Below are 56,007 nucleotides of genomic sequence, written 5' to 3'. Positions count from 1 at the left end.
TACGCCGCAAGCAAGAAAGCCAACGAGCTGATGGCGCATACCTTTGCGCATGTTCACAAGCTGCCGGTGACCGGGCTTCGCTTCTTCACCGTCTACGGCCCGTGGGGCCGGCCCGACATGGCCGCCTATCTGTTCACGCGCGCGATCTTCGCGAATGAGCCGATCAGGATTTTCAATAAAGGCGACATGTGGCGCGACTTCACCTATGTCGACGACATCGTCGAAGGGGTGATCCGCACCCTCGATCGGCCCGCGGCGCCGAATCCCGCGTGGAATGCCGAGCGGCCGGAAAATTCGTCGAGCTATGCGCCGTATCGCGTCTACAACATCGGCAACAACAGGTCGGTCAACCTGATGGAGTTCGTCGAGACGCTCGAGAAGATCATCGGCAAGCCGGCGATCCGTCAGCTGTTGCCGATGCAGGCCGGCGACGTCCTGGAGACGCGCGCCGACATTTCCGCGCTCCAGCGCGACGTCGGCTTCTCGCCGTCCACGTCGATCGCGGATGGCCTCGGCCGCTTCGTCGAATGGTATCGGAAGTACCACGGCGTCTGATCCCGCGGGCGACGGCACCTGCGTGTCGCCCGGGAATGCCGGCTCTTAAGCCGGTTCTTGCGCTGGTTCTTGCGCTTTTGACCGCCGGCGGCCTTGTCAGCGGGCGCGAACGGTGGTTATCCCGTCCCTCTGAACCTCTTTGACCCCGAACCAGGCGCGGGCCCATGGCTGAGCGGATCGCTCTCATCACCGGCGTGACCGGTCAGGACGGCGCCTATCTCGCCGAATATTTGCTGTCGCTCGGCTATGTCGTGCACGGCATCAAGCGGCGCTCGTCCTCGTTCAACACCGCGCGCGTCGATCACCTCTACCAGGACCCGCATGTCGGCAACGTGCCGTTCCTGATGCATTACGGCGACATGACGGACTCGACCAATCTGATCCGTCTGGTGCAGCAGATCCGGCCGACCGAGATCTACAATCTCGCAGCTCAAAGCCACGTCGCCGTCAGCTTCGAGAGCCCGGAATACACCGCCAACGCCGACGCCATCGGCGTGCTGCGCCTGTTGGAAGCGATCCGCATCCTCGGCATGGAGAAGGAGACGCGGTTCTACCAGGCCTCGACCTCCGAGCTCTACGGCCTGGTGCAGGAGATCCCGCAGAAGGAGACGACGCCGTTCTATCCGCGCTCGCCCTATGGCGTCGCCAAGCTCTACGGCTACTGGATCACGGTGAACTACCGCGAAGCCTACGGCATGTTCGCCAGCAACGGCATCCTGTTCAACCACGAGAGTCCGATCCGCGGCGAGACCTTTGTGACCCGCAAGATCACCCGCGGCGTCGCGCGTATCGAGGTCGGGTTGGAACAGACGCTCTATCTCGGCAATCTCGAAGCCAAGCGCGACTGGGGCCATGCCAGGGACTATGTCGAGGGCATGCACAGGATCCTGCAGGCCGACAAGCCCGACGACTTCGTGCTTGCCACCGGCGAGATGCGCTCGGTGCGCGAGATGGTCGAGCTGTCCTTTGCCCATGTCGGCCGCCGCATCGCATGGCGCGGCAAGGGCGTCGAGGAGACCGGCGTCGATGAGACGAGCGGCAAGCCCGTGGTGAAGATCGATCCGACCTATTTCCGTCCGACCGAGGTCGATCTCCTCGTCGGCGACGCCAGCAAGGCGCGCGAGGTGCTCGGCTGGACGCCGAAGCGCAGCTTCGCCCAGCTCGTCGAGGAGATGATGGCAAGCGACCTGGCGGAGGCAAAGCGGGATGCGGCCAGTGGCAAACGCACCGTTTGAGCTGAGGGGAAAGACCGTCTATGTCGCCGGCCATCGCGGCATGGTCGGAGCCGCGCTGGTGCGCCGGCTGGCGCGGGAGGACGTCAACCTCGTCACGGTCGACCGGCGCGAGGTCGATCTCTGCAACCAGGCCGCCGTGTTCGACTGGTTCGTGAAAGCGCGGCCGCAAGTGATCTTCCTCGCCGCGGCCAAGGTCGGCGGCATCGTCGCCAACAACACGCTGCGTGCCGAGTTCATCTACGACAACATCGCGATTGCCGCGAACGTGATCCAGGCCGCGCATCTCAACGGCGCCGAGAAGCTGATGTTTCTGGGCTCGTCCTGCATCTATCCGAAGCTGGCGCCGCAGCCCTTGCGCGAGGATTCGGTGCTATCAGGCCCGCTGGAGCCGACCAATGAGCCCTATGCGATCGCCAAGATCGCCGGCATCAAGATGGCGGAGGCCTATCGCAGCCAGTATGGCAGCGACTTCATCAGCGTGATGCCGACCAATCTGTACGGTCCCGGCGACAATTATCACCCTGAATTGAGCCACGTCGTCGCCGCCCTGATCCGGCGTTTCCATGAGGCAAAAGTCGCAGGCGCAAAGAGCGTCATCGTGTGGGGCACCGGCACGCCGCGGCGCGAGTTCCTCTATGTCGACGACATGGCGGATGCCTGCGTGCACCTGATGAAGACCTATTCGAGCGCGGAGCTGGTCAACATCGGCACCGGCGAGGACATCACCATCGCCGAGTTCGCGCGGGTCGTGGCCGACATCGTCGGTTACGGCGGCGAGATCGGCTTCGACACCTCGCGTCCCGATGGCACGCCGCGCAAGCTGCTCGACGTCAGCCGTCTCGCCAAGCTCGGCTGGCGCGCCACGACCTCGCTCGAGGACGGCGTGAGACGCGCTTACGCGGCGTATCTGTCGCATACGTAGAATGCAACCAATGCATGTCGCGTATTTCAGGAGATGACCGCAACGCCTGTCACGCGCGGCGGTTAAGGTTTATTCGGTTCGCGAAGCAACCTGCCCTAATGTTGGGCGTGCGGCCGGATACAGAAATGGTCTAGGGTGTTCAGTGGAACATCCGTCTTCAACGGAAAGAGTTTTTCATGCGAATCGCGATGATCGGAACGGGCTATGTGGGACTGGTGTCCGGAGCCTGCTTTGCGGATTTCGGTCACGACGTCACCTGCGTCGACAAGGACGAGAAGAAGATCGCGGCGCTTCATCGCGGCGAGATTCCGATTTACGAGCCTGGGCTCGACGAGCTGGTCGCGACCAATGTGAAGGCCAAGCGGCTCGACTTCACCACCGATTTGTCGAAGCCGGTCGCGGACGCCGATGCCGTCTTCATCGCGGTCGGCACCCCCTCGCGCCGCGGCGACGGTCACGCCGATCTGTCCTATGTCTACGCCGCCGCGCGCGAGATCGCGCAGTCGCTGTCGGGCTTCACCGTCGTCGTGACCAAGTCCACCGTCCCGGTCGGCACCGGCGACGAGGTCGAGCGCATCATCCGCGAGACCAACCCCGCGGCCGACGTCGTCGTCGCCTCCAACCCCGAATTCCTGCGCGAGGGCGCGGCGATCCGCGACTTCAAGTATCCCGACCGCGTCGTCGTCGGCACCGCCGACGAGCGCGGCCGCAAGGTGATGGGCGACGTCTATCGCCCGCTGTCGCTGAACCAGGCCCCGCTGATGTTCACGGCGCGCCGCACCGCCGAGATGATCAAATACGCCGCGAACGCGTTCCTCGCGACCAAGATCACCTTCATCAACGAGATCGCGGACCTCTCGGAAAAGGTCGGCGCCAACGTCCAGGAGGTCGCGCGCGGCATTGGCCTGGACAACCGCATCGGCACCAAGTTCCTGCACGCGGGTCCCGGCTTCGGCGGCTCCTGCTTCCCGAAGGACACCAAGGCGCTGATCAAGATCGCGCAGGACTATGACGTGAGCTTGCGCATCGTCGAATCCGTGCTGGCCGTCAACGAGAACCGCAAGCGCGCGATGGCGCGCAAGGTCAGCCAGGCGCTCGGCGGTAGCTTGCGCGGCAAGACCATCGCCGTGCTCGGCCTCACCTTCAAGCCCGATACCGACGACATGCGCGATGCGCCGTCGATTCCGCTCGTCACCGGCCTGATCGACATGGGCGCGACGGTCAAGGCCTTCGATCCCGTCGGCATGGAACAGGCCAAGGGTGAGTTGCCGAACATCACCTATTGCGAGGACGCCTATTCCTGCGCGCAAGGCGCCGATGCGCTCGTCATCGTCACCGAATGGGTGCAGTTCCGCGCGCTCGATCTCGGCCGGCTGAAGGCGGCCATGACCCAGCCCGTCGTGGTCGATCTCCGCAACATCTACCCGCCCGAAGAGATGCGAGCCGCCGGCTTCACCTACGAGAGCATCGGGCGATCGTCCCAGGCTTAAGCCAGTCGTTTGAAGTTCGGCTTCGCCCGCCTCATCCTGGGGCGGGCGAAATCGTTTCTGATGCGATATGATCCGGTCGCATCAGGTCGCCGCGTTTGGCCTCGTTGCCGCGATGGAGATTGTCATGACCGACGACACGCACACGATCCGAAGTGGCGGGCTCACCGCGACCATCAAGGCACACGGCGCCGAGCTGTGCTCGTTGAAGGACGGCAGCGGTGTCGAATTTGTCTGGCAGGCGGGGCCGGCCTGGCCACGCCACGCGCCGCTGCTGTTTCCGATCGTCGGGCGTCTCGCCAATGACGAAATGCGGCACCGGGGCAAGACCTACCGGATGACCCAGCACGGTTTTGCGCGCGACAGCCGGTTCGCGTGGGTAGAGCGCGGCGAGAACCGTTGCGCGCTGGCGCTCGAAGACAGCGAGACAACGCGCGCGCTCTATCCGTTCGCATTTCGCCTGACGGCCACCTACGCGATCGACGACGCTGGTCTCGATCTCTCGCTCACGGTCGTGAACACCGGCAAGGAGACATTGCCGGTGTCGCTCGGTGGCCATCCCGCCTTCAACTGGCCGCTTCAGCCTGGAATGTCGAAGGAGAGCTACGCGCTGACGTTCACGAACGAGGAGCCGTCTCCGGTTCGCCGTGTCGAGGGCGGACTCCTGCTCGCGGCAACGGATCCGAGCCCCGTCAGAGGCACCGTGCTTCCTTTGTCGGAATCCCTGTTCACCAATGACGCCGTCATCCTCGACCCCGTCAACAGCCATGCGGTCCGCTATGCGGCCGGGCAGGGGGCCGGGCCCTGGCTCAAAATGTCATGGCGCGGCTTTCGCGAACTCGGCGTCTGGTCGAAACCGACAGGCGCGCCGTTTCTCTGCATCGAGCCCTGGCGCGGCTATGCCAGTCCCGTCGGTTTCGAAGGCGAGTTCAGCGACAAGCCGGGTCTGATGCACATTGCGGCCGGCGCGAACGAAGAACTGTCGTACCGGATCGAGGTCGGGTCGTCCTGAGGCAGGCCTTCGCGTGCCTGTGGCTCTCAGACCTCGATCCGCGTGAGGTCCTCGCCGAGCACGACGGGACCTGCGTAGTCTCGGCGGACGTCCGCGAGCAACGCGTTCAGCATGGAATCGTCAGTGCGCGGCCGGTGATGGGTCAGCGCGAGCTTCTTGACGCCGGCCTTGGCGGCAACCTTGCCGACCGTATCGCCGCAGGCGAGCGTATATTTCGCGAGCCGGCGGAAGTGGTCGTTGGTGATCTCAGGCGTCGCGAGAAAGCAGCACTGGACCAGCAGGTCGGCTCCCTGTGCCAGCCGCTCGAGACCGGGGCAGGGGACCGTGTCGCCGGAGATCGCTATGACCTTGCCCTCGGCTTCGAAGCGGAAGCCGAGACACATCCAGCGCGCGAGAAACGCCGGCGACATGTCGAGACCGTCGCCATGTGAAACGAGCTCGGCGCTGATCTTCCAGCGACCGGTGTCGAGGACGGGGCCGGGAATGATGTCCGTCGCGACGACCGGCTTCCATCCCCCAAAGGTCGGCTCGCCCTGATCCCGCCAGGCGATGTCCTTGTCGTAGACCTGTGTGATCAGCGTGTTGACGAGCCGTTCGGTATCGGGCGGACCGTAGATGCGCAGATCGTCCTTGCGCCCATGCATCCACGAATTCAACATCACATCGTAGAGGTCGCCGATGTGGTCGAAGTGGTGATGGGTGAGAAAGACCGTGTTGATGGCGCCGAGCGGCACGCCGGCCTTGTGGAGCTGCACCATGACGCCGCGGCCCGCGTCGAACAGGATATTCTCCTCGCCAAGCCTGATCAGCGTGGTCGTCGCCATGCGGCGCGGGTCCGGGCGTGGGCCGCCGGTGCCGAGCAGTATGACTTCCATGGCGCCTACTCCAGCGTGAAGCCGGTCGACCTGATCACGCCGCCCCGGCGTGTCTGAAGATCTTTCGTGGCGTACTGTAGATTCGAAGGCGTCAGCTAGACAAGTCGCGCGTCAGTGCAGACCGGCCACAGTGGCAGCAATGGTTGGCCGGATCGTCGAGCGGCCCGATCCCGTGGACGTCAGGCGATGCGCAAAATCCTGCGCGCGCCGTTCGACCAGATGCCAGGTCGCGCGTGCGACGAGATAGCTGAGCGCGGCGATGACGGCATAGGCGATCAGCAGCGAGACCAGTCCGTCCGTAAGCGGCCAGATCTGGCGCAGGCCGTAGATCACCGCGAAGTGCGACAGGTACATCGAATAGGAGTTGCGGCCGAGCGCCTCGATCGGCCGGCAGCGGATCGCGAGGCGGATGCAACCTGCAACCAGCGCGCCGAGCACGAGGTTGATCATCAAATAGTTGAATTCATGCGAGTCGGTGGCGCGATCGGCGATGAAGGACAGCGCGATGAAGGCGGCGAAGATCGCGGCGTCCGACTTCGCAAAGCCGTCGCGCAGCGAGAAGAACAGCGCGCAGCCCACGAGGAAGACCGGCAACTGGTTCAGGAAGCTGATGTGCAGCGCATTCCAGACGAAGGCCTCGTGGCCGGGCCCGTAATGGGCCGAGAACAGTGCGAACGCCCAAGGCTTGAACAGGCAGACATTGACGAGATGCAGCGCGATCGCGAGCGCGAGATAGAGGTGGCGGCGAGATCCGAAGGCCGTGATCACGAAGGGGAAGACGAGATAGAACGTCATTTCCGCCGCAATCGACCAGTCGCCCGGCACGACGCTGTTGACGCTGTCCGGCCAGAAGCCGTGCAGGAACGTCGCGGTCAGGATCACCTGGAGCGGTCCGATGCCGTTGGGCGCGTTGTAGCTGGGACCCGTGCCGTTGACGGCGAGGTAAACCGGGATCGCGAGCCAGAACAGCGGCGCGATGCGCAGGAAGCGCCGGATGTAGAATTTGCGCGTCGGGTCGGTTTCGGTGCGCTGCGTCCACATCAGGCACATCGTCATGGCGCTGACGAAGTAGAACACGTTGACGCCGGTCCAGCCGCACATGAAGGCGAAGTCGACGGCGTGGATCTTTGAAGGAAAGGATTGTGAAACGTGGATCGCCATCACGCCGACGATGGCGAGGCCGCGCAGGACGTCGAGCGTGTGAGAACGGCCGAAAGGCGTTGCACCTTGCTCGGTTCGTTCGGCGGCCAACCGGGCCTGCCCCTGCATCACGCCTGCTCCGTGGTTTCGCATCTGCAAGCGGAGACCATAGAGGCGCGGCCGGCTGTTTCGAAGCCGAAGCCTTTCTTTACGTTAACCAGCGGTTGAGTCCGATGCCGAATGTACGGGATCGGCGGTGTCGAGGGCCCCGGTCGGCGCTCGCACGCGCCACGCCGGCATGATGATGCGCGCGATGAGAATTGTGGGGCAATTCATACTTAATACGCCAATACCATGACCAATATTGTTCGGGCAGCACAACACGCCTAGTATTCCAGCAGGCAAATTTCGGGGGCTCGAATAAGTCGTGAATGTTCGTTCACAGGACAGTGCGCTGCGCGACGACTTGAACTTTCAAGCCGCGCCACAAGCACACAGGACATCCAACAACGTGGTTGATTCCGCACGTCAGGAATTGAGGCCTGCCGGCCGCGAGCGGCTGATCGTCGTCGAAGACGATCCCGTGACGCGGACGATGCTGGTCGGCTATTTCAGCGAGAACAATTTCGACGTGGTCGGCGCCGGCTCCTGCGCGGAATGCCGCCAGGCGCTGCGCTCGCGCACGGATCTCGTCTTCCTCGACGTGCAGTTGCCTGACGGCGACGGCTTCGAGCTCGCCAAGGAGATCCAGGCGACCAGCAACGCGGGCATCATCTTCGTGACGCGCCGCGACACCGACGTCGATCGCATCCTCGGGCTCGAGATCGCCGGCGACCATTACGTCACCAAGCCGATCAATCTGCGCGACCTGCTCGCGCGCGCGCGCAGCGTGCTGCGGCGGCGCTCGATCGACCGCAAGGCGGCGCGCAACCACAATTCGATCGCCTTCGGCGACTGGATCATCGACCTGACCCGGCGCGAGCTGCTCGGCAGCGACGGCAAGCCGGTGGCGTTGACGCGCGCCGAGTTCGACCTGCTCGCGGCGCTGGTCGGCGCCGACGGCCGGCCGCTCAGCCGCGACTATCTGATCGAGGTCGTCAGCAACCGCCAGGCCGAGGTCGACATCCGCACGGTGGATGCGCTGGTGGCGCGGCTGCGGCGCAAGCTCGTCGGCAGCGGCACGCCCGTGATCGCGACCGTCACCGGCGTCGGCTACAAACTCGCGCTCAGCGAGCGGCTCTAGCCTCAACCGTCGAAAGATCCGATCACCCTCGCGCCTATCGCGCGCGGGCGCTCTGATCCGTCGATGTCCTTTGCGCCGCCCCGGCCAGCTGGTCATCGACCGCATACAGCGTGCAGGTCGGCGACCATTTCATGCAGGCGCTAAGCGAATCGCGCCGGGCGTCGTCGGCGGTGGTGCGGCCCGAACGCCAGCCGTAACCGCCGTTCGGCGACACCGCAAAAGCCTTGTGCGGCATGGTGCTGGCGAGATAGCGGGAGAATTCGGCGCGCGCGGCCTCGTTGAGCTGGCCCGGCGGCGGCAGCGGATCGGGAAGGCTCAGGATGTCATGGCCGAGCCCGCGCTCGCGCAGGAAGGCGTCGAGATAGGGCGTCCATTGCGGGCGGCCCACCACCGAATAGAGATAGTGGCCGTCATCGCCGTAAGGCGGCGCCGCAATGAATTTCGCGTGACCGCCATTGCCGCGAAATCCGTCATAGAGGCGGCGCGCGAGATCGGGACCGAAGAACGAATCGTTGGCCGCATAGACCCACAGCATCGGCACGCGCGAGGTTTTGCCGAACGTGGCGAAGGCCTGCACCAGCCCGTCCTCGTTGCAGACGTCGTCGTCATCGCGCGAGCCGCGGCCGCCGGCAAAGCTGATCGCGGCGACGAGACCACTCGGTGCCTGCGCGGTCAGCGCGACGGTGGCGAGCCCGCCGGCGGAATGGCCGGCCGCGATCATGCCCGATGTCGTGACGTCGGCCCTGCGACCCATCGCGTCGATCGCCGCGCGCAAATCCGCGACCGCAACCGCCGCCGCCGGCAGATAGGCGGCATTGGCGCAGCCGCCGACGCTGTCGACGCGTCCGCTGGGCGAGGTGCCGTAGCCGCGCCGCATCACGATCAGCGCGGCAAAGCCGCGCCGGGCATATTCGAGCGCGATCCCGTAATATTTGTGCGCCGACATGGTCGCGCGGTCGTCGAAACTGCGCGGCGAGCCGTGGTTGAGCAGCGCGAGCGGATAGCGCTTCGTTCCGGCCGGCCGGACCAGAAAGGCCTCCAGCCCCTGCGGCCCGGCCCCCGCCATCGGAATGCGCAGGTCTTCCGTGTAGAACTCCGCGGCCGTCGCATTGGTCACGATGCCAGCGGTCGCAAGCCAGGCCATCAGCACAACCAAGAGCCTGTGAAACAGCGTCATGCCCCGACTCGAAAAAGCCCCGATTTGAAAGACCATAGCATGATCTCGGGAACGGCCAGCCCGCCGCGCGTGTTGTGCCCTTGGCGGGGGTCCGGCCGATGCTATGGTACTCCACAAACTCTGCACGACAGGACGAGGATATTTCAGTGGCTGATGTTCATCCCGCGGCGGGCAAGCTGGTCTCGCCGGACGCGCTCACCAACGTTCCGCGGCTGGTGACGGCCTATTTCGCCGGCAAGCCCGATGTCGGCGATCCCGCGCAGCGGGTGGCGTTCGGAACCTCCGGCCATCGCGGCACGTCGTTCAAGAACAGCTTCAACGAGGGCCACATCCTCGCGACCACGCAGGCGATTTGTGACTACAGAACAGAAAAGGGCCTGACCGGCCCGCTCTTCATCGGCATCGACACCCATGCGCTGGCCGAGCCCGCGCTGGTCAGCGCCGTCGAGGTGTTCGCCGCCAACGGCGTCGACATCATGATCGACAAGGACGGCGGCTACAGCCCGACGCCTGTCATCTCGCACGCGATCCTGACCTACAACAAGGGCCGAACTAGCGGCCTTGCCGACGGCGTCGTCGTCACGCCCTCGCACAATCCCCCCGAGGACGGCGGCTACAAATACAATCCGCCGCATGGCGGCCCGGCCGACACCGACGCGACCTCCGTCGTCGAGAAGCGCGCCAACGCCTATCTCGCCGAAGGCCTCAAGGGCGTGAAGCGTATCGACTACGCCAAGGCGCGCAAATCCGCGAACGTGCACGCCTACGACTTCATCACGCCCTACGTTGCCGATCTCGGCAATGTCGTCGATCTCGATCTCGTCAAATCCGCCGGCATCAATATCGGCATCGATCCGCTCGGCGGCGCCGCCGTGCATTACTGGCATCCGATCATCGAGCGCTACGGCCTGAAGGCCACCGTCGTGAACGAGGCGATCGATCCGACCTTCCGCTTCATGACCGTCGACTGGGACGGCAAGATCCGCATGGATTGCTCCTCGCCCTACGCGATGGCGAGCCTGATCGCGATGCGCGACCGCTTCGACGTCGCCTTTGCCAACGACACCGATGCCGACCGCCACGGCATCGTGACGCGCACCGGCGGCCTGATGAATCCGAACCATTATCTGGCGACCGCGATCTCCTATCTGTTCGCGAACCGCCCGAACTGGGGCAAGGATGCCGCGATCGGCAAGACCGTGGTGTCGAGCTCGATCATCGACCGCGTCGCCAAGAAGCTCGGCCGCAGGCTGGTCGAGACGCCGGTCGGCTTCAAATGGTTCGTCGACGGCCTCCTCACGGGCGGCTTCGGCTTCGGCGGCGAGGAGAGTGCAGGGGCCTCGTTCCTGCGCCGCGACGGCGGGGTGTGGACCACCGACAAGGACGGCATCATCCTCGGCCTGCTCGCAGCCGAGATCATGGCGAAGACCGGCCGCGACCCCAGCCAGCTCTTCAACGACCTCACCGCGGAGCTCGGCGTGCCGCACTATGCGCGCATCGACGTCGCCGCCACCGCGCCCCAGAAGAACATCCTCAAGTCCGTCACGCCCGAGCAGCTCGGCCTCAAGGACCTCGCCGGCGATCCTGTCCGCGCCACGCTGAGCAAGGCGCCGGGCAACGGCCAGCCGTTCGGCGGCATCAAGGTCGAGACCGATTTCGGCTGGTTCGCCGCAAGGCCGTCGGGGACCGAGGACGTCTACAAGATCTACGCGGAAAGTTTCCGCAGCACCGAGCACCTGAAGCGGATTCAGGAAGAGGCCCAGGCAGGGCTGAAGAAGGTGTTCGGGGCGTAGGGCACTGAGCCCAGTACGACTCTTCGGTTGCTGCTCCGAGGAAGTGTTTGCCGCATTCTCCGCTGTCATCACCAGCGAAAGCGGGTGATCCAGTACGCCGCCGCCGTGCCGTGATGCGGAGAAGCCGCGGCGTACTGGATTCCCCTCCTTCGGGGAATGACATGTGGGTAGAATTGTATACACCATCTGGATAATAGGTATCCAAATACGCCATATTTAGCCTTGAACGATTCTATCCCTCCGCTATTGTATACATAAAGCATACACAAGCCTTGGGAGAGCGACCCGTGACAAAACCCTTCCCGATGAACGCGTGGTACGCCGCGGCCTGGGACGCTGACGTCAAGCCGGCGCTGTTGCCGCGGACGATCTGCGGCAAGCATGTCGTGATGTACCGCAAGGCCGATGGCTCGGTGGCCGCGCTGGAGGATGCCTGCTGGCACCGTCTGGTGCCGCTGTCCAAGGGCCGGCTGGAAGGCGACACCGTCGTCTGCGGCTATCACGGCCTGAAATACAATGCGCAGGGGCGCTGCACCTTCATGCCCTCGCAGGAGACCATCAATCCGTCGGCCTGCGTCCGCGCTTATCCCGTGGTCGAGCGTCATCGTTACATCTGGCTCTGGATGGGCGATCCCGCGCTGGCCGATCCCGCGCTGGTGCCGGACATGCACTGGAATCACGATCCGGCCTGGGCCGGCGATGGCAAGACCATCCGCGTCAATTGCGACTACCGCCTCGTGCTCGACAATCTCATGGACCTCACCCACGAGACCTTTGTGCACGGCTCCTCGATCGGCAATGATGCGGTGGCCGAAGCGCCGTTCGACGTCACCCATGGCGAGAAGACGGTGACGGTGACGCGCTGGATGCGCGGCATCGAGGCGCCGCCGTTCTGGGCCAAGCAGCTCGGCAAGCCCGGCCTCGTCGACCGCTGGCAGATCATCCGCTTCGAAGCCCCGTGCACGATCGCGATCGATGTCGGCGTGGCGCCGACAGGCACGGGCGCGCCGGAAGGCGACCGCTCGCAGGGCGTCAACGGTTTCGTGCTCAACACCATCACGCCGGAGACCGAGAAGACCTGCCACTATTTCTGGGCGTTCGTCCGCAACTATCAGATCGGCGAGCAGCGCATCACCACCGAGATCCGCGAGGGTGTCTCCGGGATCTTCCACGAGGACGAGCTGATCCTCGAGGCGCAGCAGCGCGCCATGGACGAGAACCCCGATCGGATCTTCTACAACCTCAACATCGACGCCGGTGCGATGTGGACGCGCAAGCTGATCGACAGGATGGTGGCGAAGGAAAGCGCGCCGCAGCAGCTCCAGGCCGCGGAGTAGGCCAGGTGAAACCAGCGCCTGAGCGAGAGGTCGACCGCTCCGTCTCGCAGACCGTGAAGGCGCAGCTCGCGCTGCGCGACCAGATCCTGTCGGGTCGCTTACGGCCCGGCGAGCGCATCTCCGAGCTGCAGGCGGTGGAGACGACCGGCGCCTCGCGCACGCCGGTGCGCATGGCGCTGGTGCGGCTGGAGGAGGAAGGCCTGCTGGAGGCGATTCCCTCCGGCGGCTTCATGGTGAAGGCGTTTTCCGAGCGCGACATCTCCGATTCCATCGAGCTGCGCGGCACGCTCGAAGGGCTCGCCGCGCGCTTCGCAGCCGAGCGCGGCGTTTCCGCGCGCGAGCTCGAGCCGTTGAAGGAGTGTTTGGCCGCGATTGACGAGTTGCTGCGCCAGGTGCCGATCTCGGTCGACGCGTTCTCATCCTATGTCACGCTGAACGCGCGCTTCCACGCACTGCTCACGGAATTGTCGCGCAGCCCGCCGCTGATCCGGCAGATCGACCGCGCCTCGGCGCTGCCGTTCGCCTCGCCCAGCGGTTTCGTGATGGCGCAATCGGCGCTGCCCGAGGCGCAGCAGATTCTGATCATCGGGCAGGAGCACCATCGCGTCGTGATCGACGCCATCGAGAACCGCGAAGGCGCCCGCGCCGAGGCCGTGATGCGCGAGCACGCGCGCCTCGCAGTGCGAAACCTGCGGCTTGCGCTGCGCAACCGCACCCATCTCGACCTCTTGCCGGCGCTCGCGCTGATCAGGACCGCAACCGACTAGGGCAATCGCCATGCGCTTCATCGAAACCTGGATTCCGGCAACGCTGGTCGCGACGCGCGATCTTGCGCCGGGCATCCGCGAATTCCTGATCCTGCCGGATCAGTTCGACGGCACGGCCTATCCGGTCGGCAGCCACATCAATATCAGCGTGACCATCGACGGCCTGCCGGAGACGCGATCCTATTCGCTGGTCGGCGAGGCGTCCTCGCGCGGCTTGCGGATCGCGGTGCGCCGTGCCGAGGATTCCCGCGGCGGCTCGCGCTATATGTGGCAGCTCGCACCCGGCGCTCGGCTCGACATCACCCGGCCGGCTTCGCTGCTCGCGGTCGACTGGGCCCGCGAAAACTATTGCCTGATCGCCGGCGGCATAGGCATCACGCCGATCCTTGGCGCCGCTCAGGCGCTGGCGCGTCGCGGCGCTGACGTCACGCTGCATTATGCCGTGCGCTCGCGCACCGATGCCGCCTACCTCGACGATCTCGCCAAAATGCTCGGTGAGCGCCTGGTCGTTCACGCGAGCGACGAGGGCCGGCGGCTCGACCTCGATGCGCTGTTCGGATCATTGCCGCAAGGTGCGCTGGCGCTGTTCTGCGGTCCGATGCGGATGCTGGATGCCGCGCGGCACGCCTGGATCGGCGCCGGCCATCCGCTTCCCGATCTCCGCTACGAGACCTTCGGCTCCAGCGGCACGCTGCCGACCGAGACGTTTCGCGTGCGCCTGAAGGGGACCGATGTCGAGCTCGAAATCCCGCGCGAGCGCTCGATGCTTGATGTGCTCAATGCCAGCGGCCACGACGTGATGTACGATTGCAAGCGCGGCGAATGCGGCCTGTGCGCCATCGACGTGGTCGAGGTCGACGGCGAGATCGACCATCGCGACGTCTTCTTCAGCGATCACCAGAAGCAAAGCAACCAGAAGATCTGCGCCTGCGTCTCCCGCGCCCGCGGTACCATCACCGTGGACACGCTGCTGCGGGCGGATGCGGTCTGACCGGGGCTGGAAGGCGTACTCGGAAACCGCGATCAGCCTGAAAGCTCGCGCATCCGCCCTACTTTCGGAGCGGGCGGGTGCAGGTCGTCCTGGCGAGGCAGCTAAGGGCGGTGACGAAGCGGGCTTCGTTTGCAGCGCCAACGGGCCGGTAAGAGCGCTTCGTGCGGTCCATCAATCATGATAGGTTTGCTCTCGCAGTAAAAGTGTTCAGCCGGTCTTGGACAGCAAGGGTGGAGATTCTGCCATGAAATCCAATTCTGTCTCGCTGGCAGTCGATGAGTTCGCCAAAGGGCGAGCTGACGCGCTGATTTTAATCGGCCGCATTCTCCTCGCGTGGGTATTCGTCGGAAGCGCGTATGGAGCAATATCCAACTTCAGCGGCTCTGTGGGTTATTTCAGGTCCCTGAACCTTCCAGCACCTGAGCTGTTCACGATGACGAACATCGTACTGGAGGTATTGATATCCGTCGGTTTGATATTGGGCGTCGGTACGCGCTACTGCGCAATTCTGACGTTTGTGTTCGTATTGGCGGCAACGGCTATTGCGCACCGCTACTGGGAGTATCCCGCGGGTGCGCAGCAGATCGGTCAATACAACCACTTCTTGAAGAATGTCTCGATCATGGGAGGCGCGATGTTGATCTTCGTCACCGGGGCGGGCCGGTTCAGTTTCGATCGGGCATCGTAGCCGAGATCACTTCAAGTCGGGCTTGAAAGCTTCCTCTATCGCGCGGCGGATGCTCTTTGAGAGCTGCTTCAGGGTCTTGCTCACGAGGGCGAAGAGAAGCATCAACCATGTCGCAAGCGCGGCACACCACAGCACGACTTCAAATATCTCAGGCATGATGATGCCCCTCAAAATAATTACTTTGAAATGAGGCAAGTGTTGCTTAATGGGGCCGACACGGCAAGCCGTCTTGAGAGTGGTAGCGCGCCGAAACACTCGGAAACGCCCTCAAAACAGCGGGCAGCCTTAGGTCAGGGATGCAGACCAACCCTATGACCGCGAAGACTGGCGCGGGATGCAGAACTGCCTGGCAGCGATTCATTTGCGAAGGGTGGCTTGAAGAAATTCTGCCCTGCGCGAGTCTGCTTCACCCCTGGAAGCGGACCGCCTCACATTTGCGAGTATTTCCCTACGCCGCGTAAGTCGCCCGCAGCTTCTTCGTGTTCAACAGCGCCAGAACGCCATCGGCCGACACCGGCCGGCTGATCAGATAGCCCTGCGCTTCGTCGCAACCGAACTGGCGCAGAAACTCGAGCTGGTCGGCGGTCTCGACGCCTTCCGCAACCACGCCGATGCGCAGGTCGCGCGCCAGCGAGATCACCGACTTCACGATCGCGGCGCAGTCGGGCTGCACCAGCATGTCGCGGATGAAGGACTGGTCGATCTTGATACGGCTGAACGGCAGCTTGCGCAGATAGGTGAGGGAGGAGAAGCCGGTGCCGAAATCGTCCAGCGCCACCGTGATGCCGAGCTCGAGCAGCGCGTTCAGGATCGACGCCGCGGAGCCATATTTCGACAGCAGCATCGATTCCGTGATCTCGACCTCGAGCCGGTGCGGGGCGACCTTCGCGTCCGCGAGCGCCTGCACGATGGTCTGGAGGATGCCGGTGCTGTGAAACTGCGCGGCGGAGAAGTTCACGGCGACCCTGATGTCCTCGGGCCAGTCCGAAAGCGTTGCGCAGGCGCGCCGGATCACCCATTCGCCGATCTCGTGGATCAGCCCGGTCTCCTCGGCGATCGGGATGAATTCGCTCGGCGGTACCAGTCCGCGCCGGGGATGCTGCCAGCGCAGCAGCGCCTCGAAGCCGGTGATGCGGTTCTCGCCGAGATCGAGGAACGGCTGGAACACCAGGAACAGCTCGTCCCTGGCGATGGCGCCTTCGAGGTCCGCTTGCAGCGCCTTGCGATCGCGTGACACCCTTTCATCGGCTTCCTCGAAGAAGCAGACCGTGCCGGGGCCGGCTTTCTTGGCGCGATACAGTGCGGCGTCGGCATTCTTCATGATGTCGAGCTGCGTGGTGCCGTCGCGCGGCGCCAGCACGATGCCGACGCTGGTCGCGCCGACGATCTGGCGGCCCTCGAACTGGAACGGTTCGTCGAAGGCCGCGACGAAGCGTTCGGCGATCTCGAGCGCATCCTCCGGCCGCGCCAGATTGGCCATCACCAGCGCGAACTCGTCGCCGCCGATTCGCGCGACGTGCTCGGCGGCGCGCGTGCAGCGTTGCAGCCGGCTTGTGACCTGCAACAGGAATTCGTCGCCCGCGGGGTGGCCGAACTTGTCGTTGACCTCCTTGAAGCGGTCGAGGTCGAGCAGGAGCACCGCGAATTCCTCGCCGGACAGGGCCATCCGCCGCAGCGCGGCTTCGAGCGTCTCGTTGAAGGCGAAGCGGTTGGGCAACAGCGTGAGGGGATCCTGCCGGACCGTGCGCTCGGCCTCGATCTGCCGGATCACGCGTCGCGCGAACGCGAATGAATTGACGAACACCGCGCGCAGCAGCACGCTGCCGTAAACCACCACCAGGATGGCCATCAGCACATAGGCGGGATCGCCGTCGCGGCCGAGGCAGATGGCGATGCCGACGAAGATGGGGCTGGTGAAGGCGATGGCCGCAATCGGGATCGTGGCGAAGGCAAGCGCGCCGCCGGCCAGCATTCCCGAGCAAAGGCAGGTGATGACGAGCTGGCCGCCGGTCGCGGCATTCGCGAAGAAGGCGACCGGGACGATGCCCCAGGCAACGCCGAGCACGAAGGCGTTGCGCACCAGCCGATGCATCGCCCGGCGCGAAACGAATTGCGGTTTTGTGATCCGGCGCGAGGCGTGGGATTGCAGGCCGAACGCAATCGCGGCGCCGGCCACGATCGCGGCCCAGGCCAGTGCAAACTTCCAGTCCGGCGAATGCCAGAGCGCGATGGCGAGCACGGCCGCGTTGCAGGCATTGGCAAGCATGATGCCGACGGAGTAGCCGAGCACCAGTGACATCTGATCGGCGCGGATATGTCCGGCGACGGCTTCGTCGGTTGCAGGACCGCCAAAGGTCGACAGATCGCCGGCGAACAGCCGTGCGAAATAGCTGGTCGTTTGAGTCCGCATTCCAGGGCCTAGCAGCATGGGCCGTTTGTCCGGCTCGATCAGGAGGATTCGCTGCAAACCTTTGACGAAATATGAATTATCCCCGCTGGCCACGATCGCCATGGCCACTTCTGCGTGTTCAAGCGAGGGTATCGATAACAAATCGATACAAATGCGGCGCCCCGCGTTACGGTTGTAACAGTGGGCCGATTGCAGAACGCGCTCGGCCTTCATGGTTCGAGACGCGCCGCAAGGCGGCGCTCCTCACCATGAGGGTCCAAGATGTTGCCGCGGAGCAGACCTCATCCTGAGGAGCCCGCTGAAGGCGGGCGTCTCGAAGGATGGCCGCGAGGAGGCTGCCAACCCGATCTGTTGCCAAATGTGCCGAACGTCACCGCCCGAGCTGCTTCGGATCATAGTAGAACCGCTCCTCGACCAGCTTGTCGCCCTGCCAGGTCTGCCACGCGATCTCATCCAGTGTTCGGGTGGCGCCTTCGGCATTGGTGAAGCTGAACCGCCAGCGTGTCGCGACAGTGTCGCCCTCGATCAGGCTCGGCCCGATGCGGACGGCCTTCACCTCCCTGGATGCCGCGAGCACGCCGCGCTCCTTGGCGACGAGCTTGTCGCGGCCAACCGTCGGGGCGGCGTTGTTCTCATAGGTCGCGGCATCGGACGTGTAGTACTGCTCGATCGCTTCGACAAACTCCCCATCCTCCAACCGCTTCGCAAAAGCTTCGACGACGTCACGGCTCGGCATGGCGCACCTCACGATTAAAACCGACTGATAGTCGGTAAATACCGACCGGTAGTCGAAAAGTCAACTGGCCGGGTGCGACGAATTGGACTAGACGGGAGCGATGGCAAAGCAGGCGGAGCGGCGGGCGGCGACATCGGAGGCGATCCTGACGGCGGCGCGCCGCCTGTTCGGGACGCAGGGCTTTGCCGCGACCACCATGGACGACATCGCGGAGGCCGCGGGCGTCGCCAAGGGCGCGGTCTATCATCACTTCAAGACCAAGGAGGCGGTGTTCGAAGCGGTGTTCGATTCTGTCTCGCGCGATCTCGTCGCCGAGATCGACCGCACCGCGCGCGCCGAGAAGGACGTGCTCGCCGCGATGGTCGCCGGCACCCAGCATTACTTTGCGGCGACCGCCAAGGGGCCGACCGGCCAGATCATCCTGCGCGACGGCCCGGCCGTGCTCGGCTGGGAGCGCTGGCGCGAGATCGACGCGCAGCATTTTGGCGGCAAGATGCCGCGCGCGCTGTCGGTGGCGATGGAGGCCGGCCTCATCGCAAAGCAACCGGTCGAGCCGCTGGCGCGGCTTCTGCTCGGCGCGGTGACGGAAGCGGCGGTCGCCTGCGCCGGACGCGCCGATATCGCAAGGGCAGGGGCGGAATATGCCCGTGCGTTCAAGTCACTGGTCGAGGCGCTGCGTCTACGCGCATGATTGTGCTAGTGACGAACCGGAAACGCCCACCAACAAGAAGAACAGTAGCGCATGAACGCAAATTCCTCCCTCGCGCCGTCCGATCCTGAGTTCGACTACATCATCGTCGGCGCCGGCTCCGCTGGCTGCGTGCTCGCCAACAGGCTGTCGGCGAACGGCAAGCACAGCGTGCTGCTGCTCGAGGCGGGACCTAAGGATTCCAACATCTGGATCCACGTGCCGCTCGGCTACGGAAAACTGTTCAAGGAGAAGACGGTCAACTGGATGTATCAGACCGAGCCGGAGCCCGAATTGAAGGGGCGCCAGGTGTTCCAGCCGCGCGGCAAGACGCTGGGCGGATCGAGCTCGATCAACGGCCTGCTTTATGTCCGCGGCCAGCACGAGGATTACGATCGCTGGCGCCAGCACGGCAATGCCGGCTGGGGCTATGACGACGTGCTGCCCTATTTCAAGAAAGCCGAGAACCAGGCGCGTGGCGCCGATCAATATCACGGCAGCGGCGGCCCGCTGCCGGTGTCCAACATGGTCGTGACCGATCCGCTGTCGAAGGCCTTCATGGATGCCGCGGTCCAGACCGGTCTGCCCTACAATCCCGATTTCAACGGCGCCACGCAGGAGGGCGTCGGCCTGTTCCAGACCACGACGCGCAACGGCCGCCGTGCCTCGACGGCGGTGGCCTATCTTGGACCCGCGAAGACGCGCAGCAATCTCAAGGTCGAGACCGAGGCGCTCGGCCAGCGCGTGCTGTTCGAGGGACGCCGCGCGGTCGGCGTCGAATATCGGCAAGGCGCAACCGTGCGCCGGGCCCGCGCGCGCAAGGAGGTCGTGCTGTCGAGCGGCGCCTACAACTCGCCGCAGCTCCTTCAGCTCTCCGGCGTCGGCCCTGCCGATCTCTTGCGCAAGCACGGCATCGATGTCGTGCTGGACGCGCCGGGCGTCGGCCACGATCTCCAGGACCACATGCAGGTCCGCGTCGTGATGCGCTGCTCGCAGAAGATCACGCTCAACGACACCGTCAATAATCCGTTCCGCCGCACGTTGGCCGGTGCGCGCTATGCGCTGTTCCGGAAGGGCTGGCTGACCATCGCGGCCGGCACGGCCGGCGCCTTCTTCAAGACCAGTCCGCGGCTTGCTTCGCCCGACATCCAGGTGCATTTCCTGCCGTTCTCGACCGACAAGATGGGGGAGAAGCTGCATGATTTTTCCGGGTTCACGGCGTCGGTGTGCCAGCTGCGGCCCGAAAGCCGCGGCTCCTTGCGCATCAAAAGCGCGGACCCGACCGTGCCGCCGGAAATTCGCATCAACTACATGTCCACCGAGACCGACCGCACCACCAATGTCGAAGGCCTGAAGATCCTGCGCAAGATCCTGAATGCGCCGGCGCTGAAGCCGTTCGTGGTCAGCGAGTACGATCCCGGGGCGAAGGTATCCACGGACGCCGAGATTCTGGATTATTGCCGCGAGCGCGGCAGCACCATCTACCATCCGACCTCGACCTGTCGTATGGGCAATGACGCGCTGGCGGTGGTGGACCAGCGGCTGAAGGTGAGGGGGCTCGAAGGCCTTCGCATCGTCGACGGTTCGATCATGCCGGACCTCGTGTCGGGGAATACCAACGCGCCGATCATCATGATCGCCGAAAAGGCCTCCGACATGATATTGGAGGATGCGCGATAAACATTGCGCTGAAAGGACATTCGACTTGGCTACGCGACTGAAGATCGGCACACGCAAGAGCGCGATGGCGCTGGCGCAGACGGAAGAGATTGCGCGCCGCCTGACCGCCGCCATGCCCGATCTCGACGTCGAGATCGTCAAGTTCGACACCACGGGCGATCTCGACCAGACCAGCAAGCTGTTGCCGCATGGCGGCAAGGGCGGCGCCTTCGTGGCGCAGATCCGCGCCGCGGTCCTGTCGGGCGAATTGCAGGCCGCTATGCATTCGCTGAAGGACATGCCCGGCAACGAGGACACGCCCGGCCTCGTCATCGGCGCTACGCTATCGCGCGATCCCCCGAGTGACGCACTGGTGCTGCGCGATGGCGTGACGCTGGAAGCGCTGCGCCAGTCCCGCGGTAAGGGTTTCAAGATCGGCACCAACGCCGTGCGCCGCGCCGCCTATGCGCGGCGGCTGTTTCCCGATGTCGAAGTGATCCACTTCCGCGGCGCCGCCGACACGCGCGTGCGAAAACTCGACAATGGCGAGAAGCAGAAGTTGCCGGATGGCGGCGCGGTTGGTCCCGCCGATGCGCTGATCATGGCGCGTTCCGGCCTCGACCGCGTTGGCCTCTCTCACCGTATCGCCTATGAATTCACCGCGGCGGAGATGCTGCCCGCGGCAGGCCAGGGCATCGTCGCCGTGGAATGCGCCGCGCAGGACTGGCAGACGCGGCAGATCCTGTCATCGATCGACGATCCCTCTGCGCACGCTTCTGCCGATGCGGAGCGCGAGGTGCTGTGGGTGCTCAACGGCCATTGCAATTCGCCGGTGGCGGGTTTTTCGACCATCGCAGGCGATCAGATGTCGCTGACGGCGTCCGTGCTCGACCTCTCCGGCAACACCATCATCGAAGCCTCGCACACAGGCCCCGCCAACCGCCCGCGCGAGCTCGGCCGTGCGGTGGGACTGGATCTGCTGACGAAGGGCGCCGCCGAGATCATCGAGCGCAGCCGGCCGCGCTAGCTGGCCTGTGAAATCGCAATCGGTGGGATGATGCCATCCTGCTCCTGTTTTGCCCGACGTGTCAAACGTCGGCGCAATCTAGTGCGATGACCGCGCATCTGATTTCAGTGCCCTTTAAGTCATTGATCGGGCGTGGTCTCTCTACTGTGCATGGGGTTGTTTTCGCGGTTTTTGTTTCCGCTCCCCTCCGGGACGCAACAAATTAGCCCCGCACGCGCTTCAGCATCTGCTCGACATGGGCGATCGGCGTTTCCGGCTGGATGCCGTGACCGAGATTGAAGATGAAGCGCCCTTGCGCAAAGTTCGCCAGCACGTTGTCCACGGCGCGGTCGAGCGCAGCGCCGCCCGTGATCAGCACCAGCGGATCGAGATTGCCCTGCACGGCGACGCGGCTCTGCACGCGCTCGCGGATGAAGGCCGGCTCGGCAGTCCAGTCGATGCTGACGGCATTCACGCCGGTCGCTTCGACATAACCCGGCAATTGCGCGCCAGCGCCGCGCGGAAAACCGATGATCTTCGCATCGGGCACTTTTGCGCGCACGCCTTCTACGATGCGCCGGGTCGGCTCGACCGACCAGCGCGCGAACTCGGCCGGCGGCAGCACGCCGGCCCAGGTGTCGAAGATCTGCAACGCATCGGCACCGGCCGCGAGTTGCGCCAGCAGATATGCGATCGAGTTCTCCACGAGCACGTCGATGATTGTCGCAAACGCCTCCGGATGCCGGTAGGCCATCATCCGCGCCGGCGCCTGGTCGGGCGTGCCCTGGCCGGCGACCATGTAGGTCGCCACCGTCCACGGCGCTCCGCAGAAGCCGATCAGTGCGGTCTTGGGATCGAGCGCACCGCGCACGAGCCTGAGCGCTTCGAACACCGGTTTGAGCTTGCTGAAGTCGGCGTGCGCGGCGAGCGTCACGACTTTTGCGGGATCATCCAGCGGCTCCAGCCGAGGACCCTCGCCAACCTCGAACCGCACGGAACGGCCGAGCGCATAGGGGATCACGAGGATGTCGGAGAAGATGATCGCTGCATCGAAGCCGAACCTGCGGATCGGCTGCAGCGTCACTTCGGCGGCAAGCTCCGGGTTGAAGCAGAGATCGAGGAAGCCGCCGGCCTTGGCCCGCACCTCGCGATATTCCGGCAGATAACGCCCGGCCTGCCGCATCATCCACATGGGCGGGGTAGCCTGGCGCTGGCCGGAGAGCACGTCGATGAAGGGCTTTGTCGCAGACTGGGGCACGGACGGTCCTATCAAGATTGAGGTTCCTGATACACTGCCGGAAGCCGGAGCGGAACAGTGGAACCAGCGCAAATGCGCCGCGTTGACCTCCCAATCGAGGAGGACTCCATGGCTGAGACATTCAATCCCGCGCCGCACGACAAGCACGCTGATGATCTTGGCAAGGCGCTGGCCGCCGATCGCCATACCAAGCTTGAAGCCGGGCTGGAGGACAGTTTCCCTGCGTCCGATCCGGTCAGCGCTGCGCAGCCGACACCGTCGAAGGCCGATGCGGACGCCGACAGTCCCTCGCTCTGGGACAAGGTTAAGTCGATCTTCAGCTAAGGCCGACGTTCAGCGAGCGCCGGGGCGCTCGGTTTCCGATAGGGTCGCTAACGCATTGTTAGCGATCCAACGACGCTCCAGTCCGTAGGAGTACGGGAAAACCCGCATAACGCTGCGAATGTCCTCAAGCGTTTCAGGGTTCAATAACAGAAGCGGTGGAAGTTCCGGCGATCGGAGATTTCTGCCGCATGACCGTCGCCTCACAAAGAGCCGGATGGAGCCGCCTGCCGTTGCGCGCGGCGGCGTTCGTCGTGCTCACTTGTGCGACCATCCTCGGCGTCAGCGGCTGGCGTGAATGGGCCGCGCGCGATGCCGTGCTCAAGGGCGCCGAGACCGAGATGGCGAATGTTGCGCGCTCGCTGACGCAGCATGCGGAGGACAGCCTCGACCTGCTGGATTCCGGCGTCGTCGGCGTCGTCAGCCGGCTGGAGATGGACGGCGCCGAACCCGCCACGATCGCCAAGCTCAGGAACCTCTTGGAGGCGCGCAAGAAGGCGATCGCGCGCATTCACAGCCTCGCCATCATCGACGACCAGGGCAACTGGCTGACCTCGCCGGGCACGATCGGCTCGACCCTCAGCGACGACGCTTTCTTCCGTCATCACCAGCTGTCCTCGAAACGGGAGCCTCATGTCGGCCATCCGGTGCGGAGCCAGCTCGATGGCGAATGGGTCGTCACCCTGTCGCGCCGCTTCAACAAGCAGGACGGCAGCTTCGGCGGTGTCGTGCTTGCGACCATCAGTGCGAACTATCTCGCGCATTTCTACGAGCAGTTCGAGCTCGGCCGCAACAGCTCCGTGGCGCTCGTGCACGGCGACGGCATGATCATCGCGCGCAATCCAAGCAACGACAGGTTCGTCGGCCGCAGCGTCGCCGACACCCCGCTATTCCGCGACGCGAGCCTGCAGCAGCCGGGCGGCGCATACCATTTCAGGTCGCCGCTGGACGGCGCCGAGCGCGTCAGCTTCTTCAAGCGCTCTGGCCGTTATCCGCTCGTCCTGCTTGCCATGGTCGACAAGGCCGAACTGCTGGCGCCCTGGCGCGCCGCGGCGATCTCCCGCATGCTCTACGTGCTCGCGCTGGTCGTGCTGATCGCGGTCATCGGCGCGGTGCTGGTGCGGCAGTTGCAGCGGGGCCAGCGCATGGCCGCGGCCCTGGTCGAGAAAGAGGCGCATTTCCGCCTGCTCGCGGAAGGCTCCAGCGACATGGTGACCCGCATCGGGCTCGACGAGCGGCTGCGCTATGTCTCGCCCTCGTCGGTTCGCGTCGTCGGCTGGCGGCCCAATCAGCTGATCGGAACGCCGGCGCTCGCCGGCATCCATGCGGATGATCGGCCGCAGGTCCAGGCGCTCGTCGATGCCATGAAGCGCGGCGAAAAGGACGAGGCGCGCGTCACCTATCGCAACGCGCACCGGCAAAACTCGGAAGTCTGGCTCGAATCGACCATGCGGGTGACGCGCAAGGAAAACGGCAACGTCGACGGGGTGGTCGCGATCTCGCGCGACATCACCGAGCAGAAGAAGCTGGAGACCAGGCTCGAGACACTCGCAATCGAGGACAGCCTCACCGGGCTCGCCAACCGCCGCCGCTTCGACGAACGGTTGAAGGAGGAATGGGCGCGCGCCTATCGCGACCGCTCCAGCCTCGCTTTGCTGATGATCGACGTCGATCACTTCAAGGCCTACAACGACGAATACGGCCACCCCGCAGGCGATGCCTGTCTGCGTGTGGTGGCGAAGGTCATCGCGGCCGAGATGCAGCGCGCCGGAGATCTGGCTGCGCGCTACGGCGGCGAGGAATTCGCCATGCTGCTGCCGAACACCGATGCCGCCGGCTGCGCGCGGATCGGCGAGCGGATCCGCCGGGCGATCCGCGAGGCGGGCCTCGTCCACAGCACCAATCACGCGTCGGGCTGCGTCACCGCTTCGCTCGGCGGCGCGGCCTGCCGGCCCGCGCTGGAACGCACCGCCGGCGTGGGCTCGCTCGTCGAGGCTGCCGATCAGGCGCTCTATGCGGCGAAGCAGGGTGGGCGCGACCGCCTGATGATGTCGGTCGAGGTGGCGAGCCTGCTGCCGAAGGCGTCAGGGCTGTAGCCCATCATCCTCAATAATGCGGCGGGGGCTCGTTGGCGGGGCCCGGCGCATTCGTCTCGGCTTCCTGAAGTCGCTCGCCGAGCTCTGCGATCTTCCGCGTCAGCGCGTCGATCTGCTTCCATTGCGCGGTGATCGTCTGGTTGAGCGTCTCGATCGTATCGTCCTGATAGGCGATGCGCGTCTCCAGCGTGTCGATGCGCTCGCCCAGCGTCTTGATGTCACTCGTCACGGTCGTGCCCCAATTCCTGTTCGCGTAGGCCCCGTTCGCGCAAGCCATGACTGAGTGCGACGCGCTCGTCGAATACAAAACATTCGCCGCGCCAGCGGCTCTGCGCCTCCGGCACCTCTTCGAGATATTTGAGGATACCGCCCTTGAGGTGATAGACCTCAGCAAAGCCGCGCGCGAGCAGATGCGCGCTCGCCTTCTCGCAGCGGATGCCGCCGGTGCAGAACATCGCGATCCTGCGGTGCTTTGCCGGATCGAGCTGCTCGGCGGCAAAATCCTTGAACTGGCCAAAGCTCTTGATCTCGGGATCGACCGCACCCTCGAACGTGCCCATCGCCACCTCGAAGGCGTTGCGCGTGTCGAGCACCAGCGTGTCGGGTGCTGCGATCAGCGCGTTCCATTCGGCGGCCTCGACGTACGTGCCGACCTGCCGCGTCGGATCTGCGGCCTCGTCGCCGAGCGTGACGATCTCCTTCTTCAGCCGCACCTTGAGCCGGCCGAACGGCATCGCCTCGGCGGTCGAGAATTTCAGCTCGAGATTGTTCAGCCGGCCGCCGAACAGGGCGCCGTGCGCGAGCTCGTGGACGAAGGCGTCGATCGCCTCGGGCGCACCCGCAATCGTGCCGTTGATACCTTCCTGGGCGAGCAGCACGCTGCCCTTGAGCGCGAGGCCTGCGCAGAACGCGCGCAACGGCTCGCGCAGCTCGCGGTAATCGGGCAGGGCGGCGAATTGGTAAAAGGCGGCGACCTTGTGGATCATGGCGGCTCGTTTAGCAGGCGGCCGCCGCCCAGAAAACCCGCATGGCCCCGGACGGCAAAAGGTCTATACGCCCAGCGGATGGCAGCTATTTCGCTGGTATGCCAGCATTGCCCCGACGGGCCGGAATGTGTCATGTAGGCCCGGTTTTTCCGAGACGGCGCGCCCTCCGCGCCGACGGCCCAAGAGAGCCCCCCAAGAGAGCCCTGAGAGAGCAAAACTTCGATGAGAAACTTCCATTTCCCCGGCAGGTCCACCGTCCACGCCACCAACGCGATGGTCGCGACCTCGCATCCGCAGGCCTCCCTGGCCGCGATCGAGGTGCTGCGCGAGGGCGGCACGGCGGTGGATGCGGCGGTGGCGGGTTCGGCGCTGCTCGGCGTGATCGAACCGCAATCGACCGGCATCGGCGGCGACTGCTTTGCGCTGATCCAGCCGCGCGGCGAGGGCAAGATCATCGCCTATAACGGCTCCGGCCGGGCCCCGAAGGCGGCGAACGCCGACTGGTATCTCGAGCGCAAGATCAATTCCGTGCCGCTGACCTCGGCGCATGCGGTCTCGATCCCGGGCGTGATCGACGCCTTCGCGACCGTGCTGCGCGATCACGGCAAGTTCGGCTTCGACCGCCTGCTGCAGCCCGCGATCAAGGCGGCCGAGGAAGGTTACGTGGTTGCCCCCCGCATCGCCTTCGACTGGAAGAACCAGTTCGAGAAGCTGAAGGGTGGCACCAATACCGTGCGTTACCTGTTGCCGGGCGGCAAGCCGCCGGTCGCCGGCGACATCATCCGCCAGGCCGAGCTCGGCAAGACGCTGCGCGCGATCGCCAAGGACGGCCGCGACGCGTTCTACAAGGGCGCGATCGCGGAGGACATGGTCGAGACCCTCAGGGAGATCGGCGGCCTGCACACGCTCGACGATTTCGCCGCCCACACCACCGAGACGACGACGCCGATCGGTACCAACTACAAGGGTTACGACGTCTGGCAGTGCCCGCCGAACGGCCCGGGCGTCACCGCGCTCTTGATGCTCAACATCCTGTCGCGGTTCGACCTGACCAAGTACGCGCCGCTCAGCATCGAGCGCTTCCATCTCGAAGCCGAAGCCGCGCGCATCGCCTACATGAATCGCGAGATGCATGTCGCCGACCCTGAGCATATGAAGATCGACGTCGCCGAAATGCTCGCGAAGGGCTTTGCCGACGAGTACATCAGCAAGATCCGCATGGACGGCATGCTCGACCTGCCGAACGTCGCGCCGCCGATGAATCCCTCGACCATCTACATCACGGTCGTGGACAAGGATCGCAACGTCTGCTCGTTCATCAATTCGATCGCGCATTCCTTCGGCTCGGCGATCGTCTCGAACAAGACCGGCGTGCTGTTCCAGAACCGCGCCGGCGGCTTCCGCATCCAGCCCGGCCATCCCAATTGCATCGCCGGCGGCAAGCGCCCGCTGCACACGATCATGCCGAGCCTCCTCACCAAGGGCGGCCGCTCCGTGATGCCGTTCGCGGTGATGGGCGGACAGTACCAGCCCGTCGGCCAGACCCACGTCGTGACCAACATTCTCGACTATGGCTGCGACGTGCAGGAGGCGATCGACATGCCGCGCGGTCTGCACTACGAGGGCCAGTACCAGCTCGAGGACAGCGTGCCTGCCGATATCGTCGAAGGCCTGAAGAAGCTCGGCCACAAGACCACCAGCGTGGTCGGCCCGCTCGGCGGCGCCCAGGCGATCTGGATCGACTGGGACAAGGGCACGCTCACCGGCGGTTCCGATCCACGCAAGGACGGCTGCGCGCTGGGCTATTAAGGGCCGAGGGCTGGAAACGATTGCTTCGTTGCGCTAGACACCTTCCGCCTCAAACGGAAGGTCTCTTATGCAGCGTTTCCAGCGCGCGCTCCTCGCCATCATGTCGGCACTCGCGATCACCGTGATCGGCAGCGTGTCGACATTCGTTTCCACCACGGCCTCGGCCCAGACCGCAGGAAAACCCATGACAACAGCTTCAGGCTTGCAGACCATTGATAGCGTCGTCGGCACCGGTGCCTCGCCGAAACCCGGCCAGATCTGCGTGATGCACTACACCGGCTGGCTCTACGAGAACGGCCAGAAGGGTAAGAAATTCGACTCGTCGGTCGACCGGAACGAGCCGTTCGAGTTTCCGATCGGCAAGGGCCGCGTCATCGCCGGCTGGGACGAGGGCGTTGCCACGATGAAGGTCGGCGGCAAGCGTACGCTGATCATCCCGCCGCAACTCGGCTACGGCGCCCGCGGCGCCGGCGGCGTGATCCCGCCGAACGCGACTTTGATGTTCGACGTGGAATTGCTCGCGGTGAAGTGAGCCTGCTTCGTCATGCCCGGGCTTGTCCCGGGCATCCACGTTCTTTCCTTCGTGCAGCCAAGACGTGGATGGCCGGGACAGGCCCGGCCATGACGGATAGAGATCAGCGCAAAACAAAAAGACCGGCCTCGCGGCCGGTCTTTTCGCTTTCAGATTGACGCGCGTCACTCCGCCGCGCGCTTTGCCGCGGCTGCGGCGCGATCGATTGCTTCCTTCGCGGCGTCCTTGGCGTCGCCCATGGCCTGCTGGCCCTTGCCCTTCACTTCCTGGACCACGCCTTCGCCCTTCAGGCGATCGGAACCGGTGGCTTCACCGATGCCCTGCTTGGCTTTGCCAATGGCCTCGTTGGCGGTGCCCTTGATCTTGTCGCTCGTGCTACCCATGAAACTCTCCTTCCAGTTGGCTCGCGAAAACAACGCCTGCCGACTACGAGAGTTCCGATTTTGGGTATGGCTTGATAGGCCCGCTTTGGTTAGCTTGCCGCGCACGGAACCAACAGAAAGCAAGTCCCATGACCGGCCATGACCACACGCATTCCCACCATGACCACGATCATGACGATCGCTGGAAACATGACGGTGTGCGCGTCATTCCCGGCAATCAGCTCGATACCAACGTGCCGTCGACGGCGGGCATGGACCGCGCGGCCGCGATCAATTTCGCACGCGTCGGCGCGCAGAAATTGTGGGCGGGCACGGTCAGCATCAAGCCGGACGCCAAGACCGGTGCGCATCACCACGGCCATCTCGAAAGCGTCATCTACGTGGTGAAGGGCAAGGCGCGGATGCGCTGGGGCGAGAGCTTGCAATTCACGGCGGAGGCCGGCCCCGGCGATTTCATCTTCGTCCCGCCTTACGTGCCGCATCAGGAGATCAACGCCAGCCGGGACGAGGTGCTGGAATGCGTGCTGGTGCGCAGCGACGGCGAGGCGGTCGCGATCAACCTCGACATCGAGCCGGTCGAGAAGCCCGAGACCGTGCTGTGGATCGACCCCGTGCACCGGGATCCCAACGAGAAGAAGTAAGGGCCTGAAAGCCTGCTGGTTCTGTACGACAGAACCACGCAGGGCACAGCCTTCAAAAAATATTCGGAAGCCGTGTCGGATGGCCGTCGGGCCATCCGTCCTTGGGCAGAACCCCGCCCAAGGAGCCTCCGATGCCCAAAATGATCTTCGTCAATCTGCCGGTGACCGACCTCAAGCGCGCGACGGCCTTTTACGAGGCGGTCGGAGCGGTCAGGAACCCGCAATTCAGCGACGAGACGGCGAGCTGCATGGTCTTCTCCGAGACCATCTTCGCCATGCTCCTGACCCACGACAAATTCCGCAAGTTCACGCCGAAGCCGATCGCGGATGCCAAGACCTCGAACCAGGTGCTGCTCTGCCTGTCGGCCGACAGCCGCGACGAGGTCGATGACGTCGTCGGCAAGGCCGAGGCCGCGGGCGGTGTGGCCGATCCAAGCCCGAAGGACGAATACAGCTTTATGTACGGCCGCAGCTTCGAGGATCCGGACGGTCATATGTGGGGCGTGAACTGGATGGACATGGCAGCCTTCGCCGCGCAGTCCGACATGGCGAACGCCTGACCGAAGCCAACGAACATCGACCATCTCAAGAGGAGCATTCACGATGTCCAAGCTCGTGCCCTGCATGTGGTTCAACGGCGATGCCGAGGAAGCCGCGAAGTTCTACGTGTCGCTCGTTCCGAACTCGGAAATCACGCACGTCCAGCGCAACGTTTCGGACGGCCCGTCCGGCAAGACCGGCTCCGTGCTCGTCGTCGAGTTCACGGTGGCCGGGCAGCCCCTGGTCGCGCTCAACGGCGGCATGAAGGTGGAATATACCCACGCAATCTCCCTGATGATCCATTGCGACGACCAGGCTCAGGTCGACAGCGTCTGGAGCGCGTTCCTTGCTCATGGCGGCAAGGAGCAGCAGTGCGGCTGGATCAGCGATCGCTGGGGCGTATCCTGGCAGGTGGTGCCGAAGGTGATGTTCGAATTCCTGTCGAGCCCCGACAAGGCCGCGGCTGCGCGCGCGATGCAAGCCATGATGACGATGGTGAAGCTCGATGTGGAAGTGCTCCGGCGGGCGTTCGAGGGCAAGTCGGCAGCGTGACGTGGCATGCTCTGGCCACATATTGACTGTCATCGCCCGACTTGATCGGGCGATCCAGTACTCCGAGACGCTAGTGGTCAATCGATAGGCCGCGGCGTACTGGATGCCCCGGTCAAGCCGGGGCATGACAGCGGAATTTGGGGCGAGATCCCGCCCTAGTAATTGATCCTTAGCCCCACGCCGCCATGGATGGTGTTCCCCACCGGCTGCGGGCCCAGCGTGCCGTTGGCGAACAGGTCCACGATCCAGCCCTTCTGCACGCGGAAGCCGAGGCGGCCGCCATATTCGAACCAACCCTGGTTGCCCATCGTCGGCACCACCAGGCCGTCGCCGGTCACGGTGGCGACGATGCCGCCATGGCTGGCGAAGGACTGCACCCAGCCGCCATTGACATTGGCCTCGATGTTGCTGCCGAAGAGGTGCGTCCACTGGCCGCCGATCTTGACCAGGCTGGTGCGGTCGGTGCCGGTCGCAATGGAGGCGTCGAACGGATTGAACGCCACGGCGCTGTCCGAATAGCCGGAGACGCGCTGCCAGAGCTGCCAGACTTCGATCGAGGCCGCGAATTCGTCGCGCGGGGACACGCGGCTCATCCAGCCGGCACGGCCATAGACGGCGTAGTTCGACGCGTTGGTCGAGCCCGTGACGCTCACCGGCCCGAGGCTGGTGTTGTAGTTGCGGGTGTAGCGCGCCTTCTCCCACGGCGTCAGGATGGTGCCGACGTCGAAGAACGGGCGCGACGAGCCCCAGTCGGTGAAGTCATAGCGCAGAGCGAAGGCGCCGATCGGCGCGCTGGTGATATTGTAGCCGCCCTCGCTGTATTGCGTGTAGGCGATGCCGGCGAGCAGCGACAGGTTGTTGGTGAGCTCCTTGCGGCCGTGGATGCCGGCCGAGAACGAGCCGGCGGAGCCGAATGCGCTGATGCAGTCGCTGCAATTGACCTGCTCGTTGACGCCGAGCAGCACCGTGCCGAGCACCCGGTTGGTGATCATCTGGTTGAAGCGCTGGTTGGCGAGGCCGCCGATCGAATTGCCGCTGGAGTCCGCGCCGGTCGGGCCCGAAGGTGGAGGCGGTGGATACGGGCTCGGCGAGGACGACGGATAGGGGCTTGGCGAAGGGGAGGGGGTCGGTGTGGGTGTCGGCGACGGCGACGGTGAATAGGTCGGCGACGGAGAGGGCGTCGGCCCACCGCATCCGGACTCGCAAGACGCCTGCGCTGCCGCCGGTCGCGCATTGAACGCGAAGAACGCAAACGCAGCGGTTGCGGTCAGCGCGGCGGCGAGGACGAAGCGCTTGACGTCGAGTTTCGCCATCATCACCGCCCGCACAGCATGCCGTCGTCGTGGACGGCAGGCGTGATGGTCGGCGAGGCGTCCGCATACTGGTTGACCGAGCACAGCCCGGCGCTTGCGGCGCAGTTGGCGGCAAAGGTCCAGGGCGGCGTGTTGGTCTTGGTGATGCTAACCTTGCCGCCGGCCGAGGTGATGATTGCAGTGTCGCCGGGCTGGGTGAGCTGCACGCACTGGGAGCTCGTCGTGCAGACGCTGGCGGCTCCGTCCTGGAGCACGACGACGGAGCGGCCGCGCTGGGAGAGGATGTCGAGCGTGGTGCCGCGCACGCCGATGGTCGCGAGCGGTGTCGTGATCTTGTAGGCGGTCTTTTCCGAATGTCCGGTGACGAAACGGAATGCGCCTGTGGTCATGCGGATCGCGACGTCGCGATAGCTGTGCTCGTCGTTGAAGACGGTGCGGTCGAGCTTCAGCGTGGCGCTAGGGCCGAGCGACAGATTGGTGCTGTCGGCCATGACGAAGCGCGCAGCGCTATCGGCGCCGGTGCGCACAGTCTCGTCGCGCAGCATGCTGTCGCCGACACTGATCGGCGTCGTGGTCGTGGCCACGCGCACCACGTCGTTCTGGATCACGACGGCTTCGCCGACGCGCGTCTGTGCCTGCGCGCAAGGCGCCGCGCAGACGAGTGCCGACAACAGAGTGGGGAAAAGCCAGAAACGCAAATTCATTTCGCAACCGATCGATATGTCCCTGATCGTACCGGATCGCGCGCGCTTCTGATGTGGCGAAATTATCACAAGCGGCGCTGGACGTGCGTTATGCTTAGTGACAGTTGCGGCAGAATGCGTTCAATGAAAAGTGCCGTCTTTGTTTTTCTCCGCGGTGAAGCAGATTTGCCACGCAAAATAGCCCCACAGCAGCCGTTCGAATTGCCCTCGGTTCCGAAGGTGTCGCAGAGCGCAGTGATCGCTGTCGCGATTTTCCTGGTCGCGCATCTCGCGCTGCTGATCGGCCTGACGGCGCCGGAGAAGTTCGTCTTCGACGAGGTGCATTACGTGCCGGCGGCACGGCAGATGCTGACACCCACGATGTCGCAACCGATGCTCAATCCGATGCATCCGCCGCTGGCCAAGGAGCTGATGGCGGCATCGATCGCCGCCTTCGGCGACAATGCGCTGGGCTGGCGCTATCCGTCGACCTTGTTCGGTGCGCTCGCGATCGTCGCGATCTATCTGTGCGGGCTCGCGCTGTTCTCCGCGCAAGGGCCCGCGATCGCCGCCGCGGCGATCGCGGGCTTCAACCAGATGCTTTACGTGCAGGCGCGCATCGCCATGCTGGACATTTACGCGCTCGGATTCGGCCTGCTCGCGATTGCCGCCTTCATGCACGGCTTTCGAAGAGAGCGCCCGCATGCGTTGTTCGCGCTCGCTGGCGCCTTGTTTGGCCTCGCCGCGACTTGCAAATGGAGCGGCCTGTTTCCGCTCGGCATCTGCATCGTGATGGTTGCGGTGATCCGCCTGATGCAGGGCTGGCACACACTGTTTGCCGACGCGAAGCCGAGCGACTGGTATCGGCCCGATCTCTGGCCCGGTTTTCGGGTGCAGCATGTCGCGCTCTGTTTCGCCGTGCTGCCGGCGCTGACATATCTTGCCGCTTTCGTGCCGCTCTACGGAGCGTCGCTGCCGGATCTGATCGAGGCGCAGCGCCGGATATTCGCCGACAACACCACGACCGCGATCGCCGGCCATACCTATATGAGCGCGTGGCCATCCTGGCCGCTGCTCGCGCGCCCGGTGTGGTTCCTATTCGACAAGACCTCGGAGAACAATGTCTCCGCGATCGTCTTCCTCGGCAATCCGCTGGTCGCGTGGCCGGCGCTGCTCGCGCTCGCCGTCGTGTTGCGCGACTTCATCGTCGCTCGCCGCTGGGATGCGTTCCTGATCGCGACGTTCTATTTCGGCTCCTGGCTCGCCTGGGCCTTGCTGCCGCGCACGCTCGGCTTCCTCTACTATTATCTGCCGGCCGCAACCGTGGCGTCGCTTGCGCTGGTCTATGTGCTGCGACGAGAGGGGCTGCCGCGCTGGCTGCTGTGGGCCTATGTCGGGGTCGCGGCGATCGGCTTTGCGGTGATGCTGCCGATCTCGGCGGCCTTCATCGGCACGTCCATGCAGACGTTCAACCGGTTGATGCTGTTCCAGAGCTGGATATGAAATCGCCGCCTGTCACGATCGGGGCAGGCGGCGTATTTCACGCGGCGATGATTTGAAGTTCACTTGGACAGTTTACTTGGACAATCTACTTGGACGCCGTCGTCTTGGCTTCCATGTTGACGACCTGGACGCGGCGGTTGATCGGGTCGGCGCCGTTGGCGGTGTCCTTCAGCTTGGTCTTGCCATAGCCGACGGTGACGAGCTCTGTGCCGTTGAGACCATAGTTCTGCACCAGGTACTTCTTGATGGTGTCGGCGCGCCGTTCGGAGAGGCCTTGATTGTACTCCTCGCCGCCGATCGCATCGGTGTGGCCGGCGACCACGAAGGTCGAGCCCTTCAGCGACGGATCGGACAGCGCCTTGCCGAGCGCCTGCACCGACGGCACCGACGTCTTGGCGATGTCGGCCGAGTTGTAGTCGAACTGGATCTCCAGATCGATCTTCGGCTTGGTGGCGGCGAGCTCGGCGATCTGCTCGCGCTCGCCCATCGAGAGCGACCGGGTCGAGCGGTTGCGCACCGTGTTCAGGAACGTCGCTTCCTTGGCCTGCGCGGTCGGATCGGCCTGCGGACCGACGGACAGGCCGCGGGTTGCCGGCTTCGGCTTCAGCGCATCCAGAATCTGGTTAGCAGAGACGTTATCCCCGGCGAAAGCCAGGCCGGCCGTCATCGACAGCGCGGCCGTGAGGGTAATCGCCTTCAATCCAAAAAACTTATCAAAACGGGTCATTGTCGCATCCTCGCTGTTACGCCTGATGGCGATTTGATGTTGCGAGCGTAGGGAAGGTTCAACAGCCTCGATGTGATGCGGGTCACATTCCAGACGACCGAAATGACCCGTGCATCCTAGCGCCGGCGCCGATCGGCATCCATGGCATGTCGGGCCAGCGGCGGTGCCCTGCCACCGGGAAGAACCGCCGTCTCATTCGGCATCGACAGCTGAACCGGCTGGACTCGCAGCCCGAGCAGGTACAATCTTTCGGCCATTGTTCGTCACCAGCCGTATTGCCCGCTGCGTCAGCAGCCCGAAAAGCGACCGTCGCAGCGACTCTCAGCTCGGTTCGAGCAGCAGAAATCCCCGAGTGATCCAGATCACAGTGCGTCGTTGTGAACTGGATCAGATTGCTCTCATCGGATCGGCTCAGGCCGAACCGAGAGCAGCGAGGAAGTTTGGATCAGGGGAGAATGATCATGCGCTTCTTGATCGCAGCAATTTCAATCGCAGTATTTCTCGTCAGCGGCAACGCGGCCTTCGCGGACAAGCGCGTCGCCTTCGTGGTCGGCAACGCCGCCTACAAGAATGTCCCGCAGCTTCCCAACCCCGCGATCGATTCCAAGGCGATGGCCAGGGTGCTGCGCAATGTCGGCTTCGACGTCGTCGAGGGCGCCAACCTCACCCGCGATGCCATGACCGCGAAGCTTCTGGAGTTCGGCAAGAAGAGCGAAGGCGCCGACGTCGCTGTGTTCTTCTATGCCGGCCACGGGATTGCCGTGAACGGCGTCAACTACCTGTTGCCGGTCGACGCAGACCTGAAATCCGAGATGGACGTCAAGCTGGGCGCGGCGATCAATGTCGACCTCACGCTCGATCAGACCATGTCTGACGCGAAGGTGAAGCTCGTGTTCCTGGACGCCTGCCGCGACAATCCGTTCGCGGCAAAGATCCGCTCGGCCAAGGCCACCCGCTCCGTCAACGTCCAGACCGGTCTTGCCGAGATGAAGTCGGGCGAGGGTACGCTGATTGCCTTTGCCACCGGCCCCGGCCAGACCGCGCTCGACGGCGAAGCCGGCACCAACAGCCCGTTCACCCGCGCGCTCGTCGCCAACATTGCCCAGCCCGGGATCGAGATCCAGCAGGCGATGACCAAGGTCCGTGCCCAGGTCAGTGACGAGACCAGCAAGGGGCAATTGCCCTGGGGGCACACCAACCTCACGGGCAACGTCTATCTCAATCCGGTCGGCGTGCCGGCTGCGGCCACGACCGATCCGTCGAACGCACCGGTGTTGGCCGCGAGCAAGCAAGGCTCCGACGTCGAGCTCGAGTTCTGGCGCTCGATCAGGGACTCCAACAAGGTCGAGGAGCTCAACGCCTATCTCACCAGCTATCCCAACGGCACGTTCAAATCGATCGCGCTCGCCCGCATCGCGGCGTTGCAGGATGGTCCATCCATCACCACCCGCAACCTCTCGGCCGGGATCGATCCCGCGACCTTTACGGAAGAAGCCAACCAGGTGTCTGAAGACCAGATCGGCCTGGACAAGAACCAGCGCCGCGACGTGCAGCGCCGCCTCACCGGGCTCGGCTTCGACGTCAAGGCGACGGGCAAGTTCGATGATGAGACCCGTTCCGTGATGAGGCGGTGGCAGGCTGCCCGTGTCTATCCTGCGACTGGTTACCTTAACAAGCTCCAGCACAAGGCCCTGCTGTCGGAGATTGTCTCGACCCGCGCGGCCTCCTCCGAACAGGCAGACGACGAGCCGGCGCGTCGCCGGTCCTCCGGCGGTGGCGGCCGGCGCCATTACGGCGGTGGCGGTGCCGGTCCGCCAGGCGGCCCCGGCGGTCTGTTCGGCGGTATGATGGGCGGGTTGTTCGGCCGCCGCTGAGCCGGCAGGCAAGCAACAGGCGGCCCGGCTCGGGCCGCCAATTTGTTCCGGAAACCCTTGCTCACCGATCGTCGCAAAGCCGTCGCGTGATGGCCTGCGTGCGAACAAGAATTCGGCCAGTTGGGCGCCTAGCAGGACTCCGCGTCCAATAACCGCCGAGGAACGGAGCCGAGTTCAGTCCAGTGCCCAGGCCGAGTGATTACCAGTTCTATCGTGGCGGGCCGCCGGATCGGACAGTCTTTCTGAGCTCAATGCCCATCTATGTCGGTGCGGCGATGATCGCGGTGGCGATCCTGCTGTCCACGCTGATCACCGGGCTGAGCAGCCGTTATGTCGGCCTCGACGGTCCGAACGACGAGAACATGTGGCTGGTCGACCGCCTCACCGGCAGCGTCTATCGCTGCCAGGCGGAGGTGCGTGGCAAAGCGTCCTGCGAGCCTGACGTTGCCACCGGCAGCCTCGGTGACCGGCCCAAGGTGCAAAAGAACGGCAATTGAGGCCTTTCACCCTCGCAGCGCAGCCATGGCCAACACCGTTATGAGCAACGGCAAGATGAAGAGCGCCTGCACGCATTACATGAAGGCGCAGAAGGCCATGTCGATGAAGTGAGGCGCGAGGCGCGCACGGTTCGGCCGCGCTGTCAGCAGTTGGCAGCGCGGCTTTTTCTTGAGAAAGCTTCTTTGGCGTCTCTCTTTTTCCTGGCGCGAATCCGGCTACATTGCCTCCTGCAATGTCACGCGCGCCCAAACCCTTTCCGATCCCCACGACACAGGCCCGGCAGATCTGGCTGCATGCCCAGCGGCTGGACGAGCGCGCGCCGTTCGGGGAGGGCGCGCGCGCGGTGGCGGATGCGATCGACCATCTCGGTTATGTGCAGATCGACACCATCAACGTCATCGAGCGCAGCCACCACCACATCCTGTTCAGCCGCATTCCGTCCTACCGGCGTGCCGATCTGCGCCAGGCCCAGAGCGTCGACAGGAGCGTGTTCGAATACTGGACCCATGCGCTGTCCTATGTGCCGGCGAACGATTTTCGCTTCTTCCTGCCGGCGATGCGCGAGCACCGGCGCGAGGGGCACAAATGGTACGCCTCGGTCAAGCCGGCCGATACGCGCAAGGTGATGCGGCTCCTGCGCGCCGGTCCGCTGACGATCCGCGACATCGAGGACGACGTGCTCACCGAGAAGGAGCATCTCTGGCAGAGCCGAAAGCCCTCGAAGCGGGCTTTGCAGCTCGCCTTCTACACCGGCGTCGCGACCGTCAGCGCGCGCCAGGGCATGCTCAAGACCTATGAGCTGATGACGCGGCACTTCGGCTGGGACAAGCTGCCGAAGCCGGCGTCGGCGAGAGACATCACGGCCTATCTGCTCGACCGCGCGCTGCGGTCGCAGGGCTTGGTCAGTCTGGATTCGATCTGCCACCTCGATGCGCCGAGCAAGAAGGCGATCGCTCAGCTGGTCGCCTCACGCATCCGCCGCGGTGAGCTCGTGCCCGTTGCGATCGAGGGCGCCGGCAAGCAGGAGCATTGGGCCGCGCCTGCGGCGCTGGAGCCGGGTGAGGGCGCTTCGCCCGATCTCGTTCACATCCTCTCGCCGTTCGATCCCCTGATCATCCAGCGCAAGCGCACCAATCTGTTCTTCGGCTACAACCACCTGTTCGAAGCCTATGTGCCGAAGGCCAAGCGCAAGCTCGGCTATTTCGCGTTGCCCGTGCTGGTGGGCGATGAGATCGTCGCGGCGCTTGACCTCAAGACCGACCGTCAGGCGAAGAAGCTGTTGATGCAGAAATGGACCTGGGTCGGGCAGGGGAAGAAGACGGCGGGGCGCAAGGAGCTGAAGCGCGTGATCGAGGAGGAGCTCGATCGCTTCGAGCGGTTTCAATTGACAGAGTGAGGGGCGCTCGCCACGGCGTCGGTCCCGTAGGGTGGGCAAAGCGACTTGTCCGCCGTAGCTCGAAGAGCGAAGGCGGAAGCGTGCCCACCATCGTGGTCCGCGAAGGAGAACGGTGGGCACGGCGCTAACGCGCCTTTGCCCACCCTACAAGACCATCAATCCAAACGCCGAACGCAATCCCGACCGCATAGGCCACCAGATTCCACAGCGAGAAGATCCGTCCTAACAGCAGCGCGCCCGCGGTGGTGAGCCGAAACGCATCGAGCCAGGGCGCATGCACCAGCCGGGAGAACTCGACGGCGATCGCGATCGCCACGGCGATGGCTGCAAGTCGGCTCCGCGACATCCCCGGCAGCAAAACCCCGACTAGCAGAAACACCATCGTCGCCCATAGCAGCGAGCCGCCATATTTCACCACGAAGGCGGGAAGCCCAAGCGGAAAGCCGTACCAGCGCAAGGACAGCCCGCAGGCGATCACGACCAGCGCAAGGGCGGCGCGGGTCAGCGACCTCCGTCGCAGCGCAACAGGTTTATCCGGCTGCGCCCCGTGCATTGCTTGCTCCATTGACTCTTTCGCAGCGATGCTGAAAACCCCGGATCAGCCCATAAGAGCAACAACCCCGGGGGGAAGCCTTGAGCCAGACCACGACCTATGCCGGTTCCGCCGGCTCAGCCAAGTCGGAAATCGAGACCTCGACGATCCGTGCCATCTCCTGGCGCCTGATTCCGTTCCTGGTGCTGGCCTACTTCTTCTCCTATCTCGACCGCGTCAATCTCGGCTTCGCCGCGCTGACCATGAACGCGGAGCTGAAGTTCACGCCGCTGATCTTCTCCTGGGGCGCCGGCATCTTCTTCATCGGCTATTTCATTTTCGAGGTGCCGAGCAACCTGGCGCTGGAAAAATTCGGCGCGAGCCGCTGGATCGCCCGCATCATGGTGACCTGGGGCATCATCTCGGCGCTGATGGCGCTGGTCAGCGGCGTGACGAGCTTCTACGTGCTGCGCTTCCTGCTCGGCGTCGCCGAGGCCGGCTTCTTCCCCGGCATCATCCTCTATCTCACCTACTGGTACCCGGCCGAGTATCGCGCCCGCTTCCTCGCCGCCTTCGCCATCGCTGTCCCGGTCTCCACCGTGATCGGCGCGCCGGTCTCGGGCCTGCTGCTCGGGCTCGACGGCGCGATGGGGCTGAAGGGCTGGCAGTGGTTGTTCATCATCGAAGGCATCCCCTCGGTGCTGCTGGGCATCGTCACCTGGTTCTATCTCACCGACAGGCCGGAGAAGGCGGACTGGCTCTCGGCCGATCAGAAGGCCTGGCTCAAGTCCAGGCTCGATTCGGAAATCGCGGCCAAGCAGGCGGTGAAGCATCTGTCGCTCGGCGAGGCGCTGTCGTCGCCGAAGGTGATCATGCTGAGCCTCGTCTATTTCGGCTTCGTCGGCGCGCTCTATGGCATGCAGTTCTGGCTGCCGCAGATCGTCAAGGCGTTCGGCCTCACCAACGCCCAGACCGGCTTCGTCACCGCGATCCCGTATCTGTTCGGCACCATCGCCATGATCCTGTGGGCGCGGCATTCCGATGCGACGCGCGAGCGCGTGATGCATGTCGGCGCGCCGCTGCTGCTCACCGCCGTCGCGCTGGCCGTCTCCTCCTATCTCACCGATCCCACCATGACGATGGTGGTGCTCACCGTCGCGGCGATCGGCGTGTTCTGCTGCTTCGGCGTGTTCTGGACCCTGCCGACCGCCTGGCTCTCCGGCACGGCGGCGGCCGGCGCCATCGCGCTGATCAACTCGATCGGCAACCTCGCCGGCTTCGGCGGTCCCTACCTGATCGGCTGGGTCAAGGAAGCCACCGGCCAGACCTCGACCGGCTTGCTGGTGCTGGCCGTCCTGCCCCTGATCGCCGGCATCCTAGTGTTTGTCGGCGGCCACGAGAGCAAGCACGAGTTCGCCGGGCAGGGGCGTTAGAGCTGCACCCACCACTGCGTAGCCCGGATGGAGCGAAGCGAAATCCGGGAGCGCTCGAGCTACAGCCTGCAGGCCGCGGATTGAGCTGCGCTCCATCCGGGCTAATCTGCACTGGCGCTTCTCTGCGAACCAGCCAGTCCGAGAAACACCAGAATAGCGCGATTGAGACGCAGCAGGTCGTCATCGTCTAGGCGTCCCACTAACGTTCCTACCTTGGCTTTTGGCACTGTAGTAATCTTGTCGACCATAAGTCGAGACGGAGCTCGAAGGCCGTTGCCGTCGTTCGGCTCGACCTTGAGCCGGAAAAGTGGCGCCTCGGTTTCGTCGGTCGTGAAGGCGCAGACAGTGATGGAGTTCGTCGCGTCAAAGCTGTCGTCCTGCACGATGACGACGGGGCGCGGCTTGCCCGCATAGTCCTTGCCGCCTGCCACCGTCCAGACCTCACCTCGCTTCATTCATCGGTCCAATCGGATACGGCATCAATGAAGCCTTGGTCTTCGGATTCATGTGAGCTCGTTGCGACCGCAAGCGATTGGCGATGGGCTTCCGATTGGAAGGAGGGCGAGCGGATATCCGGCACCCAGATCTGGATCGGCCGCAGGCCTTGTGCACGCAATCGATCGCGGTGGGCCTGCACCTTCATACGAGACGGCTTGGGCTTTGAAGGGCTCATATGTATTTCCGTTGGTTACATGTAACCCTATCAAGAAATGGTGCGCGTTGCTAGCGGCACAAGGCTCACCAATCCTTACCGCCCCTTAACGATCACGCTTTCCTGATGACTGACGATTATTGACTTTTATCAGTGATTAGTCGACATTCCTCTCATTGCAGTCGCGGGAGTGTCCTCCGATGTTCGTTCGGTCAGTTTTGTCCAGCTATTCCAAGCTCTTGGCGGGTGTGTCGCTGGCCCTGATGGCCGCCGCGCTGGCCGGGTGCAATGACACCGTCGCTGAAAAGGCCGAGCCGCCACGGCCGGTTCTGGTCGCGACCGCCCATTATGATGCCGAGACGCCGGAGCGCAGCTTTGTCGGCACCGTCAGGCCCCGGATCGAGAGCGATCTCGGTTTCCGCGTGGCCGGCAAGGTTGCCAAGCGCCTGGTCGAGGTCGGCCAGACCGTCGAAATCGGCCAGCCGCTCGCGACCCTCGACGAGGTCGATCTGAAGCTCCAGGCTGAACAGTCCGTCGCCGAGCAGACCGCTGCGACCGGCGTGCTGGCCCAGGCCGCCGCGGCCGAGCAGCGCGCCAAGGATCTGAAGGCCAAGGGCTGGACTACGGATGCGGCGATGGATTCGAGCCGCGCCGCCGCCGATGAGGCCCGCGCGCGTCTGGACCGAGCCGTGCGCTCAGTCGAGCTGACCAAGAATTCTCTTTCCTACGCGACGCTCAACGCCGACGCCCGTGGCGTCGTCACCGCAACGCTGATCGAGCCCGGCCAGGTGGTTGCCGCAGGCCAGACTTCGATCCGTGTCGCCCGCTTTGCCGAGAAGGAAGCGGTCGTCGCGATCCCTGAGACGCTGGTTGGACGTGCCAAGTCGGGCGCCGCCAGCGTCACTCTTTGGTCGGAGCCGGACAAGAAATATGCGGCCAAGCTGCGCGAGATCGCGCCGACGGCCGATCCGTCGACGCGCACCTATCTAGCAAAATTCTCGCTGCCTGAGGCCGACGACAAGGTTTCGCTCGGCATGACCGCGACGCTGACGCTGTCGGATGCCGCGACCGAGCGCGTCGCGCGGCTGCCGCTGTCGGCGCTGTTCAACGAAGGCGGCAAGCCCTCCTTCTACGTCGTCGACGACAATGGCGCCGTCACGCTCAAGCCGGTCGTGGTGAAGTCCTACGAGAGCAACGACGTCATCATCACCAGCGGTGTCGAAGAGGGCGCCAAGATCGTGGCGCTCGGCGTGCAGAAGCTCGATCCGAGCCAGCGGGTGCGGATCGTCTCGTCGCTGTCTTTCTAGAGTTTACGAGTCACGTCGTGTGAGGTGAGTTTCGGCCCAAGCGCAAATGCCGGGGCTGAAGCGGCGAAGCGATCCAGAACCTGCCCAGCCCCCTGGATTGCTTCGCTGCCTCGCGACGACGGTTTGAACAGAGTGGCTGTGGTTTTTTTGCAATTGGACCATCTTTGGAGAGTGCGATGAAGCGCTTCAACCTTTCGGCCTGGGCCGTCAGCCATCCGACGCTGGTCCTGTTCTTGATGATCATACTCGGCGTCGCCGGCTTCTTCTCCTATCAGAAGCTCGGGCGAGCCGAGGATCCGTTCTTCACGGTGAAGGTGGTCAACGTCTCCGTGATCTGGCCGGGCGCGACTGCGCAGGAGATGCAGACGCAGGTCGCCGACCCCATCGAGAAGAAGATCCAGGAGCTGCCCTATTTCGAGAAGGTGCAGACCTATTCCAAGCCGGCCTTCACCGCGCTCCAGGTGACCTTCCGCGATTCCACGCCGCCAAAGGACGTGCCGTATCTCTTCTATCTCTTGCGCAAGAAGCTCGCCGACGTGCAGGGCCAGTTGCCTTCGGGCATTCTGGGACCCGTCGTCAACGACGAGTTCTCCGACGTCGATTCCATCCTCTACATGATGACCGGCGACGGCGCCGACTATGCCCAGCTCAAGAAGGTCTCGGAAGGCTTCCGCCAGCGCCTGTTGAAGGTGCCTGGTGTGACCAAGGTCGACGTCTACGGCAACCAGGACGAGCGCATCTTCGTCGAATTCTCGCACGCCAAGCTCGCCACCCTCGGCATCACGCCGCAGGCCCTGTTCGATTCGCTCGCCAAGCAGAACAACGTCGTGCCCGCCGGCACGGTCGAGACCTCGTCGCAGCGCGTGCCGCTGCGCGTTACCGGCGCGCTCGATGGCGCCAAGGCCGTCGCCGAGACGCCGGTCGAGAGCAACGGCCGCGTGTTCCGTTTGGGTGATATCGCCACCGTCACCCACGGCTATGTCGACCCGCCGAGCTTCATCGTGCGCCAGGAAGGCAAGGCCGCGATCGGTATCGGTGTCGTCACCGCCAAGGGCGCCAACATCCTCGATCTCGGCAAGGAGGTCGAGAAGGCCACCGCCGAGTTCATGAAGGCGGTGCCGCAAGGCATCGACGTCAAGCTCATCGCCGACCAGCCCAAGGTGGTCGAGCACGCCGTCGGCGAGTTCGTGCACTCCTTCATGGAAGCGCTCGTCATCGTGCTGTTCGTGTCGTTCCTGGCGCTCGGCTGGCGCACCGGCATCGTGGTCGCGCTGTCGGTGCCGCTGGTGCTCGGCATCGTCTTCGTCGTCATGAACACGATGTCGCTCGATCTGCACCGCATCACGCTCGGCGCGCTGATCATCGCGCTCGGCCTGCTGGTGGATGACGCGATCATCGCGGTCGAGATGATGGTGGTGAAGATGGAGCAGGGCTGGGACCGTTTCCGCGCGGCCTCCTTTGCCTGGGAATCCACTGCGTTTCCGATGCTCACGGGAACGCTGGTCACGGCCGCTGGCTTCCTCCCCATCGGCTTTGCCAATTCCGCGGTCGGCGAATATGCCGGCAGCATCTTCTGGATCGTGGCGATCGCGCTGGTCGCGTCCTGGTTCGTGGCGGTGATCTTCACGCCCTATATCGGCGTCATGTTGCTGCCCAACATCAAGGTGCACCACAATCACGATCCGCACGCGGTCTACGAGACCCGCATGTACCGCGGCCTGCGCGCCATCGTGCAATGGTGCGTCAACCACCGCATCACCGTGGTGGCCGCGACCGTCGGCGTCTTCATCGCCTCGATCGTCGGCTTCGGCCATGTCCAGCAGCAGTTCTTCCCGCTGTCGGAGCGGCCCGAGCTGTTCCTCCAGCTCCGCCTGCCCGAGGGCACCGCCTTCAACGTCACCGAGAAGGCGGTGAAGAAGGCCGAGACGCTGCTCAAGGACGACAAGGACATCGAGACCTATACGTCCTATGTCGGCCAGGGCTCGCCGCGCTTCTGGCTCGGCCTCAATCCGCAGCTTCCGAACGAGGCCTTTGCCGAGATCGTCATCGTCGCCAAGGGCGTCGAGGCGCGCGAGCGCATCAAGGCCAAGATCGAGAACGCGGCTGCGGAGGGCATGCTGACCGAGGCGCGCGTGCGCGTCGACCGCTTCAACTTCGGTCCGCCGGTCGGCTTCCCCGTCCAGTTCCGCGTGATCGGCCCCGACGCTAACAAGGTGCGCGAGATCGCCTATCAGGTCCGCGACGTCATGCGGCAGAACAAGAGCGTCAAGGACGTCCAGCTCGACTGGAACGAGCAGTCGCCCTACCTCAAGCTCGTCGTCGACCAGGATCGTGCCCGCGCCATGGGCCTGACCCCGCAGGACGTCTCGCAGGCGCTGTCGATGCTGATCTCGGGCGCGCAGGTCACGACCATACGCGACGGCATCGAGAAGGTGGCCGTGGTTGCTCGTGCGGTCCCGTCCGAACGTCTCGATCTCGGCGGCGTCGGCGATCTGACCATCACCTCGAAGAACGGCGTCGCCGTGCCGCTCCAGCAGATCGCCAAGATCGAGTATGCCCATGAGGAGCCGATCATGTGGCGGCGTAACCGCGACATGGCGATCACCGTGCGCTCCGACGTCGTCGACGGCGTGCAGGCGCCCGACGTCACGAGCCAGATCACGCCGAAGCTGAAGGCGATCAAGGACAATCTCGAGCCGGCCTACCGCATCGAGCCGGGTGGGGCGTTCGAGGAATCCGCCAAGGGCAACGCCTCGATCTTCATCCTCTTCCCGTTGATGGTCATGGTGATGCTGACGCTGCTGATGTTCCAGCTGCAGAGCTTCTCGCGCCTGATCCTGGTGTTCCTCACCGCGCCGCTCGGCATCGTCGGTGCCTCGTTCGGCCTCAACGTCGCCAATGCCCCGTTCGGCTTCGTGGCGCTGCTCGGCCTGATCGCGCTCGCCGGCATGATCATGCGCAACACCGTCATCCTGGTCGACCAGATCGAGACCGACGTTTCCCACGGCCTGACCCGCCGCGAGGCGATCGTGGAGGCAACCGTCCGCCGCGCCCGGCCGGTGGTGCTGACGGCGCTCGCCGCGATCCTGGCCATGATCCCGTTGTCGCGCTCGGCCTTCTGGGGCCCGATGGCGATCACGATCATGGGAGGCCTGTTCGTCGCGACCTTCCTGACGCTGCTGTACCTGCCGGGCCTCTACGCCCTGTGGTTCAGGAAGAGCCTGGACGAGGCGGGCACCCCCGAGCAGCCTGCCGCGCCGCAGCATGGGAGCGATGACCAGCACGCAATTCCGCTTGCTGAAGCGGCTGAATAAATGAGAAGACTGCTGATGGACGAGTCCTGACACATGACACTGGTTGCGGAACATATCGAAGGCGACACCCGGGATCGTATCCTCGAGGTGGCTGAGCGGCTGTTCCGCCAGATCGGTTACCAGAAGACCACGGTCGGGGACATCGCCAAGGAGCTCAGGATGAGCCCCGCCAATGTCTATCGCTTCTTCGAATCGAAGAAGGCGATCCACCAGTCGGTGGCGCGGGCCTTGATGGGCGAGGTCGAGATCGAAGCGCAGCGGATCGTGGCGAGGCCTGGTCCGGTGCTCCCGCGCTTCCGCGAGCTGCTCACCACCATCCACCGCATGAACACCGAGCGCTATGTCGGTGATAACAAGCTGCATGAGATGGTCGAGATCGCGATGCAGGAGGACTGGGACGTCTGCGTCGCCCATATGGAGTGCATTGCTGGCGTCATCGGCCAGGTGATCGCGCAGGGTACCGCGTCCGGCGAGTTCGAGGCGCCGGACCTGCAACTGGCCTCGATGTGCGCCTGCACCGCGATGATGCGCTTCTTCCACCCCCAGATGATCGCCCAGTGCGCCACCAAGCCGGGCCCGACCATCGACCAGATGATCGATTTCGTCATCGCCGGTCTGTCCCCGCGCCACTGACGGGCGCTGGAATTTCCCCTATAAACTGCTTAGCGCCGCCCTTAACGGGTGGATGGCGGGCAATGACGAAAAGGAAGCAGCGCGTGACCGACAAAGACCTCTACTTCTACGAGCCCTCCAAGGGCCACGGCCTCAAGCACGATCCCTTCAACGCCATCATCGCGCCGCGGCCGATCGGCTGGATCTCCTCCCGCGACACCAAGGGCCACGTCAACCTCGCGCCCTACAGCTTTTTCAACGCCTTTTGCTACGTGCCGCCGATCATCGGCTTCTCCTCCACCAACTGGAAGGACACGGTCTCGAACATGGAGCAGACCCGGGAGTTCGTCTGGAATCTGACGACCATGGATCTCGCCAAGCACATGAACGCGACCGCCGCGCATGTCGGCCCCGAGGTCGACGAGTTCAAGCTCGCAGGGCTGACCGCCGTCCCCAGCAAGCTCGTCAACGTGCCGCGCGTGGCCGAGAGCCCGGTTGCCTTCGAGTGCAAGGTGTCTGACATCGTCCGCCTCAAGGGCGCCGACGGCAAGGAGGCCGACGCCTGGCTGACGCTGGGCGAGGTCGTCGCCGTCCATATCGACAAGGCCATGATCAAGGACGGCGTCTACCAGACCGCCGCCGCCCACCCCATCGTCCGCGCCGGCCGTCGCGGCGACTATTTCGAGATCAAGCCGGAAAACATGTTCGAGATGGTGCGGCCGGACTGATCTGATCCAGGTTAAGCCACTCTCTCCGCATCGTCATTCCGGGGCGCGCCGTCAGGCGCGAGCCCGGAATCCATACTCCCGATGGTGGTTATGGATTCCGGGCTCGACGCTTGCGCGTCGCCCCGGAATGACGACGGGGCATTCAGCCCGATTCGCCTCCCCGGAACTGCCCCCACGCCCCGACCGTTATGGCCTCCGGGGCGGCCGCCCGGCCGCGTCAATTCGCGTCTTTTTGCTCGCGAAGTGTTCACTTACCCCGGCCACTTTCCGCTAAAATGCCGATAACCGCGCCGATGCATGAGGTCAGCCATGAGCTTCCGCCGCGACACCATCACAAAGCCGATCTTCTCCTGGGCGCGCGGCGTGCTGCCAGCGATGTCCGACACCGAGCGCGAGGCGCTGGAGGCCGGTGACGTCTGGTGGGATGCCGATCTCTTCACCGGCGACCCCGATTGGTCGAAGTTGCTGAAGGTGCCTCAGGCGACGCTCACCCCCGAGGAGCAGGCCTTTCTCAACGGCCCGGTCGACGCGCTCTGCGCCATGCTCGACGAGTGGAAGATCTTCTGGGAATGGCGTGACCTGCCGCCAGACGTCTGGCACTTCGTCAAGCGTGAGAAATTCTTCGGCATGATCATTCCGAAGGAATTCGGTGGTCTCGGCTTCTCGCCCTATGCCCATTCGGAAGTGGTGCGCAAGATCTCGACCCGTTCGATCGCCGCGGCCGTCACCGTGATGGTGCCGAACTCGCTCGGGCCGGGCGAGCTCCTGATGCGCTTCGGCACGAAAGAGCAGCAGGAGCGCTGGTTGCCGCGCCTCGCCGACGGCCGCGACATTCCCTGCTTCGGCCTGACCAGCCCCGAAGCCGGCTCCGACGCCGCCTCGATGGTCGACACCGGCATCATCTGCAAGGGCGATTTCGAGGGCAGCGAGGTCATTGGCCTCAGGCTCAACTGGCACAAGCGCTACATCACGCTCGGCCCGGTCGCGACGCTGCTGGGCCTCGCCTTCAAGGCCTATGACCCCGACCACCTCGTGGGCAGCCAGGAAGAGCTTGGCATCACCGTCGCGCTGATCCCGACCAATCTGCCGGGCGTCAAGATCGGCCATCGTCATCTGCCGTCGATGCAGGTGTTCCAGAATGGCCCGAACTGGGGCCGCGACGTCTTCATCCCGCTCGACTACGTCATCGGCGGCAAGGAGAGACTCGGGCAGGGCTGGAAGATGCTGATGACCGCGCTCGCCGCCGGCCGCGGCATTTCTCTTCCATCGTTGTCGGCGGCCGGCGCCGCCTATGCCGCCCGTACCACCGGCGCCTATGCCCGCATCCGCGAGCAGTTCGGCATCTCTATCTCCAAATTCGAGGGCGTCGAGGAGCCGCTCGCGCGTATCGTCGCCACCGCCTACCAGCTCGACGCGGCGCGCCGGCTGACCTGCGCGGCGCTGAATGCCGGCATCCATCCCGCCGTCATCTCCGGCATCATGAAGCTGCACGCGACCGAGCGGATGCGCACGGCGGTCGACGACGCCATGGACATCCATGGCGGCAAGGCCGTGATCGACGGTCCGCAAAACTATCTCGGCAATCTGCACCGCGCCGTGCCTGTCGGTATCACGGTCGAGGGCGCCAACATCCTGACCCGCAACCTCATCGTGTTCGGGCAGGGTGCCATCCGCGCGCATCCCTATCTGCTTGACGAGATGAATGCGCTTGCGGACGCCGATCGCGAACGCGGGCTCACCGCCTTTGACAAGGCGTTCTGGAAACATGCCGGCCACAGCTTCCAGACGCTGTTGCGTGCGTTCGGCCGGAGCTGGAGCTTCGGCGCCTTCGCGCTTGCGCCGGATGCGGGCGATGCCACGCCATTCTATCGCCAGCTCGCGCGCTACTCCGCGGCCTTCGCGCTCTGCGCCGACATGGCGCTGCTCACGCTCGGCGGCGCGCTCAAGCGCAAGGAGATGCTGTCGGCGAGGTTCGGCGACATCCTCTCCGAGCTCTATCTGCTCTCGGCCGCGCTGAAACGCTGGCAGGACGAGGGCCGGCAGAAGGAGGACTTCGCTGCGCTGGAATGGTGCATGGCGACCGGCTTCAAGACCATCGAGAACCGGCTTGCTGAGATCCTCGCCAATCTGCCCAATCGTTTTGTCGCTGTCATCCTCAAGCTCGTGGTCCAGCCCTTCGGCGCGCGGGTGCTCGGCCCGTCTGACCGTGTCGTGCACCAGTGCGCCAGCCTCGTGCTGGAGCCGTCGGCGGCGCGCGAGCGCCTCACGCCGGATCTCGCTTATGTCGATGACGACGGCGGCTTTGCCCGGCTGGAGCGCGCGTTCAAGCTCGTTGCGGCCACCGATGCCATCGCCAAGCGCATGCGCGCCGCGCACATCCGCGACTGGAAGGACGCCGTCACCAAGGGCGTGATCACGCAGGCCGAAGGCGAGCAGCTTGCGGCCGCTCATGAAGCCGTCACAAAAGTGATCGAGGTCGACGATTTTGCGCCCGAAGCGCTGTCGCCGATTTACAAGAAAACCGGAGATGTGCATCAGTTCTTCCAGGAACTCGGTGAACAGAGGGCGGCGAGCTGATGGCACGACCGGTTTTCATCGTCGACGGCAGCCGGACGCCGTTTCTCAAAGCGCGTTCGGGGCCGGGGCCGTTCACGCCAGTCGATCTCGCCGTGCAATGCGGCCGGCCGCTGCTGGCACGCCAGCCGTTTTCACCCGATGATTTCGACCGGGTCATCCTCGGTTGCGTCAACGTGATCGCGGACGAGATGAACCCGGCCCGCGTCGCCGCGCTCCGGCTCGGCATGGGCGAGGACATGGTCGCCTTCACCGTGCAGATCAATTGCGGCTCCGGCATGCAGTCGATCGACACGGCCTACCGCTACATCCGCGAGGGTCATGCCGACATGGTCCTCGCCGGCGGCACCGAGGCGCTGAGCCACGCGCCGCTGGTCTGGCCGAATTCCGGTGTGCGCTGGTTCGCCGGCCTTGCCACCGCCAAGGGTATGGCCGCGAAGCTCGCTGCCGCCTTCAAGCTGCGGCCGCGCTACCTCAAGCCGATCATCGGCCTGGAGCGCGGGCTGACCGATCCCATCACCGACTTGAACATGGGCCAGACCGCCGAGGTCGTCGGCCATCTCTTCGGCATCACGCGGGCACAGTCCGACGCTTATGCCGCCGAGAGTCATCGCCGGCTCGCGCATGCGCAGGCCGAAGGTTTTCTCAAGGGCGAGGTCGAGACAGCGTTCTCCCGCGACGGAAAATTCTTCGACCATGACGACGGCGTGCGGCCGGACTCGACGGCCGAGACGCTCGCAAAGCTGCGGCCGGTGTTCGAACGCCCTTGGGGCCAGGTCACCGCCGGCAATTCGTCGCAGATCACCGACGGTGCCTCCTGGGTGATCCTCGCCTCCGACGCGGCGGTCGCAAAGCACAGACTGACGCCGAAGGCTGTCATCGTCGACAGCCACTGGGCGGCGCTCGATCCCAGCATCATGGGACTGGGACCCGTGATGTCGGCGACGCCGCTGCTTCACCGCAACGACCTCACCGTCAAGGACGTCGAAACCTGGGAGCTGAACGAGGCTTTTGCGACGCAGGTGCTCGGCTGTCTCGCCGCCTGGAACGACGACAAATTCTGTCGCGAGATCCTGGGCCTCGACGGCGCGGCCGGCGAGATCGACCGTGATAGGCTCAACGTCGATGGCGGTGCCATCTCGCTCGGCCATCCCGTCGGCACCTCCGGCAACCGCATCGTGCTGCATCTCGTCAATGCGATGAAGCGGCTCGGCACGCGCCGCGGCGTTGCGACCGAATGCATCGGCGGCGGGCTCGGCGGCGCCATGCTGATCGAGGCGGTGTGACCATGGATTCCAGGATCATGACCGCGCTCGGCGACCGCGTGCTGGAGCTTGGGCCCAGGCCCGCGACCGACTGCCCCTACAAGCACTTCAAGCTGACGCGCGATGCCGACGGCGTCGCCTGGCTGCTGTTCGACCGCGCAGATGCCAGCGCCAACACGCTGTCCGCGGACGTGATGGAGGAGTTCGATGCCGTGCTCGCGGCGATCGAGACCGAGCGCCCCGCCGGCCTCGTGATCCGCTCGGCAAAGCCGTCCGGCTTCATTGCCGGCGCCGACGTCAACGAATTCCGCGGCGCCAGCGATCCCGAGATGGTCGAGACACGCATCCGCGCGGCGCATGCGGTGGTCGATCATCTGGAGGCGCTGAAGCTGCCGACGGTCGCGGTCATCCACGGCTTCTGCCTCGGCGGCGGGCTGGAGGTCGCGCTGGCCTGCCAGTCGCGCATTGCGATCGACGGCGCGCGCTTCGGCTTCCCGGAGGTGATGCTCGGCCTGCATCCCGGCCTCGGCGGCACCGCGCGCTTCACCGCGCTGGTGAACCCGACGCAGTCGATGGCGCTGATGCTGACCGGCCGCACCATCGATGCGCGCCGCGCCAGATCGCTCGGCCTCGTCGATACCGTGACGCAGGAGCGGCACGTCCGCAACGCGGTGAAGGATGCGCTGTTCGGCCGCTTGAAGCGGGCGCGTCCGGGCCTTCTGACTCACGCGGCCAATTTCGGTCCCGTGCGCGGGCTGCTGGCCAGGCGCATGCGCTCGGAGGCGGCGAAGGCCGCGCGCCGCGAGCATTATCCGGCGCCTTACGCGCTGATCGATCTCTGGGAGACCCATGGCGGCAGCAAGGCCGCGATGCTGAAGGCCGAGCAGGCCTCGTTCGCCAGGCTGATGGTGACGCCGACCGCGCAGAATTTGATCCGCGTGTTCTTCCTGCGCGAGCAGATGAAGAAGACGGCCGGCGGCGGCAACACGATCAAGCACGTCCATGTCATCGGCGCCGGCGCCATGGGTGGTGATATCGCGGCGTGGTGTGCGGGGCAGGGGCTGCGCGTCTCGCTCGCGGACATGAAGCCGGAGCCGGTCGCCGGCGCGGTGAAGCGCGCGGCCGAGCTTTACGGCAAGATCATTCGCAGGCCGACCGAGGTGCGCGATGCGCTTGATCGTCTGATCCCCGACATGGACGGCGAGGGCGTTCGCAACGCCGATCTGATCATCGAGGCGGTGCCGGAAAAGCTCGAGCTGAAGCAGAAGGTCTATGCGGGCCTCGAGCCGAAGATGAAGCCGGGCGCGATCCTTGCGACCAACACGTCGAGCATTCCGCTCCAGGATCTGCGCACCACGCTGGCGCGGCCCGATCGTCTCGTCGGCCTGCACTTCTTCAACCCGGTGTCGCGGCTGCAGCTGGTCGAAGTCGTCAGCCATGACGGCAACGACGCGCGGGTGCTGAAGGAGGCGCTCGCCTTCGTCGGCGCGATCGACCGTCTGCCGCTCTCCGTGAAGAGCTCGCCCGGCTTCCTCGTCAACCGTGCGCTGACGCCCTACATGCTGGAGGCGATGGTGATGCTGGATGAGAGGATCGACCAGCGCCTGATCGACGCGGCGGCCGAGCAGTTCGGCATGCCGATGGGGCCGATCGAGCTCGCCGACCAGGTCGGGCTCGACATCTGCCTCGACGTCGGTGACATGCTGCGGACCAAGTTCGGCGATCTGCTCCCGCCGACGCCGGCTTGGCTGCGCGAGAAGGTCGCCAAGGGCGAGCTCGGCCGCAAGACGGGCAAGGGATTCTACACCTGGAAGGACGGCAAGGCGGAGAAGGCGCCGTTGCCCGAGACCGGCCCGCGCGTCACCGACCCGATGATCGACCGCCTGGTGCTGCCGATGTCCAATGTCTGCGTCGCGGCACTCCGCGAAGGTATCGTCGACGATGCCGATGCGGTCGACGGCGCCATGATCTTCGGCACTGGATATGCACCGTTCCGCGGCGGTCCGCTGAACTACGCGCGCACGCGCGGCGTGGAAAATGTCGTATCCACCCTGCGCGCGCTGGTCGAGCGATTCGGCGGGCGCTTTGCGCCCGATCCGGGCTGGGACAATTTTAGGTGAGACCGACATGACCGAGAAGTCCGACACCGAGCCGCGCGGCGATCTCTGCATTCGCACGCTGGCAATGCCCGCCGACACCAATGCCAACGGCGACATCTTCGGCGGCTGGCTGCTCAGCCAGATGGATGTCGGCGGCGGCGTGTTCGCATCGAAGCTCGCGAGGTCGCGTACGGTCACCGTGGCGATCGAGGCGATGAATTTTCGCAAAGCGGTCTATGTCGGCGATCTCGTTTCGGTCTATGCCAATCTCGTCCGCGTGGGCCGCACCTCGATGACCGTGCATCTCGAAGCCTGGGCGCTACGGCGCAGGGAGCTCCAGCCGATCCTCGTCACCGACGGTCATTTCACCTACGTCTCGATCGATGATGACGGCCGTCCGCAAGCGATCCAGCGCAACGATCCGCCGATCGCGACGTAATCGCGCGCGACGCTCTGCCCCATCTCACGCAAACTTGCGGCACGCCAAACGCGGCGCGACTGAGTCACCGCGTCGCGGCTTCGCCAAGAACAAGTCATAAAACGGATGAGGTCCCGGCGTACTCAATTGCGTGTCGATTCGGGGTGGAGACGGCCTCAAATGCTCAGGAACCTTTGGGCAGGATTGCCGTTATTTGCCCGCACTGAGGAATCTACGGACCATGCCGGACAGCTACATTATCGAAGTCGACTCGCAAACCGCAGGTATCGTCGTTCGTTCTCAGGGAGGCTATTGTTTCTTCGCCTCGTCGCACCGCTTCAATCGCCTTGAAGGCCAGCTTTTCCGCAACGCACGCGAAGCCGAGCGTGCCGCGCGCAAGCTGGTTAACGGCGATGTGAAGGAAGCGGCGTAAACGCCGCCGCTGGCGATTTCTGGCGCGCAAAGCGTGGTCGGGATTTTTTGCAGCCCTTGATGCCGCTGCCTTTTCCTTCTCCCTTCATGTCCGCCGAAGCCTTGGCGAAGGCGGATGTGGGAGAAGGTGGCGCGAAGCGCCGGATGAGGGGTTGTTTCCGCGAATTCAATCGTGAGAGGGTCGCCCGCGGGGGCAACCCCTCATCCGTCTCGCCGCCGCGCGGCGAGCCACCCTCTCGCGCAGGGGGAGAGGGAAAGAATCGCAATCACAACTTCGTCGCGGAGCGCGACAACAACTTCCACTCGTCGCCTTGCTTCAGCCAGTTCATCAGGATGTGAAGGCTGTTTGCCACTTTCTGTCCGCCGGTCATCATCTCGGCCAACCAGTGGAAGCGCACGATCGCGGCGGGACCAACGATCTTGATGGTTGGATCCTTGTACGTAATCGACAGGAATTCGGTCTTGCCGTCGGTGGCGTTGGCGATAAAGGCCGCCTTATCCTCGAGGAAGCCGCTGGAATGGCTGTAGCTCAGATCGTCCGCGCACAGCGCGCCGAGGGCCTTCGGATCGGCCGCGATCTGGGCGAGGCGAAATGCCTCGACGTTCTTTGCCACCGCCTCGTGGTCCGTCGTGGCAGCATGGTCGCGATTCAGTGTCATCATATCCTCCGTCCTTGATCTTGCGCCCACTGTTGCAGCCGCACTTGATTGTGTCGAGCGCCAGGTCGCAATCGTCGTCGCAATACGCTGCATTGCGCCAGGCGGCGCGATTTCTGACGCGCAAAGCGTGGTCGGAATTTTTTGCAGCCCTTGATACCGCTGCCTTTTCCTTCTCCCCTTGTGGGAGAAGGTGGCGCGAAGCGCCGGATGAGGGGTTCTATCGGCGCATTCGGAAGCGAGAGAGTTACTCGCGGAAGCATACCCCTCACCCGTCTCGCCGCGAGCCACCCTCTCCCACAGGGGGAGAGGGAAAGAATCGCAATCACAGCTTCGTCGCAGCCCGCGACAGCAGCTTCCAATCGTCGCCCTGCTTCTGCCAGTTCATCAGGATGTGAAGATTGGTCGATACTTTTTTCCCATCGGCCGCCATTTCCTGTTCGCCCATCCAGTGGAAGCGCACGATCGCGGCGGGGCCGACGACCTTGATGGTCGGGTCCTTGTACTCGATCGACAGGAATTTTGATTTGCCGTCGGTGGCGTTGGTGATGAAGGTCGCCTTGTCCTCGACCTTGCCGTTGGAATGGCTGTAGCTCACCTCGTCGGCGCAGAGCGCGCCGAGCGCCTTGGGATCGGCCGCGATCTGGGCAAGGCGGAAGGCCTCGACCTTTTTCGCCACGGCTTCCTCATCCGCCGCGGCCGCCAACGCCGGTGCTGTGAGAGCAAGCGCGGAGACGGCAAGGGTTGAGACGGCAAGAGTCGAGAGAGCCAGATCGCGTCGGTTGATCGTCATCGTTTCCTCCTTTTTGGTCTTGCGCGGAGTGTTGCAGCCGCGCGCGACTTTGTCGAGTGTCGCTTGGCGGTCATGTCGATGCGTCATTGCGCGATCGGGGCTGCATTGATACGTGTTTCGCATTGATGCATCGTGCATTCGGGAAAGTACGGAAATGATCGAGGCCAAAGGGCAGGCGCAGGGGCAAGTGACGGGCAGGGCGCTGCTGTTCGACATCGACGGCACGCTGGCCAACACCGACCCGCTGCACCTCAAGGCGTTCAACCAGGTGCTTGGGCCGCTGGGCCATGTGTTCGATCACGCGCGCTTCTCCAGGGAGCTGCAAGGCTTCGCCAATGCGTCGATCGGCGAGCGCTTTC

At 64.6% G+C, this 56,007-nt stretch carries 55 protein-coding genes (2 of these 55 cut by a window edge); 36 read left to right on the top strand and 19 right to left on the bottom strand.

What is annotated here, in order from left to right:
• The 5 genes from AB7531_RS35205 to AB7531_RS35185 all read left to right on the top strand — a co-directional run.
• Positions 1-555, top strand: the 3' portion of a protein-coding gene (locus AB7531_RS35205; RefSeq protein ID WP_038960118.1) for an NAD-dependent epimerase. Its footprint begins 465 nt before the window's first position; the window shows 555 of its 1,020 coding nt (coding positions 466-1,020); the start codon falls outside the window, past its left edge; it ends in the stop codon at positions 553-555.
• Positions 556-719: 164 nt separating this feature from the next.
• Entirely contained in the window at positions 720-1,790 is a 1,071-nt protein-coding gene (gene gmd / locus AB7531_RS35200) for a GDP-mannose 4,6-dehydratase (RefSeq protein WP_063979719.1), read from the top strand.
• Positions 1,771-2,712 carry a GDP-L-fucose synthase gene (fcl, locus tag AB7531_RS35195; protein ID WP_063979724.1) on the top strand — a complete coding sequence of 314 codons (942 nt, stop codon included), beginning with the start codon at positions 1,771-1,773 and terminating at the stop codon, positions 2,710-2,712. The genes gmd and fcl overlap by 20 nt, the downstream gene beginning before the upstream one ends.
• Positions 2,713-2,888: 176 nt before the next feature.
• On the top strand, positions 2,889-4,202 hold the full coding sequence (locus AB7531_RS35190; RefSeq protein ID WP_283018490.1) for a UDP-glucose dehydrogenase family protein: 1,314 nt from the start codon (positions 2,889-2,891) through the stop codon (positions 4,200-4,202).
• 124 nt (positions 4,203-4,326) lie between these two features.
• Complete coding sequence (locus tag AB7531_RS35185) at positions 4,327-5,211, top strand: aldose 1-epimerase family protein (RefSeq protein WP_063979737.1); 885 nt, start codon at positions 4,327-4,329, stop codon at positions 5,209-5,211.
• Between the two features lie 26 nt (positions 5,212-5,237).
• Here AB7531_RS35185 and AB7531_RS35180 read toward each other — a convergent pair whose 3' ends face one another.
• Entirely contained in the window at positions 5,238-6,086 is an 849-nt protein-coding gene (locus AB7531_RS35180) for an MBL fold metallo-hydrolase (protein WP_063979729.1), read from the bottom strand.
• Between the two features lie 111 nt (positions 6,087-6,197).
• Positions 6,198-7,355: an acyltransferase family protein gene (locus tag AB7531_RS35175; RefSeq protein WP_063979730.1), complete on the bottom strand. Its 1,158-nt coding sequence runs from the start codon at positions 7,353-7,355 to the stop codon at positions 6,198-6,200.
• Between the two features lie 298 nt (positions 7,356-7,653).
• Here AB7531_RS35175 and AB7531_RS35170 point away from each other — a divergent pair, with 298 nt between their 5' ends.
• The gene (locus AB7531_RS35170) at positions 7,654-8,469 is read left to right on the top strand and encodes a response regulator transcription factor (protein WP_063979731.1); all 816 of its coding nucleotides are present in this window, start codon (positions 7,654-7,656) and stop codon (positions 8,467-8,469) included.
• Positions 8,470-8,503: 34 nt separating this feature from the next.
• Here AB7531_RS35170 and AB7531_RS35165 read toward each other — a convergent pair whose 3' ends face one another.
• Entirely contained in the window at positions 8,504-9,646 is a 1,143-nt protein-coding gene (locus tag AB7531_RS35165; RefSeq protein WP_441280240.1) for an alpha/beta hydrolase family protein, read from the bottom strand.
• 146 nt (positions 9,647-9,792) lie between these two features.
• Between AB7531_RS35165 and pgm the strand changes: the two genes are divergently transcribed.
• The 5 genes from pgm to AB7531_RS35140 all read left to right on the top strand — a co-directional run bounded on the left by pgm (position 9,793) and on the right by AB7531_RS35140 (position 15,222).
• Complete coding sequence (gene pgm, locus AB7531_RS35160) at positions 9,793-11,439, top strand: phosphoglucomutase (alpha-D-glucose-1,6-bisphosphate-dependent) (RefSeq protein ID WP_231144337.1); 1,647 nt, start codon at positions 9,793-9,795, stop codon at positions 11,437-11,439.
• Positions 11,440-11,726: 287 nt separating this feature from the next.
• Positions 11,727-12,776 carry an aromatic ring-hydroxylating dioxygenase subunit alpha gene (locus tag AB7531_RS35155; protein ID WP_187387662.1) on the top strand — a complete coding sequence of 350 codons (1,050 nt, stop codon included), beginning with the start codon at positions 11,727-11,729 and terminating at the stop codon, positions 12,774-12,776.
• Between the two features lie 5 nt (positions 12,777-12,781).
• The gene (locus AB7531_RS35150; protein WP_063979735.1) at positions 12,782-13,543 is read left to right on the top strand and encodes a GntR family transcriptional regulator; all 762 of its coding nucleotides are present in this window, start codon (positions 12,782-12,784) and stop codon (positions 13,541-13,543) included.
• Positions 13,544-13,553: 10 nt separating this feature from the next.
• Positions 13,554-14,534: a PDR/VanB family oxidoreductase gene (locus tag AB7531_RS35145; RefSeq protein WP_063979736.1), complete on the top strand. Its 981-nt coding sequence runs from the start codon at positions 13,554-13,556 to the stop codon at positions 14,532-14,534.
• 244 nt (positions 14,535-14,778) lie between these two features.
• Entirely contained in the window at positions 14,779-15,222 is a 444-nt protein-coding gene (locus tag AB7531_RS35140) for a DoxX family protein (protein WP_063985218.1), read from the top strand.
• A 6-nt stretch (positions 15,223-15,228) separates the two neighbouring features.
• Here AB7531_RS35140 and AB7531_RS35135 read toward each other — a convergent pair whose 3' ends face one another.
• The 3 genes from AB7531_RS35135 to AB7531_RS35125 form a co-directional block, all read right to left on the bottom strand.
• Positions 15,229-15,378 (bottom strand): hypothetical protein, encoded by a 150-nt coding sequence (locus AB7531_RS35135; RefSeq protein ID WP_166084486.1) that lies wholly within the window; start codon positions 15,376-15,378, stop codon positions 15,229-15,231.
• 292 nt (positions 15,379-15,670) lie between these two features.
• Positions 15,671-17,632 carry a putative bifunctional diguanylate cyclase/phosphodiesterase gene (locus AB7531_RS35130; RefSeq protein WP_063986643.1) on the bottom strand — a complete coding sequence of 654 codons (1,962 nt, stop codon included), beginning with the start codon at positions 17,630-17,632 and terminating at the stop codon, positions 15,671-15,673.
• Positions 17,633-18,002: 370 nt separating this feature from the next.
• Positions 18,003-18,368 carry a nuclear transport factor 2 family protein gene (locus AB7531_RS35125; protein WP_063985216.1) on the bottom strand — a complete coding sequence of 122 codons (366 nt, stop codon included), beginning with the start codon at positions 18,366-18,368 and terminating at the stop codon, positions 18,003-18,005.
• A gap of 100 nt (positions 18,369-18,468) precedes the next feature.
• Here AB7531_RS35125 and AB7531_RS35120 point away from each other — a divergent pair, with 100 nt between their 5' ends.
• From AB7531_RS35120 to hemC, 3 genes are read left to right on the top strand one after another with little or no spacing between them, the layout of a single operon-like run.
• Positions 18,469-19,059: a TetR/AcrR family transcriptional regulator gene (locus AB7531_RS35120; protein ID WP_063985215.1), complete on the top strand. Its 591-nt coding sequence runs from the start codon at positions 18,469-18,471 to the stop codon at positions 19,057-19,059.
• Between the two features lie 51 nt (positions 19,060-19,110).
• Positions 19,111-20,736 (top strand): GMC family oxidoreductase, encoded by a 1,626-nt coding sequence (locus tag AB7531_RS35115; RefSeq protein WP_063985214.1) that lies wholly within the window; start codon positions 19,111-19,113, stop codon positions 20,734-20,736.
• Between the two features lie 25 nt (positions 20,737-20,761).
• A complete protein-coding gene (gene hemC / locus AB7531_RS35110; protein WP_084795284.1) occupies positions 20,762-21,742 on the top strand; it encodes a hydroxymethylbilane synthase in 981 nt (326 codons plus the stop codon).
• 202 nt (positions 21,743-21,944) lie between these two features.
• Here hemC and hemE read toward each other — a convergent pair whose 3' ends face one another.
• Entirely contained in the window at positions 21,945-22,979 is a 1,035-nt protein-coding gene (gene hemE / locus AB7531_RS35105; protein ID WP_063985212.1) for a uroporphyrinogen decarboxylase, read from the bottom strand.
• Positions 22,980-23,087: 108 nt separating this feature from the next.
• Here hemE and AB7531_RS35100 point away from each other — a divergent pair, with 108 nt between their 5' ends.
• Positions 23,088-23,303 carry a hypothetical protein gene (locus AB7531_RS35100; RefSeq protein ID WP_014497480.1) on the top strand — a complete coding sequence of 72 codons (216 nt, stop codon included), beginning with the start codon at positions 23,088-23,090 and terminating at the stop codon, positions 23,301-23,303.
• A gap of 188 nt (positions 23,304-23,491) precedes the next feature.
• Positions 23,492-25,396, top strand: a complete 1,905-nt coding sequence (locus tag AB7531_RS35095; protein WP_063985211.1) for a diguanylate cyclase domain-containing protein — start codon at positions 23,492-23,494, stop codon at positions 25,394-25,396.
• A gap of 10 nt (positions 25,397-25,406) precedes the next feature.
• Here the strand turns inward: AB7531_RS35095 and AB7531_RS35090 are convergent, their stop codons facing one another.
• Both AB7531_RS35090 and trhO read right to left on the bottom strand, forming a co-directional pair.
• Positions 25,407-25,625, bottom strand: a complete 219-nt coding sequence (locus AB7531_RS35090) for a SlyX family protein (protein ID WP_063985210.1) — start codon at positions 25,623-25,625, stop codon at positions 25,407-25,409.
• Positions 25,615-26,382 (bottom strand): oxygen-dependent tRNA uridine(34) hydroxylase TrhO, encoded by a 768-nt coding sequence (gene trhO / locus AB7531_RS35085; protein WP_084795283.1) that lies wholly within the window; start codon positions 26,380-26,382, stop codon positions 25,615-25,617. The genes AB7531_RS35090 and trhO overlap by 11 nt, the downstream gene beginning before the upstream one ends.
• Before the next feature lie 222 nt (positions 26,383-26,604).
• Here trhO and ggt point away from each other — a divergent pair, with 222 nt between their 5' ends.
• Positions 26,605-28,191 (top strand): gamma-glutamyltransferase, encoded by a 1,587-nt coding sequence (gene ggt / locus AB7531_RS35080; protein ID WP_063985209.1) that lies wholly within the window; start codon positions 26,605-26,607, stop codon positions 28,189-28,191.
• Between the two features lie 33 nt (positions 28,192-28,224).
• On the opposite strand, the gene AB7531_RS35075 is transcribed toward ggt, so the two are convergent.
• A complete protein-coding gene (locus tag AB7531_RS35075; protein ID WP_224517873.1) occupies positions 28,225-28,377 on the bottom strand; it encodes a hypothetical protein in 153 nt (50 codons plus the stop codon).
• Here AB7531_RS35075 and AB7531_RS35070 point away from each other — a divergent pair.
• A complete protein-coding gene (locus AB7531_RS35070) occupies positions 28,313-28,723 on the top strand; it encodes an FKBP-type peptidyl-prolyl cis-trans isomerase (RefSeq protein ID WP_234678579.1) in 411 nt (136 codons plus the stop codon). The genes AB7531_RS35075 and AB7531_RS35070 overlap by 65 nt on opposite strands.
• A gap of 164 nt (positions 28,724-28,887) precedes the next feature.
• Here the strand turns inward: AB7531_RS35070 and AB7531_RS35065 are convergent, their stop codons facing one another.
• Positions 28,888-29,106, bottom strand: a complete 219-nt coding sequence (locus AB7531_RS35065; RefSeq protein ID WP_028148583.1) for a CsbD family protein — start codon at positions 29,104-29,106, stop codon at positions 28,888-28,890.
• Positions 29,107-29,234: 128 nt separating this feature from the next.
• On the opposite strand from AB7531_RS35065, the gene AB7531_RS35060 reads away from it, so the two are divergent.
• The 3 genes from AB7531_RS35060 to AB7531_RS35050 all read left to right on the top strand — a co-directional run bounded on the left by AB7531_RS35060 (position 29,235) and on the right by AB7531_RS35050 (position 30,839).
• Complete coding sequence (locus AB7531_RS35060) at positions 29,235-29,747, top strand: cupin domain-containing protein (protein WP_028148584.1); 513 nt, start codon at positions 29,235-29,237, stop codon at positions 29,745-29,747.
• A gap of 131 nt (positions 29,748-29,878) precedes the next feature.
• Positions 29,879-30,307 carry a VOC family protein gene (locus tag AB7531_RS35055; RefSeq protein WP_014497472.1) on the top strand — a complete coding sequence of 143 codons (429 nt, stop codon included), beginning with the start codon at positions 29,879-29,881 and terminating at the stop codon, positions 30,305-30,307.
• A 43-nt stretch (positions 30,308-30,350) separates the two neighbouring features.
• Complete coding sequence (locus AB7531_RS35050; protein WP_063985208.1) at positions 30,351-30,839, top strand: VOC family protein; 489 nt, start codon at positions 30,351-30,353, stop codon at positions 30,837-30,839.
• Positions 30,840-30,994: 155 nt separating this feature from the next.
• Here the strand turns inward: AB7531_RS35050 and AB7531_RS35045 are convergent, their stop codons facing one another.
• Entirely contained in the window at positions 30,995-32,152 is a 1,158-nt protein-coding gene (locus AB7531_RS35045; RefSeq protein ID WP_063986641.1) for a hypothetical protein, read from the bottom strand.
• A gap of 2 nt (positions 32,153-32,154) precedes the next feature.
• Positions 32,155-32,856: a FecR family protein gene (locus tag AB7531_RS35040; RefSeq protein WP_063985207.1), complete on the bottom strand. Its 702-nt coding sequence runs from the start codon at positions 32,854-32,856 to the stop codon at positions 32,155-32,157.
• 51 nt (positions 32,857-32,907) lie between these two features.
• On the opposite strand from AB7531_RS35040, the gene AB7531_RS35035 reads away from it, so the two are divergent.
• Positions 32,908-34,338 carry a phospholipid carrier-dependent glycosyltransferase gene (locus tag AB7531_RS35035; RefSeq protein WP_187387798.1) on the top strand — a complete coding sequence of 477 codons (1,431 nt, stop codon included), beginning with the start codon at positions 32,908-32,910 and terminating at the stop codon, positions 34,336-34,338.
• Positions 34,339-34,423: 85 nt separating this feature from the next.
• On the opposite strand, the gene AB7531_RS35030 is transcribed toward AB7531_RS35035, so the two are convergent.
• Positions 34,424-35,065, bottom strand: coding sequence for an OmpA family protein (locus AB7531_RS35030; RefSeq protein WP_063985205.1), 642 nt, complete (start codon positions 35,063-35,065; stop codon positions 34,424-34,426).
• 461 nt (positions 35,066-35,526) lie between these two features.
• Here AB7531_RS35030 and AB7531_RS35025 point away from each other — a divergent pair, with 461 nt between their 5' ends.
• The 3 genes from AB7531_RS35025 to AB7531_RS35015 all read left to right on the top strand — a co-directional run bounded on the left by AB7531_RS35025 (position 35,527) and on the right by AB7531_RS35015 (position 38,833).
• Positions 35,527-36,939 (top strand): caspase family protein, encoded by a 1,413-nt coding sequence (locus AB7531_RS35025; protein WP_063986640.1) that lies wholly within the window; start codon positions 35,527-35,529, stop codon positions 36,937-36,939.
• Positions 36,940-37,190: 251 nt separating this feature from the next.
• Positions 37,191-37,436 carry a hypothetical protein gene (locus AB7531_RS35020; RefSeq protein WP_063985204.1) on the top strand — a complete coding sequence of 82 codons (246 nt, stop codon included), beginning with the start codon at positions 37,191-37,193 and terminating at the stop codon, positions 37,434-37,436.
• A 233-nt stretch (positions 37,437-37,669) separates the two neighbouring features.
• Complete coding sequence (locus tag AB7531_RS35015; protein ID WP_063985203.1) at positions 37,670-38,833, top strand: winged helix-turn-helix domain-containing protein; 1,164 nt, start codon at positions 37,670-37,672, stop codon at positions 38,831-38,833.
• Positions 38,834-38,957: 124 nt separating this feature from the next.
• On the opposite strand, the gene AB7531_RS35010 is transcribed toward AB7531_RS35015, so the two are convergent.
• On the bottom strand, positions 38,958-39,386 hold the full coding sequence (locus tag AB7531_RS35010; protein WP_063985202.1) for a ribosomal maturation YjgA family protein: 429 nt from the start codon (positions 39,384-39,386) through the stop codon (positions 38,958-38,960).
• Positions 39,387-39,466: 80 nt separating this feature from the next.
• Between AB7531_RS35010 and AB7531_RS35005 the strand changes: the two genes are divergently transcribed.
• A complete protein-coding gene (locus AB7531_RS35005) occupies positions 39,467-40,798 on the top strand; it encodes an MFS transporter (RefSeq protein WP_063985201.1) in 1,332 nt (443 codons plus the stop codon).
• A 101-nt stretch (positions 40,799-40,899) separates the two neighbouring features.
• On the opposite strand, the gene AB7531_RS35000 is transcribed toward AB7531_RS35005, so the two are convergent.
• Both AB7531_RS35000 and AB7531_RS34995 read right to left on the bottom strand, forming a co-directional pair.
• A complete protein-coding gene (locus tag AB7531_RS35000; protein WP_063985200.1) occupies positions 40,900-41,253 on the bottom strand; it encodes a type II toxin-antitoxin system PemK/MazF family toxin in 354 nt (117 codons plus the stop codon).
• Positions 41,250-41,471: an antitoxin MazE family protein gene (locus AB7531_RS34995; RefSeq protein ID WP_063985199.1), complete on the bottom strand. Its 222-nt coding sequence runs from the start codon at positions 41,469-41,471 to the stop codon at positions 41,250-41,252. The genes AB7531_RS35000 and AB7531_RS34995 overlap by 4 nt, the downstream gene beginning before the upstream one ends.
• Before the next feature lie 179 nt (positions 41,472-41,650).
• Between AB7531_RS34995 and AB7531_RS34990 the strand changes: the two genes are divergently transcribed.
• From AB7531_RS34990 to AB7531_RS34950, 9 genes are all read left to right on the top strand, one after another.
• Positions 41,651-42,757, top strand: a complete 1,107-nt coding sequence (locus AB7531_RS34990) for an efflux RND transporter periplasmic adaptor subunit (RefSeq protein ID WP_028148596.1) — start codon at positions 41,651-41,653, stop codon at positions 42,755-42,757.
• A gap of 176 nt (positions 42,758-42,933) precedes the next feature.
• Positions 42,934-46,071 carry an efflux RND transporter permease subunit gene (locus AB7531_RS34985; protein ID WP_063985198.1) on the top strand — a complete coding sequence of 1,046 codons (3,138 nt, stop codon included), beginning with the start codon at positions 42,934-42,936 and terminating at the stop codon, positions 46,069-46,071.
• A gap of 33 nt (positions 46,072-46,104) precedes the next feature.
• Positions 46,105-46,704, top strand: coding sequence for a TetR/AcrR family transcriptional regulator (locus AB7531_RS34980; protein WP_063985197.1), 600 nt, complete (start codon positions 46,105-46,107; stop codon positions 46,702-46,704).
• An 83-nt stretch (positions 46,705-46,787) separates the two neighbouring features.
• Complete coding sequence (locus AB7531_RS34975) at positions 46,788-47,411, top strand: flavin reductase family protein (protein ID WP_063986639.1); 624 nt, start codon at positions 46,788-46,790, stop codon at positions 47,409-47,411.
• Between the two features lie 309 nt (positions 47,412-47,720).
• Positions 47,721-49,988: an acyl-CoA dehydrogenase gene (locus AB7531_RS34970; protein WP_231144342.1), complete on the top strand. Its 2,268-nt coding sequence runs from the start codon at positions 47,721-47,723 to the stop codon at positions 49,986-49,988.
• Positions 49,988-51,271: an acetyl-CoA C-acetyltransferase gene (locus tag AB7531_RS34965; RefSeq protein WP_063985195.1), complete on the top strand. Its 1,284-nt coding sequence runs from the start codon at positions 49,988-49,990 to the stop codon at positions 51,269-51,271. Before AB7531_RS34970 ends, AB7531_RS34965 begins: the two co-directional genes overlap by 1 nt.
• A gap of 2 nt (positions 51,272-51,273) precedes the next feature.
• On the top strand, positions 51,274-53,370 hold the full coding sequence (locus tag AB7531_RS34960; protein ID WP_441280239.1) for a 3-hydroxyacyl-CoA dehydrogenase NAD-binding domain-containing protein: 2,097 nt from the start codon (positions 51,274-51,276) through the stop codon (positions 53,368-53,370).
• Between the two features lie 7 nt (positions 53,371-53,377).
• Positions 53,378-53,788 (top strand): acyl-CoA thioesterase, encoded by a 411-nt coding sequence (locus AB7531_RS34955; protein ID WP_063985193.1) that lies wholly within the window; start codon positions 53,378-53,380, stop codon positions 53,786-53,788.
• 220 nt (positions 53,789-54,008) lie between these two features.
• Positions 54,009-54,200, top strand: a complete 192-nt coding sequence (locus AB7531_RS34950) for a hypothetical protein (protein ID WP_028134810.1) — start codon at positions 54,009-54,011, stop codon at positions 54,198-54,200.
• 265 nt (positions 54,201-54,465) lie between these two features.
• On the opposite strand, the gene AB7531_RS34945 is transcribed toward AB7531_RS34950, so the two are convergent.
• Both AB7531_RS34945 and AB7531_RS34940 read right to left on the bottom strand, forming a co-directional pair.
• The gene (locus tag AB7531_RS34945; protein WP_155795382.1) at positions 54,466-54,861 is read right to left on the bottom strand and encodes a nuclear transport factor 2 family protein; all 396 of its coding nucleotides are present in this window, start codon (positions 54,859-54,861) and stop codon (positions 54,466-54,468) included.
• Positions 54,862-55,180: 319 nt separating this feature from the next.
• Positions 55,181-55,648: a nuclear transport factor 2 family protein gene (locus AB7531_RS34940; protein ID WP_231144343.1), complete on the bottom strand. Its 468-nt coding sequence runs from the start codon at positions 55,646-55,648 to the stop codon at positions 55,181-55,183.
• Between the two features lie 154 nt (positions 55,649-55,802).
• Here AB7531_RS34940 and AB7531_RS34935 point away from each other — a divergent pair, with 154 nt between their 5' ends.
• On the top strand, positions 55,803-56,007 hold the start of the coding sequence (locus tag AB7531_RS34935) for an HAD family hydrolase (RefSeq protein WP_063985192.1). It continues 494 nt past the right edge of the window; the window shows 205 of its 699 coding nt (coding positions 1-205); it begins with the start codon at positions 55,803-55,805; the stop codon falls past the right edge of the window.

This window comes from Bradyrhizobium sp. 63_E2_N1_3 (assembly GCF_052076005.1).
Lineage (GTDB): Bacteria > Pseudomonadota > Alphaproteobacteria > Rhizobiales > Xanthobacteraceae > Bradyrhizobium > Bradyrhizobium barranii.
This window is presented reverse-complemented; position numbering and strand designations above follow the sequence as displayed.

Coding starts and splice junctions, on each gene's coding strand:
- AB7531_RS35125 (WP_063985216.1), bottom strand. CDS start 18,368: ATGCCGAGCCGTGACGTCGTCGAAGCTTTTGCGAAGCGGTTGGAGGAT.
- AB7531_RS34960 (WP_441280239.1), top strand. CDS start 51,274: ATGGATTCCAGGATCATGACCGCGCTCGGCGACCGCGTGCTGGAGCTT.
- AB7531_RS35055 (WP_014497472.1), top strand. CDS start 29,879: ATGCCCAAAATGATCTTCGTCAATCTGCCGGTGACCGACCTCAAGCGC.
- AB7531_RS35010 (WP_063985202.1), bottom strand. CDS start 39,386: ATGCACGGGGCGCAGCCGGATAAACCTGTTGCGCTGCGACGGAGGTCG.
- AB7531_RS34945 (WP_155795382.1), bottom strand. CDS start 54,861: ATGATGACACTGAATCGCGACCATGCTGCCACGACGGACCACGAGGCG.
- AB7531_RS35000 (WP_063985200.1), bottom strand. CDS start 41,253: ATGAAGCGAGGTGAGGTCTGGACGGTGGCAGGCGGCAAGGACTATGCG.
- AB7531_RS34985 (WP_063985198.1), top strand. CDS start 42,934: ATGAAGCGCTTCAACCTTTCGGCCTGGGCCGTCAGCCATCCGACGCTG.
- AB7531_RS35190 (WP_283018490.1), top strand. CDS start 2,889: ATGCGAATCGCGATGATCGGAACGGGCTATGTGGGACTGGTGTCCGGA.
- ggt (WP_063985209.1), top strand. CDS start 26,605: ATGAGAAACTTCCATTTCCCCGGCAGGTCCACCGTCCACGCCACCAAC.
- AB7531_RS34965 (WP_063985195.1), top strand. CDS start 49,988: ATGGCACGACCGGTTTTCATCGTCGACGGCAGCCGGACGCCGTTTCTC.
- AB7531_RS34980 (WP_063985197.1), top strand. CDS start 46,105: ATGACACTGGTTGCGGAACATATCGAAGGCGACACCCGGGATCGTATC.
- AB7531_RS35185 (WP_063979737.1), top strand. CDS start 4,327: ATGACCGACGACACGCACACGATCCGAAGTGGCGGGCTCACCGCGACC.
- gmd (WP_063979719.1), top strand. CDS start 720: ATGGCTGAGCGGATCGCTCTCATCACCGGCGTGACCGGTCAGGACGGC.
- AB7531_RS35015 (WP_063985203.1), top strand. CDS start 37,670: ATGTCACGCGCGCCCAAACCCTTTCCGATCCCCACGACACAGGCCCGG.
- AB7531_RS34940 (WP_231144343.1), bottom strand. CDS start 55,648: ATGACGATCAACCGACGCGATCTGGCTCTCTCGACTCTTGCCGTCTCA.
- AB7531_RS35035 (WP_187387798.1), top strand. CDS start 32,908: ATGTGGCGAAATTATCACAAGCGGCGCTGGACGTGCGTTATGCTTAGT.
- AB7531_RS35135 (WP_166084486.1), bottom strand. CDS start 15,378: ATGCCTGAGATATTTGAAGTCGTGCTGTGGTGTGCCGCGCTTGCGACA.
- AB7531_RS35095 (WP_063985211.1), top strand. CDS start 23,492: ATGACCGTCGCCTCACAAAGAGCCGGATGGAGCCGCCTGCCGTTGCGC.
- AB7531_RS34970 (WP_231144342.1), top strand. CDS start 47,721: ATGAGCTTCCGCCGCGACACCATCACAAAGCCGATCTTCTCCTGGGCG.
- AB7531_RS34995 (WP_063985199.1), bottom strand. CDS start 41,471: ATGAGCCCTTCAAAGCCCAAGCCGTCTCGTATGAAGGTGCAGGCCCAC.
- AB7531_RS34950 (WP_028134810.1), top strand. CDS start 54,009: ATGCCGGACAGCTACATTATCGAAGTCGACTCGCAAACCGCAGGTATC.
- AB7531_RS35065 (WP_028148583.1), bottom strand. CDS start 29,106: ATGGGTAGCACGAGCGACAAGATCAAGGGCACCGCCAACGAGGCCATT.
- trhO (WP_084795283.1), bottom strand. CDS start 26,382: ATGATCCACAAGGTCGCCGCCTTTTACCAATTCGCCGCCCTGCCCGAT.
- AB7531_RS35145 (WP_063979736.1), top strand. CDS start 13,554: ATGCGCTTCATCGAAACCTGGATTCCGGCAACGCTGGTCGCGACGCGC.
- AB7531_RS35165 (WP_441280240.1), bottom strand. CDS start 9,646: ATGACGCTGTTTCACAGGCTCTTGGTTGTGCTGATGGCCTGGCTTGCG.
- AB7531_RS35100 (WP_014497480.1), top strand. CDS start 23,088: ATGGCTGAGACATTCAATCCCGCGCCGCACGACAAGCACGCTGATGAT.
- AB7531_RS35180 (WP_063979729.1), bottom strand. CDS start 6,086: ATGGAAGTCATACTGCTCGGCACCGGCGGCCCACGCCCGGACCCGCGC.
- AB7531_RS35025 (WP_063986640.1), top strand. CDS start 35,527: ATGCGCTTCTTGATCGCAGCAATTTCAATCGCAGTATTTCTCGTCAGC.
- AB7531_RS35175 (WP_063979730.1), bottom strand. CDS start 7,355: ATGCAGGGGCAGGCCCGGTTGGCCGCCGAACGAACCGAGCAAGGTGCA.
- AB7531_RS35045 (WP_063986641.1), bottom strand. CDS start 32,152: ATGGCGAAACTCGACGTCAAGCGCTTCGTCCTCGCCGCCGCGCTGACC.
- AB7531_RS35060 (WP_028148584.1), top strand. CDS start 29,235: ATGACCGGCCATGACCACACGCATTCCCACCATGACCACGATCATGAC.
- AB7531_RS35040 (WP_063985207.1), bottom strand. CDS start 32,856: ATGAATTTGCGTTTCTGGCTTTTCCCCACTCTGTTGTCGGCACTCGTC.
- AB7531_RS35120 (WP_063985215.1), top strand. CDS start 18,469: ATGGCAAAGCAGGCGGAGCGGCGGGCGGCGACATCGGAGGCGATCCTG.
- AB7531_RS35050 (WP_063985208.1), top strand. CDS start 30,351: ATGTCCAAGCTCGTGCCCTGCATGTGGTTCAACGGCGATGCCGAGGAA.
- AB7531_RS35140 (WP_063985218.1), top strand. CDS start 14,779: ATGAAATCCAATTCTGTCTCGCTGGCAGTCGATGAGTTCGCCAAAGGG.
- AB7531_RS34955 (WP_063985193.1), top strand. CDS start 53,378: ATGACCGAGAAGTCCGACACCGAGCCGCGCGGCGATCTCTGCATTCGC.
- AB7531_RS35075 (WP_224517873.1), bottom strand. CDS start 28,377: ATGGGTTTTCCTGCGGTCTGGGCCGAGGCCGTGGTGGAAACGAATGTC.
- AB7531_RS35020 (WP_063985204.1), top strand. CDS start 37,191: ATGCCCATCTATGTCGGTGCGGCGATGATCGCGGTGGCGATCCTGCTG.
- AB7531_RS35115 (WP_063985214.1), top strand. CDS start 19,111: ATGAACGCAAATTCCTCCCTCGCGCCGTCCGATCCTGAGTTCGACTAC.
- AB7531_RS35030 (WP_063985205.1), bottom strand. CDS start 35,065: ATGACCCGTTTTGATAAGTTTTTTGGATTGAAGGCGATTACCCTCACG.
- AB7531_RS34990 (WP_028148596.1), top strand. CDS start 41,651: ATGTTCGTTCGGTCAGTTTTGTCCAGCTATTCCAAGCTCTTGGCGGGT.
- AB7531_RS35130 (WP_063986643.1), bottom strand. CDS start 17,632: ATGCGGACTCAAACGACCAGCTATTTCGCACGGCTGTTCGCCGGCGAT.